The following is a 57465-nucleotide window of genomic DNA, read 5'->3' as shown; positions in this document are numbered from 1 at the left end:
CCAATAGCCGACCGCGATTCCGGCTAAGTATGCCGCACCCAGCGCCGTCGTCTCATTTATTTCAGGACGTTCGACGGGAACATTCAGCAGGTCGCTTTGGAACTGCATAAGAAAATTATTTTTTACCGCTCCGCCGTCCACGCGCAATGTTTTTAAAGAGATGCCGGAATCAGCCTCCATTGCGTCAAGAACGTCTTTTGCCTGATAAGCAAGAGATTCCAGCGTAGCGCGGATGAAGTGTTCCTTCGTCGTTCCGCGTGTCAGGCCGAATACAGAGCCGCGCACGTCACTGTCCCAATATGGTGTGCCTAAGCCGACAAAAGCAGGGACGACATAGACGCCGTCAGTTGAATCCACACGCTCTGCATATGACTCGCTTTGCGCCGAATCCTGAAACAGCCGCATTCCGTCTCTGAGCCATTGGATGGCAGATCCTGCGACAAAAATGCTTCCTTCAAGCGCATATTCCACTTTGCCGTCAATTCCCCAGGCAATCGTCGTCAGCAGGCCGTGCTTTGATGTAATCGCTTTTTCTCCGGTATTCATGAGCATAAAGCATCCTGTGCCATATGTGTTCTTCCCCATGCCTTCTTCAAAGCACGCCTGGCCGAACAGCGCTGATTGCTGGTCTCCGGCAGCTCCCGCTATCGGGATATTTTTCCCGAAGAAGTGGTAATCAACCGTTTTCGCGTACACATGGGAAGACGGCTTCACTTCCGGCAGCATTGATTTCGGCACGCCTAAAATATCAAGCAGCTCATCATCCCATTTTAAATCATGAATGTTAAACATCAGCGTTCTGGACGCATTGGAATAATCCGTTACGTGCGCCGCGCCGCCTGACATTTTCCAAATAAGCCACGAGTCAATCGTTCCGAACAGAAGGTTTCCGTTTTCCGCTTTTTCCCGCGCACCTTCAACGTTGTCAAGAATCCATTTCACTTTCGTTCCTGAGAAATACGGATCGATCAGAAGCCCCGTTTTTTCTCTGAATGTGTCATTATAGCCTTTTTCACGAAGCTCTTCACAGATGCCGGCAGTTTGTCTTGATTGCCACACGATGGCATTGTACACCGGTTTTCCGGTATCTTTATCCCATACGACCGTTGTTTCCCTTTGGTTCGTGATGCCGATTCCTGCAATTTGATCAGCACTGATTCCTGATTCAGAAATGACTGTAGCGATAACAGCCAGCACTGAGCCCCAGATTTCATTCGCACTGTGCTCCACCCAGCCGGGCTGCGGGAAGAACTGCGTGAATTCCTTTTGAGCGGAATGCACGATCTTGCCTTCTTTATTAAAAAGAATCGCTCTTGAACTTGTTGTGCCTTGGTCTAATGATAAAATATAGGTTTCCATGATGCCGCTCTCCTTTTTAAATATATTTAGAATTTGATAAGGTTTTCGGTGATTGAGATCTCTTCGTGTATACATAGAGTATTAACAGTACCACAACCAATATAACGCTTACAAACCAGAAGCTAGGTGTCACATTTCCTTTAAACGCAGCATTGTAAAATACACCGCCGAATGCTCCGCCCAATATCGGACCGATAACAGGAATCCATGCGTATTTCCAATTAGACGGCCCTTTTTTCGGAATCGGCAAAAATGCGTGGGCGATTCTCGGCCCTAAATCCCGTGCAGGATTGATCGCATATCCTGTCGTTCCTCCAAGAGAAATTCCGATGGCAACGATGAGGAAGCCGACAATAAGCGGGTTCAGCCCTTTTGTAAATTCATTCGCCCCGATTGCCAAAATGCCGAGCACAAGCACAAACGTACCAATGATTTCACTTATCATATTCCCAAATGTATGCGGAATACTCGGCCCGGTTGAGAAAACGCCGAGTTTAGCGGCAGGATCGTCGGTTGCCTTCCAATGCGGCAGATAGTGAAGATACACAAGAACAGCACCGATGATTGCTCCGATCATTTGTCCCGCAATATAAACAGGAACCTCTTTCCAAGGAAAACTGCCTTCAAGCGCAAGGCCTATCGTTAAAGCCGGATTAAGATGAGCGCCGCTGATTCCGCCGACAGCATACGCCGCCATGGCAACACCCAATCCCCATCCAAATACAATAACAATCCATCCGGATTGGTATGAAAGCGATTTCTTTAAATTGACTCCCGCACAAACACCGCCGCCAAAAATAATAAGCAGCATTGTACCGATTACTTCTCCCCAAAATGCTGTCATCATAATTCCTCCTAAAATGACATAATAGCAGGTTTGACAGAGTTATAGAGAATAAAAAACCCACAACAAACTGCTTTACGCTTGATTGCTTTCGTAAAGTGCTGTTGTGGGTCTCCGGGTCTCCATCACAATAGTATTAACCTAGGTCTATTGTAACAACGGGTGTAAGCGGTGTCAATCTTTTTTTGTCATAGAATGTTCATATTTAGCCCACAGCTCGGTATCTGACGTAGTCACTGCCGTTGCTCCGGCCTTCAGGGCATTGTCAACATCCTGCTCAGTACGGATAAAGCCGCCGGCGAAAATCGGAATCCCCGTCATTTCTTTGATTTCCCGGATCAAGGTAGGAACGATACCCGGGAGGACCTCAATGAAATCCGGCTTATGTTTTCCGACAAACTCCATGCTTTTTTCCATCGCGCTCGTATCAAGTAAAAACAGCCGCTGGATCGCGTATATTTTCTTTTGTTTCGCTTTGGCGATGACGGTGGATCTCGTTGAAATAATACCGGCAGGCTTGATGTCCTGGCAGATAAATTCCGCCCCGTATTCATCATGTTTAATGCCGTGAATCAAATCAACGTGAACCATCAGATGCTTTCCGTGCTTTTTCGCTTCGTTTACGACACCTTTCAATTGACCCAGGTGAATATCTAAAATAACGCCGTATAAAAACGAACTTTCTAAAAACGCATCAAACTGCTTCATATTCCGGATAGCCGGTAAAATTTTCTGGTTGTGAAAACTCATGTTTTACTCCTTTAATATTAAAAAATCAGATGCTCAGCACACTTTCCTTGACCGTCTCAATGATAAATGAAAGCTCCTCTTCCGACAGGCAGAAAGGCGGTGAAAGCTGGATTACATTATTATATCCCGCTACGGTATCACCATTCTTCCCGACGATCAGCCCTTTTTCCTTACAAGCGGCAACGACGTGCTGAACAGTTGCGGCATCAGCCGGCACTTTCGTGATTTTATCCTTTACGAGTTCGATTCCGACGAGCAGGCCTTTCCCCCGTACATCCCCGACCGCAGGGTGTTCTCTGAGTGACTGAAGCTCCTGCAGAAGCTTTTCGCCAAGCTCTCGTGAACGGCCGATCAGATTTTCGTCCTCCATTATTTGCAGGTTTTTCAATGCAAGGGCGCAGGCAGCCGGATTTCCTCCGAATGTATTCACGTGGCGGAAACGGTCATACGGCTCTCCGCCGCTGTATGCCTCAAAAATTTCCCGTTTCACAGCCGTTGCCGAAAGCGGAAGATAAGCACTCGTGATGCCTTTTGCCATAGTGACGATATCAGGCTTAACGCCATAATGCTGGAATCCGAATGGTTCTCCCGTGCGGCCGAATCCGCAAATTACCTCATCACAAATCAAAAGCGCGCCGTGGCGCCTGCAAATGTCCTCCACCTTAGCCATATACCCTTCCGGCGGCATTAAAATGCCGCCGCCTGTAATAATCGGCTCCATAATTACGCCTGCAATCGTTTCACTTAACTCCCACGTCATGATCCGGTCGATTTCCTGTGCGCTTTCTAATGTATCAGCATCCGCGGGATTCCGATAGAGGTCAGGCGGCGCCGCATGCAAAAACCCTTGGCTTAACGGCTCATATTTGTACTTTCTTTGCGCCTGGCCGGTAGCGGCGAGCGCCCCCATCGAATTGCCGTGATAGGCTCTGTATCTGGAAATAAATTTGTAGCGGCCGTGATCCCCGTTTTCAATATGGTATTGGCGGGCAATTTTGAATGCGGTCTCATTCGCTTCTGAACCGCTGTTGGAAAAGAAGATAACATAATCGCCGCCAAGCCATTCATTCAGCTTTTCCGCAAGCTTGATAGCCGGCGTATGGCTTTGTGTCAGCGGGTAATAAGGCAGTTCCTTCAATTGTTCGTAAGCCGCGTCAGCAAGTTCCTTTCTGCCGTAACCGATATTCACGCACCAGAGCCCTGACATAGCATCCAAATACCGCCTTCCGTCAATATCAGTGACCCAAGCCCCTTCCCCCTTCTGGGCGATAATACTGTCGTCCGGCTTCGCCCCTTTCATGGCGTGCCAAACGAAGTCTTTATCCTTTTGCTTGAGTGATTGATTTTGCTGTACATGTTCCACACCGATCATCTCCCTTTCAATATCGTTACGCTGTATCGAAAGCTGGCCGGCCCGCAAGCCGATTATCTTGGTGAAGTTTTCCTCTTATTAAGAATATAAAGGCGGATCAGGAGCGAGTCAATAAACCGATGAGAAATAAAAAAAACGCTTTCGCCGCGAATGAATTCAAGCATTCCGGAACATATCCGTGCGGCAGTCATAAAAAAGCCGCAAACAAGCAAAAAAAGCCCGCCCCCTCAGCCGGGGCGGGCGGTTTATTTGAGATACGTAATTCGGTAAATGTCTTTGCGTCTGTCTTTCAGCTGGCGCACGGTTCCGTTTTCCCGCTGCCTTCTTAAAATTTCCAAGTCTACGTCGCCGATCACGACCATTTCAATATTCGGATTCGTCTCACCGACGATTCCGTCTCTGGCAAATTCAAAATCAGACGGAGCAAAAATGGCGGATTGTGCGTATTGAATATCCATGTTTTCCGTTTGCGGCAGGTTTCCGACCGTACCGGAAATGACGGTGTAAATTTGGTTTTCCACCGCTCTCGCCTGAGAGCAATATCTCACGCGCAAGTAGCCTTGGCGGTCTTCTGTGCAAAATGGCGTAAAAATAATTTTCGCCCCTTGTTCCGCTGCGATCCTCGCAAGCTCTGGAAATTCGATATCATAGCAAACTTGGATGGCGATTTTGCCGCAGTCCGTGTCAAACACGCGGACTTGATCACCGGCGCTGATGCCCCACCATTTCCGCTCGTTCGGCGTAATATGGAGCTTGTATTGTTTTTCAATTGTGCCGTCCCGTCTGAATAAATACGCGATGTTATAAATTTTTCCCTCTTCTTCGACAAAGTGAGATCCGCCGATGATGTTGACGTTATATTTCACCGCAAGGTCAGTAAATAGACTGATATAGTCCTCCGTGTATTCAGTAATTCTCTGGATTGCCAGGCTCGGGGAGCGCTCCTCAAGAAAGGACATCAGCTGGGTCGTGAAGATCTCAGGGAAAACCGCGAAATCGGATCTCGCGTCAGAGGCCACATCGACGTAATATTCAACTTGATTGGCAAATTCCTCAAAGGAATATATCTTTTTCATTTCATATTGAATGGCGCAAATACGCACCGGAAATGCCGATTTATAATAACGTTTCGACTGCGGCAGATAATCGACATTATTCCATTCCATTAATGTCGCATATTTAATAGAGGCCGTATCATCCGGCAGATAATTCGGGTTAATCCGCATTAATGTAAATCCGTTCATCAGCTGGAAGGAGAGAACCGGATCATAAATCTGGTGGCGTGTCACCTGTTCGACATAGGCTCTCGCCGTCATCTCTTCAGCGTACATGTGGTAATTCGGAATCCGACCGCCGATGATGATGCTTTTTAAATTCAGCCGTCTGGCCAAGTCTTTTCTCGCTTCATACAGACGGTGGCCGATCTTCATTCTTCTGTACGCCGGGTGGACCATCACTTCAATGCCGTACAGATTTAGTCCGTCCGAATTATGATTTGTGATATATCCGTCATCTGTAATGTCCTGCCATGTATGACGGTCATCATATTCATCGAAATTGATGATCAGGCTTGAACAGGATCCGATAATCTCGCCTTCATACTCCGCGCAAAACTGCCCTTCCGGAAAATGCGCCAGATGGCTGATTAAATGCTCAGGCTCCCAAGGCTCCATTCCCGGGAAACAATCCTTTTGCAGATCAATAATTTTATTGATATCTTTCTCTTCCATATTCCGTATGACCATTTTCTTTTCGAAACGGGTCAGATCAAGTTTTTCAGACAACGCTGCTTCCCCCTGCCGGTTAGTTTTGTTGATTCAATCGCTGTAATAATAGTTCAAGTTCCAATTCCGCCATAGATTCGAGTCTGTGGTCGTAGTCTTCAAACAAAAGAGCGCCCGTCACTTTATTCGGAACGATGACGCACTTCATGCCGGCGCGCTTGGCGGCGATCGATCCATTGACAGAATCCTCAAAAGCAAGACACTCAGCCGGTTCGACACCTAAATGTTCCGCTGCTTTCAAATAAAGTTCCGGATTTGGCTTCACCTCTTCCACGTCATCAGCTGTTTGAATCACTTCAAATTCATCAAACAGACCTAATTCTTTCAGGTGTCCCGATACCCATTTAAAGTCTGAGCTTGAAGCCAGGCCAACCTTCAGCCCTAACTCTTTTGCCGCGGCTAAATAAGCCTCCACACCGGGGCGCGCCTTTTCCGTTTTCATCCGCTGTGCAAAGCGCTGGCGCCTGATCGCCGTCAGTTCATCGCGGTCAAGTTCTCTCCCGAGCTGTTCCTCTAAATAGGCAAACGGCTTAAATCCGGCGGCCGTTCCGATGACCTTTCCCCAGACGGACAGTGGCAATGTCGATCCGTGCTCTTCAAACATTTCTTGCAGCACTTCATATTCATGGGTCTCTGTGTCTAAAATTAACCCGTCAAAATCAAAAATTAGCGCTTTTATCACTGCTTACAGCTCCTTTAGCATACGTACTGGACTATGTATACACTATACCGTGAATTGCTTTTGCGTTCAAAATGTAACATGCGGACGGAAAAAAGAGCCTGCATCAATGCAAGCTCCCTTTATCCGTTACTGATTGTCCTGGCTTGAAATATTAGAGAGCGCTGCTCCCGCAGACTCGTTTGAACGCTGATCGACCGCTAAGTCTCCAAGCGCAACGATCCCGACTAGATGATTTTGATCTACAATAGGAAGGCGGCGGATTTGGTGTTGGGCCATCAGCTGTGACGCCTCTTCAAGACTCATGTCCGGGTTTCCGGATACCACTTTAGTAGACATCACATGTGAAACAGGTGTTTGGCCGTCGCGGCCTTGAGCCGTTGTTCTCAATGCGATATCACGGTCTGTCAGCATTCCTTTTAATTCTCCTCCGTCAACGACAGGAATCGCTCCGACATTATGCTGATGCATCAGTGCAGCTGCTTCCTGAATCGTTTGGTTTGGAGAAACGGTCGCTACGTGCGTAGTCATTGATTGTTTGATTGAACTCATTGTAAAGCACCCCTTTCGCACATTAGTATGCTCGGGGGTTTGCCTGAATATAAAGGGAGTTAGAGGAAAGAAATTGTGGTATCATGTCAAGGAAGCAAAAAAGAGCCCTATTAAAAGGCTCTTCCACCGTCAGATCAGCTTTCTGTGACCGTAAGCCGCTGATCTTCCGCCTGTCTGAAAATCATCATAGGTAAATGGAAATAACATTCCGCATTCATTCAGCAAAGCACAGTTTTTATTAAACAGCGCCTGTACATCGTACGCTGCACCTTGCTTTGACAAAATGATATGTACCGTTTGCAGACAAGCCATAATTTGAAACGCTTCTTTTAATGTTCCTTGGTAAAGTTGGTTTTGTAAGGACAATACGCCCCTTTTTTTAAAACGCTCAATTTCCAGTTCGGAGAAATAAAGAGGAAAGACATTTTCAAACAGTTCGGAGGAAAGCTCTTTTATCGCGCTTTCTTGTCCATCAGTCGCTGCGTTCACAATTCTCACATCAATCACCTTTCTTGCCATGCGAATATCCTTCAATCTTTATCAAGAATAGCATAGAAAAAATCGCGAAAGCTAAGGTAAGTGTTTCCTGTTGAAACAGCCGCTTTCCGCATGAAAAGGAGCTTCACAAAATGAAACAAAAAGGCCGCGGACTGGAATTACAGGTGACGGAAAAGTACAGCGGACATTGGCTGTTTTCCGTCCTCAAATCAGAATTCCAGGCGTCAAAACCCGTGATAGCAGAATGGATGAAACAAAAAAGCATTCAAGTCAACCGCGAAACACCAAAAAACAATATCATCCTCAAAACCGGCGACCGCTTGTTCATTGATCTTCAGGAAAAAGCAGAATCCTCCATTATTCCGGAGTACGGTGAAGCGGATATTTTATATGAGGACAGCCATTTATTAATCGCAAATAAGCCGGCGGGAATGCCGACTCATCCTAATGAAGAAGGACAGACCGGAACTCTTGCCAATCTCATCGCTTATCATTTCCAAATCAACGGCGAACAGGCGAAGGTCCGCCACGTTCACCGTCTGGATCAGGACACTTCGGGTGCAGTCGTGTTCGCCAAGCACCGCCTTGCTCACGCCATCCTTGACCGCCAGCTGGAAACCAAAACATTAAAACGCACGTATACAGCTGTTGCGGAAGGAAAATTGAAGCCGAAAAAAGGTAAGGTTGATACCCCGATCGGCCGCGACAGATCACATCCGGTCAGACGGCGCGTTTCACCTGGCGGACAAGCGGCCCTGACGCATTATGAAGTGAAGGGCTATCATCCCGGCGCGCGGCTTTCTCTTGCGGAGCTGGAGCTGGAAACAGGAAGAACGCATCAAATCCGCGTCCATATGGCGAGCATCGGCCATCCTTTAGCCGGGGATGAACTGTATGGCGGCAGCCGGACGCTTTTTCACAGGCAGGCGCTGCACGCCAAAAAGGTAAAAGTCGTTCATCCGCTGACCGGAGAAGAAATCATCGCCGAAGCACCGATGCCCGATGATTTGCTGCGCTTTGTCGAGGCTTATTTTTCCTAAGCCGGTTCAGCATAAATAATATATCGCTTCGGCGCATTTCCGATATATGAAAACGGATAGCATGTCGTCAGAATCAGTTCCTCCCGCTCATGCTGAAGGGTTATGACCGACGTATCGCTTTGGCTGACGATTTTTGTATGGCTGATTTTATAAGGAAAGGTCCCGTAAGACAGGATGATAATGAGCTGATCACCTTTTTTCAGCTCCCCCGTCCGGCGGAATACGGTATCCCTGTGGCCTGATAAAACGATTTGCCCGTGTTCGCCCGGGTAATAGCTGTCCTTGTAATGCCCGACACCTTTTGCTAAATCATCTGCGTCAGTCCCTTCCACGATCGGAAGCTCAGCGTTTATTTTAGGAATTTCTAAAATGCCGCTCGCTTTTCCGGTCTCGGGCTGAAACGCTGCTTTGCGCTGTTTTTGGACGGCGCTTTTTTTTGTTTTCCCCTCTGTTCCGCCTGGCGCCGCCGCTTTTTTCGCTTCCTCAAGCGATTGGTTTGTTTTCATATGTGTGTCAATGATTTTCCAGCTTCCGTAACAAGTGATGATGACACCGATGATGATGACCAGAAGAGGAATGTGCTTCATTTTGTTCATTGCATCCGGGTTCTCCTTTTCTTTCTGGAATACCAATACACGCCGGAGCCTGTGATTGCGATACCGATCAGTATGATTTGATAGTGGCCCGCCGAGGTATCAGGGAGCGAATGTCCATCTGGTGTGCCGCTTTCTGTCTGTTCCGCTCCGTTTTCCCTATAGCTGACAGGAGCCGGGCCGGTTTTATTGCCTGAGTGAACTGTATCCCCGGGCTGTTCTTCTGAATTTGGCTGTTCAGGGCTGTCCGGCTTTTCTTCTTGATTCGGCCGCTCTGGCTGGTCGGGTTTCTCTCCGTTATCAGGCTGGCTGCCGCCGTCCGGTTCTTCTCCTTTTCCGGGCGGATTGCTGCCGTCATCAGGTGTTTCAGCGCCTTTCGCTGTCTGAATCCGACCTTCCGCTTGATAAGAAATCGGCGTTTTAAAGCTTTTCACAAAAGCCAGTGTTGCTTCTAAATCCTCCGGCCCAGTTGCCGGATTTTTCCCCAATTTTCCGATGGGGCCGTATTTTGCGCCCGCTGCGGTCGCCATAAAGTTGTTGACGGTTAATGTATAAACGGCTTCAGGCTGTATGTCTGTGCCGTCTGCCATTTTCATATCAACTGCTTTGGCCGTTTTCGGGTCCCACGTATAGGAGAATCCGCTGATGCTGTAATCCGGCCCGAGGGTCGGCGAAATCTGCGCGTTGATAATCTCCCGCAGATCCTTCCCTTTGATTTCAAGCTTCGTTAACACATTTCCGAACGGCTGTATATTGTAAAGGTCTCCCCATGTGATCGGGCCTTTTTTTATGCTGTCCCGGATGCCGCCCCCATTCATAAGCGCAAAATCGGAATTCATCTTTGCCTTCATGCCATCGGCAATAAGGTTGCCAAGCGCCGTGTCTCCGTCATTTGAATAGCCGCCTGTTATATCATGAGCCGCTTCTCCGGCCACTTCGCTGATAATGGGTTTTACTTTCTCTTCATACTTGCTTAAAATGCCCGCCGCGTTCGGATCGGGTTTGATTTTGCTTTGATCGATGTATTCGATTTCAGCTGATTTTTTCACTATGTCCTTTGAATCTTTATTAAGTTCGAGGTCGGCAATCCCGATTGCCTTTCCGTATTCAAACGCCTGCACAATCAGCTTGCCGTTCACTTCCCCATTTACGACTTTGTGATTATGCGCGGCGAAGATAACGTCAATTTCTGAGTCTGTCTCATTGGCGAGCTTTGCTGATTCTCCGGTAATCTTGTCTCCATTTTGTTCAGCAGACATATGGGCGAGCACCGCGATTGCTTTAATTCCTTTTTTCTTCAGCTCGGCCGCCGCTTCATTGACAGCTTTTACTTCGTCTGTAAACGTAATATCTTTAATTCCTTCCGGCATGACCATGCCCGCTGCCGATTTGGTCACTACCCCGATAAAAGCGACCGGAATTCCTGAGACATTTTTGATTTCATAGGAAGGCAGAAATGGCGCTCCTGTTGATTTCAGCTTACAGTTGGCGCAGACGAGGGGGAAATTTTGTCCGTCATAACCGCTTGTCCCCTTTCCGCCGGGATGTTCGCCTCCATTTATGATCCGCAAAAGCTCATCCGTTCCTTCGTCAAATTCGTGGTTGCCGACAGTCCCGACGTCAAAGCCGATGTCTTCCATCATTTCAATTGTCGGTTCATCCTGGAAAAGGGCTGATACGGGAGAGCTCCCGCCGATCATATCGCCGGCATGCACCACAAGTGTATGGTCTTTCTCCGCTTTTGCCTTTTTTATATATGCGGCGGCGTAATCCATCCGGCCGAATGTGCCATCCGGTTTGCCGTCACCGTTAAGGTCATGCCCGTATTGCTGATCGATTTTGCCGTGTAAATCATTCATGCTGATAATCCTTAGCGGAACATTGCCTTCATCGGCTTTCTGGCGCTTTTTGTATCCCGCGTTTTCTGCTTCCTTTTCTGAAGAAAAGAAAATTCTGTGTTCGGCGGTGACTTTTTTCCATTCTTCAGGTGAAACATAAGTGCGGTCGGAAGAATCTCCGACATATCTGGTAAGACCTTTTCCGGTTTCTCTTGCCCGAAATTCAAACGGCATTTCCTTCAGCGGATTTTCTTCGTTCCAAATGCCTTTTTTCTCTTGTATTGCTTTGGCTGCTGCCTGCTGGAATGTCTCATACTCTGTATTGTCTTGAACCGGCCATATAAAATAGGTTGCCGCGTACCCGTTTTTGACCAGCTCCAGATTCACGTTCATCCCTTTTTCCGTTATGATCTGCCCCAGCATCCTTCCGTACGTATCTTTTGCTTCTTGTCCGACTTTGACGGTGATCTGATCACCCGGCGCGAGAATCGTTTTTACATAATCAGACGCTTTTTTTCCGAAATACAGCTGGTTTTCATCAAGCTCATTTTTTGGCGTATGATAGGTTTCCGGTGTGTCCGTGTTGACGAGGCGGATTTTTGAAGTGCCGAGGATCGGTGTCCGGACATTTATCGTGTCGCCGTCAACAATACGATCCACAACCGCTTGATATTCCCCTTCTGCTGATGGCGGCTTTGGCTGTTCATCTAATAAACTGACGTCTTCCGGCTTTCGCGGAAGAAGCTGAAGAGATTGATATTTGCCTAATACACCCGTTATGTTATACCATCTGCCTGTTTGCAGATGCTGTGTGACGTTTGTTTCTTCCATGATTCGGAGGGTTAATGAACGATTGTCCTCATCTGTGATCACGGAATTATAACCGCCTCCGGCCGGAGAACCCGGGAGTGAAGAAAGATATGCTTTTACAGTGACAAGCTGTCCCTCATATATACTGTCTTTGTCTTGTAAGTCTTTTAATATCAGCCGCCTCGGCTCAGGCAGGGGTTTATGTTCGCCGGTGATTTGAATCGAGTCGGGAATGATTTCGGTAAGGCCTTGGTAGACGGCTGTCTTTCCGGACACCACTGCCTCCATGCCTTCTTTTAATTCAGGAAAATTGTTTGCCGATGCGGAGTATATATTGACGCCGCCCGAATCATCCTGTATGAATGTTGACAGCTTTCCTCCGCCGATCGCGGCTTGGTCCGCCGTCACGATCCCTTTGACAGTTACACGCTTATTCCGTTCGGCTCGGGCTTCTTTTATAGGTATCGATGTTTGGGAGGACGGGCTGACTGACAAGGTCTTTATGTCTTTTGCCTCTATTGTTTGAGAAACGTTTGTAAGATTTTCTTGAACGGATATTTTTTTACCGCGCACATTCGGATTGAATTTGTCTTTGTATACGGAAGGGATATGGACGGGGAGTGCTTTTTCAGGTGATATCTCGGTTTTGCCGCCGTCCAGCAGCAGTTTTCCGTCACCAGAGCCGGCTTGTCCGGCATTGCCTTCAGCATTCCCCTCCTTTTTTTGAAGGGCTTCTTCAGCCGTTATCGCTCGTGCAGCCCCAGCATAGAGCAGAACATTCGGTATCACTAAACAGACCGTTAACAGTAAGCAAAACAGACGAATACTGCTTTTTCTTCTCATTCATTTCCCCCCTTGTCTTCTAAAGAATACGTTAGCTTATTTTTTTGAAAATCACATCACTTTATTGTAAAGATTGTTTCTAGTTTCCACAAAATAGTAAAATATCCCTACTCTGCAATTCTTGATGTATAACGAATCGGCTTTCTTCACATCTTAAGTATGATTTGACATGAAGGAGGAAAACGACCAGTGGAACAGCAAAATCAGCAGCAGCCCCCAGTAAATCAAGGAATGCCCGGTTCACCGCAAGTCAATCACGGGGGACATGAGCTATTTGACATGCATGAAGTGCTTGCCGGAACAGTCGGCGTATTGGACCAATTTATGATCCTCAGACAATTTATACAAGACCAAGAGCTTGCCGATATACTTGATCGCCAGTATCAATTTATCCTGACTCAATACAACCTCACGGCAGAATGCTTTAAAACAGGGCAAAAGCCTTCTCAGGAAACCGCGACGTACATGATGAAGGAAAATAACCAAGCGGTCTACGGGATTAAACCGACACAGCCTAAAAAACCGAATCAGTCACTTTCTGATGTAAAGGATCTTGGTATATCCGGCCATATGCTCGGTTTGATCAAATCTCAGGCTTCTTTGTTAACAATGAGTTCGCTTGAAATGACAAACCCGGTAACAAGAAGAGTGCTATCTGCACAAATTCAGCAATATGTTGAAATGGCGTATGAAATTTTCTTATATCAAAATAAACACGGCTATTATCAGGTCCCTCAGCTGAATGCGCAGGATATGCAGACGATGCTCAATTCTTTTGCGCCGGCTCAAGGGCAGCCGCAAATGCCCCCGATCAAAGGAAACACGGGACAGCAGGGCCTTCACTAAAAAGAAAACGGCAGCGGGTAATGACGTATCCAATGCCGTTTTCTTTTTTCCGTATGCTTTTGTGAAATCATGTTCAAACTGTGTCAGGCTTTCTTTCGCCGCTTCCCGGAACCCTTTTTCAAAATTTTGTTCCTCGGCGGTCTTCTTCATAATTTTTAAAACAATTCCTTCTCCGAACGTATCGGTCAAGTCCTTTATCATATAGAAGCTCTGCAAATACACATCTGTTTCATAAGCGGAGCGCGACTTCTGCCAATCCCGGTCTGTCGTTAATTCATCAAACGGCACGACAGAAAATGTAATCGGGTCAATGATTAAATCATAATGCGCGACCCATTCACTCAATCCCTCGTGAAACCAAAGCGGAAACTCGGCCGTATCTGTTCCCATCTGGCGCGTTTTCTGATGAAATGCAAAGTGGGTGTATTCATGGATGATCAATTGCTTATATATAAAAACGGCCATTTCATCCTTTTTTAGAAGCTGGTTTTTTTCTTCAGGCAAAAGCCCGATCATCTGCTCCTGTTCCGAGTAAAACCCGACTACGTTTTTCAGCCCCGAATATTGTTCGATTTTGGATTCATTCGGAAAAAAAACAAGATCAAGCGGTGCTGCGCCCTTATAACCCACTATGATTTGATTGATACGTTTTGCATAGTCCAAGGTGTTTTCGGTCAGCGGCAATAAAGGCTTTTCCTCAGCCGTATAGTAAATGGCTGTATGCCCGAAAGCCTCTTTTTTCATATGTTTTGTCACTTGTTCCTTCGTCGGAACAGAGTGGCTGTCTTGTACTGACAGGATATACATCATGCTTAGTGAAACGGCTGAGCTTACAGCCAGTATGACAAGAACCCCGCACAGGACCAGAGTAAATGCCGCCCGTTTCGCCATGCCGTCACGCAAACAAGCTCCCTCCCCGATCCGGTCAATTTTCAGTCTCATTCTTTACTTTATGCGCGCAAAATGGCAGTCGTGACGGCAGAGCAAATAAAAAAGCCGCATGTGGATGCGGCTTTTCATTCATTATTTATTGGGATTCGGGAATACACGCTGGACCATTTGGCCGAACTCATCAAACAAACCGGAAATCGGATGACCGTTTCTGATTCGTTTTCCGTAACCTTGCATACGTTCCACGAAGTCAGGGTTCGCTGAGACATAAACAGTGCTGACATGCTTATCAGCAGATTTCACTTTATTTGTGATCTTTTGTTTTAAATGGTTGGCGATTGCGCCTTTTTGGCCGTTTGTCAGCACAACAGCGACATAAGCGCTTTTGCCTGAAATGATCACAGTAGCATTTTTAACTTCTTTTAAATCCGTGACCTTATCAGCTGCTTTATCCGCAACTCTCAGGTTACGGTTATCATTGCGGTTGACATTGTGATCGACGTTATTGTTGTTGCGGTTCGTCGTATTCATATTAGTCGCACCGTCATTAGGCGTGTTGCGGTAATTTACATTCTCAGTACGGTTGTGGCGTTTGCCTTCTCCCTGATTCCCCATGCTGCACCCTGCAGTGATAAGCATCGGCAAGAGAAGAGCTGATATGACTGCTTGTTTTTTTATCATGTGAATTCCTCCTTTCTCACTTTACGTATAGGTTTTTCTATTCAGCTCAATTTATGCATGCCGTTTCCCCAAGCCTTTTGGATAAATGCCGGATAGAAGGGAAAGATAACCTTATCAATCGAGTGTAAGGAGGGATTATCATGTTCAGACAAAAAAGAGGAATCAGCCCGACAGCGCTGGTGATCGGATCATCATTGCTTATCGCCGCCTTATCTCCGGAAATCCGCCGTAAAATCAGCGGAATGATGTCAGGCCAAATGCATCGGGAAAATAAAACGGGGATGCAGCCTGCTGAATTCATTAAACAGGCATTCGGCGGTGATACAAGTGAACAGCAGCGCCCGCAGCACCGACAGCACACAGACCGCTCACAGCACAAGCAGGAGGGCTCAATGCAGCCTGCCGAATTCATCAAACAGGCATTCGGCGGTGATTCAGGCGGACAGCAGCATCAGCAGGCTTCTCAAGCCCAGCACAAAACCGCTGATACGTCTCACACGGCTGACAGGACTAAGCAGTCATACAGCGGAAGGAATTCTCACGAACACACGGACCGCAGAAAAGAATCGTCAGTAAAGCCTCATTATACTAAGCCGATTCACTTTGAAGAAAGCGCAGTAAATGTTTTAAATGACAGCACGGTAATGAATATGCTGGAAGATTTAGAACCCGGAACCCATTAAAAAGCGAGTAATCCGTTTGGATTACTCGCTTTTTTAAGCTTCTTCCGCTTCAATAACAATTGACGAATCATTATATACCGCAGTATCAGCCTCTTTAGTCAATTTACTCGTTAACAGCCCCGCGGTCATACTGCCGCTGACATTTAAAGCCGTGCGCCCCATATCAATTAACGGCTCGATTGAAATTAACAAGCCCGCAAGCGCGACCGGCATATTTAATGCGGATAAAACGAGAAGCGCCGCGAATGTTGCTCCGCCGCCTACGCCCGCCACACCGAATGAACTGATCGCCACAATCGCGATGACCGAAACAATAAACGCGGGATCAAACGGATTTTGACCGACTGTCGGCGCAATCATCATCGCCAGCATCGCCGGATAAATTCCGGCACAGCCGTTTTGACCGATCGATAAACCGAATGAACCCGCAAAGTTTGCGATTCCTTCCGGTACGCCCATGCTTTTTTGTGTTTTGATATTAAGCGGCAATGCACCCGCGCTTGAACGGGACGTAAACGCAAATACCATCACCGGGAACGCTTTTTTGACATATGTGAACGGATTTAATCCGCTGAAGGTAATCAACAGCAAATGAATGATAAACATTACAATTAATGCGGCATAGGAAGCGAGGACAAACATCCCCAGTTTCACGATGCTGTCAATGTCGCTTGTCGCAATCGTTTTCGTCATAATCGCCAATACCCCGTAAGGCGTGAGTCTTAAAATCAAAGTGACAACCCGCATAATAATGGCGTAAACCGCATCAACAAGCCCGCTGAATGTTTGAGCATGCTCCGGCTGCTTCCGCTTTACGCCGAGAAAGGCAATTCCGAGAAAGGCGGCAAAAATGACGACTCCGATCGTGGAAGTCGGTCTTGCCCCCGTGAAATCAAGAAACGGATTTCCCGGCAAAAGCTCAACGATTTGCTGAGGAAGCGATTTCGCTGTCATATCCTCAGATTTTTGCTGAAGCTCCTGGCCTCTTGATAATTCAGTGCTCCCCTGGTCGATATGAACGGCCTGAAGATCAAAGGAAAGGGCGGAAATGATCCCTACCGCCGCGGCAACAGCAGTAGTGGCAATTAAAATACCTATAATCAATCCGCTGATCTTTCCGATATTATGAGTGAGCTTCAGCTTCGTAAACGCGCCCAGAATAGAAATAAAGACTAGAGGCATAACGATCATCTGAAGCAATTTGACATAACCGCCGCCGGCAATATTAAACCAATCAGCCGTTTGTGTGACAATATGTGAAGCCGGCCCGTAGATCAATTGAAGCGCAAATCCGAATACAATGCCTAATCCGAGCGCCGTAAACACACGCTTAGAAAAGGAAACATGCTTTTTTTGCATCACATACAGACCCGCTATAAGCAAAAGCATAATGATAACATGTAAAACAACAAATAAATTCTCCAAAACAGGTAAACACTCCCTTGCTCATTATCCTTTAACACTATATTACACGAATTCCGATAGGTCAAGTAAGAATTAACAATATATGTATTCTTTTGATTTTTCTCTTTTCTTTCCACTCTTTCTTTAGTAACTTATATAAGGGTGATTGTTATGCTAAAGGAACTTTTTCTCAATTTGACCATCTTAATCACATTCAACTATCTCTTCACCCTCCTTTTTAAAGAAACGCTTTCGCATAAAGAAGACCGTCCGGTATTTCAATTATTCAAAGGGGCGGCCTGCGGACTTTTAGGGGTCTTTCTGATTGTTTTCGGCTTTTCTTACTCTCATTCGATTATCGATCTGAGAAATATCCCCATTATTATCGCCGCTCTTTACGGAGGCTGGGTGTCTACGGCAGCCGCCTTTGCGATTATCGTCGCAGGCCGTATGCTGATCAGTTTTAACATAAGCGCGATTTATTCCACCGCCGCAGTCGGCGTTATCGCGCTCATCTCGGTGCTTGTTCTCCGAGGAAAAAAACCGGATCGCAAGAAGGCGTTCGTTATGCTGCTTCTATCAAACGTTATTTTTACCATTACTATGCTATTTCTGCCTAAACAGCCTGTCCAGCTCCTCGTTTGTTATTGGCTGATTTCCACTTTGGGCGGGGGGGCTGTGTCTCTACTTAATTAAACACGAGGCGGATGCCCATCTTTTGTTTAAACAATATAAGTTTCAAGCGAATTATGATTTTCTGACGGGAATTTTCAATAAGAGAAAATTCGAGGAGGTATCTCGTCTCCTTTACGATCAAGCAGCCCATTCGGCCTCTTCTCAGCTCGCGCTTTTTTATTTAGATATCGATCATTTTAAACAGATTAATGACCAATACGGCCATTATGAAGGTGATCAGGTGCTGAAAGAACTTGGAGCCCGCCTCAGGCTGGTGATCCGCAGATCTGATCCGTCAGCCCGAATCGGCGGTGAGGAATTTGCCGTGCTTATGCCGAATTGCACACATTCTAAAGGACTGCACTTGGCAGAAGAAATCAGGCAGACGATTGATGAAGAGCCGATCCTGTTAACGAGCGGAGATACGATCCCCGTGACCGTCTCCCTTGGCTTTGCACATTATCCGACAAATACGGAAAATCCGGAAGCCCTGCCTCTGATCGCAGACCGCCTGCTGTACGAAGCCAAAACATCAGGCCGCAACAAAGTGTGCAGCACTAAAAAAAAAAAGAATGAATTCCGAAGGGGATTCATTCTTTCTTTTCGGTGAGGGCGCTGCCCGTCAGAAAAACGGGAATCAGGCTCCCTTGATATTTTTTTTCAATAAACGCGGCGGTATCGTCTGATTGATACAGCGCCAGAATTTTTCTTAACTGCTCGTTATCCCTGTCTTCGCATCTTACGGCGATCAAATGGATATACGCTTCTTTCGTTTGCCCCGATTGGATCAGCGCATCCTTTTCAGCATTGAATCCCGCTTTTTCGGCGTCATGTTTACTCAGAACGGCAGCATCAGCATGTGATACTTCTTTATACGCGTTCGTTTCCATTTCCGTTTTTAACGTTACATGCTTCAGGTTGTCCTTGATCATATCGGCAGAACCCGTCCCGGTAAATCCCTTTTTCAATGTAATAAATTCAGCCTCCTGCATCAGAACGAGCGCCCTGCCGAAGGCCGCCGCTTCATCAGGGACCGCAATGACCGCCCCGTCCGGTATATCCTTCAGTCGCTTATGCTGTTTTGAATAAATTCCAAGCGACGCCGCATATGTCGTTCCTAAAGGGGCCAGCTCCTTTTTTACATTCGGGGACAGGGTCTGAAAATAAGAAAGCGTTTGAAACGCGTTCGCATCAAGCTCTCCGTTGGCAAGAGCCAAATCGGCCTCAGCATAATCTGAAAACGGTATGAAAGAAAGCTTCAGCCCTTCCTTTTCGGCTTTTTTTGCGACAAAATCCCAGATAGATTGATCAGACTCATTAATTCCGATGTTTATCGTGCGATTCTCGGCGGGATAATGGCATGAAGTAAGTAAAATGATCAGAATGAAGAAGAACAGACTGTATAAAAGCCGCTGTTTCAAGATGACCATACTCCCTATCTATTTTTATATAAAGAAGTTGTACCATAATTCGGAATCATTGTAATTTTAACCTTACCCGATTTAAAACAGGGTTGTCAATTTTATTTAGGGGGTTCCGTATCGGCTTTTCCTGTATATAATAGTACGTTTCTTTCATTAAAATCGTTATTTCAAAAAAAAGTTACATTTAGCAGTTGTTTTTTCTCAAGATTACTGGTAGAGTAAAGGTAATTATTTTTGTTCGAACTATCTTTAAGAAGAAAGTTTTGTAAGAGTTTTCGTCTTGGAAGTTTGTTTTAGAGCAAGAATAGTGAATTTAAGCGTAATGTCGCTTTAGGAGGAAATTTCATGTTAGAAGGTAAAGTAAAATGGTTCAACTCTGAAAAAGGATTCGGATTCATCGAAGTAGAAGGTCAAGACGATGTATTCGTTCACTTCTCTGCTATTCAAGGCGAAGGCTTCAAAACTTTAGAAGAAGGCCAATCTGTTTCTTTCGAAATCGTTGAAGGAAACCGCGGACCACAAGCTGCTAACGTAACAAAAGCATAAATTGTTTTAAAACCTGCCGGCGTAAGCCGACAGGTTTTTTTTTCAATTTAAAAAGCTGTTTTGCAAATGCAAAACAGCTTTTTTTATATCAGGTAGCGATATCACGTTTTAAGAACACGCCAAATGCAAGGAGCTGAAAAATAACAAAATAGATGATAAGCATGACGACAGAAAAGGTCATCGTCATCCCCTCAACAGCAGGTGTGCCATTCATATACTGTGATAAATCTGTGTTGGCAACAATTTTCAGCCTGCCCCGGCTGCCTTTTGACAGCTCTTTTATTTTCTGCTCTGTTGAAAGGTTCATTTCCGTTAATAATTCACACGCTTTTTCCAGCTGAAAATCCGGAAATTGAGAATGATAAAATAAGAGCATATCGCCGACGGTAACGCGGCCGGTAAACATGTCATGTTCCGTTAAATAGGCTGTTTGCAAAAGCATGTTCCGGCTTACGGTGCGGTCACCGATTTTTACGGAGCCGGATGTCGGAAACGCAAGACCGGCAAGCATCTTCAGCGTTGTTGATTTGCCGCTTCCGTTCGGCCCTAAAAGGCCGTAGATTTTCCCCGGAGACAATGAGAATGATACGTTTTTGACCGCAAGCTTGCGGCCGTATTTTTTTGTTACATGTTGAAAAGCGAGATTCATCGTTTGTCTTCCTCCGCATATTGTTTGATCCCGTCCAGCATTTCTTCTTTAGATAAACCAAGTTCCGCCATCTCTTGGACAAAACGTTTTAACACGTCTTTTGTAAGCCTGTCTTTCAGCTCCGCCGTCAAATCAGGCCTTTCTTATAAAGGTTCCCTGCCCTCTTCTTGTTTCCACGATCCCCAGCCTTTCCATCTCACTATACGTTCTTTGTATGGTATTTGGATTTACTTTCATCTGCACAGCCATCTCTCTGACTGATGGGAGTTTGTCACCCGGTGAAAGCTCGCTTCGAATCAGCCGATAATACACACGGTCGGCAATTTGTAAATAAATCGGCTTCGATGATTGGAAGTCATGTTCCATCATTACACCTCAACCTTGCGATTAAGCAGGACGGAAGCGAGAATAAGAAACAGCGCGGTCAGCACAATCACCACAAGAATTTCAAGCAGCGATAAATGAACGGCCTTCATCTCTACGGTCCAGCCTATCGGCTTTACGTAATGAAACTCAAAGTCGCTATACACTTTTACCGGCCAGAGCTGACTTCCCATTTCTGTAAAAGGCGTAATGATTTTATTATCTACAAAGGACCATGCTGCTGCGATAACGACGCAAATCACCCAGCGGAGGACGGGGAAATGTTTTAAAGAGTGAAAAACGGTCCAAAATACGGCTACAATCACACACAAATACGCTGAACTGATCAGCATGTAAACATTCAGCAAGCTGATCGTGCCGGCCAATGGAATTTGTTGTTCAAACAGTCCTTTTACAGAAAGCATACGGTACATCCAGATTCCATACCCGGTCAAAGCCAGCTGCGCTATCACCTGATACAGCAAAGAAACTGTCAGTTTGGAAGCCAGTAAATAAAACCCGCCATTCGGATTGTAAAGCCAAAGCTGGTTTTTCCCTTCTTTACGAAGGTGGTAGTACATAAGAAGCGGCGACAGCAGAAATTGAAAAAATCCCATCATCGCGAAGAAACCGAATATGACCAGCGGTGCTTTTTCACGGGCAGCGATGGCGTGTGCTATCAGGGCACAGCAAATCATGCCGCACAGCCATACGGCCAGCCCTATCCATGAAAGCTTCGCATCTTTTTTCAGCAAACCTAAAAACGAATTCATTTTCTTTCTCTCTCCATTCCAGCTCCAGTGTATGAGTACCATAGTACACTAGTTCATCCTCAGAAAAGAATGCAAAAAAAGGCAAATCCGCTTTCACGCAGATTTGCCTTTTTCCGTTATTTCTTTTTGTTTTTTAAGGAGAGCAGCGCATCACGATAGCTGCTATCCTGCATTTTGTCGCTTGTTGGATCGTTTTTCGGCTGCTCCCCGTCAGAAGTTTTAAACTTCTGAAGCGCCTGACGGTAAACATCGTCGGCCATTGTATTCTTTTTCTCTTTAGGAGAATCAGACTTTACAACAACGGGAACATGTTCAGCCGAGCGTTCCACGGCCGGATCATGCTTTTCCGGCTGTTCGGCTGAAGTGCCGATCGCTTCTCTTGTTTCATTTTTTACATTTTGTCCAGCAGAAGTGTTACGGACGTTGAATGTGATAAGAAGTGCAATCACAATGACAGCAGCAATAACCGCTATAATAATGGCCATATAACCCTCTCCTTACTGTCCGGCTGTTAAATTACCTGTGACTTGGCTGACACGTCTGCCAAGCGCGCGGCCTAACTGAAGGCCTTCTTCCGTTATCAGCACATCACTGTCAACCGGGCATGTGACACCTGCGCCGTAGTAAGAGCCGTACAGCGCGTTTTCAGGAACATTGCCCGGCAGACCGACAACAATCATGCCTTGGTGAAACATCGGAGTGATCAGATTGTGCATAGTCATTTCTAATCCGCCGTGCGTTGTCGCCGTCGTACAGAAAACAGCGCCGACTTTATCGATCAGTTCGCCCTCAGCCCACAGATAGCCGAGCTTGTCGATCCACGCTTTTAAGCCTGAACTGATTGTGCCGAAATGTCCAGGGCAGCCCCAGATAATGGCGTCCATCTCTTTCAGCTTGCGGATGTCGGCATGATCGACATGGTCGATCAGAACTTCAGCCGCATCATTTTCTCTTGCACCTTCTGCAATGGCTTCGGCAAGATGTTTTGTGTGTTCGCCTTCACTATCGTACACTACGTAAATTTTCATTCAGGAAACCTCCCAATCACAAGTTTAAGATTCCTTCACTTCTTTAGGGGCCGGAAGCAATGACAGCTCCTCTTTTTTCTTCGCTCTTTGTTTGTCTTTTCTTACGTCACGCAAGAAAAGGCTTAAGACAACGCCGATAACCGCAAAGATCGTCGCCCACATAAACGCATCATTAATTCCCATTACGTTGGAATTAAGTGTAGCCGTTTTGTAGAGATATGAATACACGGTTGTTTTGGCTGCATCAAGGGACATGTTCATGTTAACCATTAAATTCGAAACCGCGCTTTGGAATGACTGCATAAAGCTCGGATCAGCCGTACTTGTTTTATCGGCAATTTGCGCATAATGGAATGTCGTGCGATTCGTGTAAATCGTTGTGATTAAACTTGTTCCGATTGAACCGCTGATTTGGCGGAGCGTGTTGCTCATCGCCGTACCGTGGCTGTTCAAGCGGGCCGGAAGCTGGTTCATCCCGGCTGTCATCACTGGCATCATTAACAATGACATACCGAACGCGCGGATCGCGTAGACAAGCATAATGTGCGTGTAAGGCGTATCAATTGTCAATTTTGTATATTGGAATGTCGTCGCAACCGTAATGACCAGCCCGATAATCGCAAGCGGTCTCGGACCGATTTTGTCAAACAGAATTCCAGAAATCGGCGACATGATCAGCATGACAATCGCGCCCGGCAAGAGCAATAGACCGGATTGAAGCGCCGTAAAGCCGACCAGGTTCTGTAAGTAAATCGGAAGCAGGAACATCCCTGTGTAAAGCGCAACGGTAATAATGACATTTATGACACTGGACAGTGAGAAAATGTCGTATTTAAATACTCTGAAGTCAAGCATCGGTTTGTCTGAGCGCAGCTGCTGAATGACAAATGCCGCAATCGCAATGATACCGACAATAACGGTAGACAGAACGATCGGATCTCCCCAGCCGTCGCTTCCCGCTTCACTGACTCCGTAAAGCAATGAGGCAAATCCGATAATTGAAAGGATCGCACCCAAGCTGTCGAGTTTGATTTTTTGCGGTTCAACCAAGTTCTTAAAGAGGAAAAACGCTACGATAATAACGATTGCCCCGATCGGAACCAGGCCGTAGAACATGATCCGCCATGTGTAATGCTCAATAATCCAGCCGGAAAGAGTCGGTCCGACCGCAGGAGCAAACATCATCGCAAGACCGAAAATCCCCATTCCTTTCCCCCTGCTTTCAGGCGGGAAGATAAGCAGAATGGTTGTCATAACAAGCGGCTGAAGTATACCGCCGCCGACCGCCTGAATTAACCGGCCGATCAGCATGGTTGAGAAGTTAGGCGCGATTCCGCAGACTAACGTTCCCGCTGTAAAACAGAACATGGCGACGAGAAAGAGGCTTCTCTGTCCGAATCGGGTAATTAAGAAGGCCGATAACGGAATCAACACGCCGTTGACCAGCATATACCCGGTCGTCAGCCACTGAATCGTCGATGCACTCACACCGAACTCGGTCATTAAGTGCGGCATCGCCACGTTTAGAAGCGTTTGGTTCAAGATCGCCAGGAATAACCCGGCCATAAGCACAATAAGCAATGTTTTAGGACTTTTTACTTGATTATCTGATTTAGCCACCTAAGACAACCTCCCTTCATGGTTTGATGACTGATCTGTATTATTCAGAGATTTTTACAGATGCGTTCATACCAGGAAGCACCTTGTCAGATGGGTTGCTGAGTGAAATTTTAACAGGAACTTTTTGCGTTACTTTTGTGTAGTTGCCGCTTGAGTTTGAAGACGGCAGCATATCAAATGTAGAGTTTGTCGCATAGCCGATTTCTTCTACTGTTCCGTCAAATGTTGTATTTGGATCGCCGTCAACGACAACGTCTACTTTGTTTCCTACTTCAATGTCTTTAATGTCTGTTTCTTTAATGTTAGCTGTGATGTAAAGGTGTTTCATGTCAATTTCTTGGGCAATTGTTGTACCCGCTTGCACCATTTGGCCGTTTTTCACTTCGTTTTTCACGATTGTTCCGTCCATGATGGCTTTAACGTCAGCTGATTGCTGGCCTTTGATTTTCGCAACAACGTCGTTTTTGCTTACTTCTTTCCCCTCATCAAGGTTCCAGTCTGTTACTTTACCAGCTACTGGAGCTGTGATTGCAGCCATGTCGCCGGCTACTTTTGCTTCATCGGTTTTTACATAGTGCGTGCTTTGATAATAGTAGTAAGCACCTCCGCCTATAATTGCAAGAACAACAATCAAACCGATAATGTTGGTCAGAATTAAACGTCCTCTGTTCATTTTGTTTTCTCCTTTCGTTTCTTCCTCTATCATTTTGTGGAATGATGATAAAAATATGTGGGAATTTTTTTATTTTCCGTTTTTCACTGCACAGCCGTTCGCAAGCTTCGTTAAACTTTCTGCAAGCTTACGCAAGTACTGCAGTTCTGCGGGATTAAGCTGCCTGTAAAGGCCTGCCGCTTTTTCAGCGTACTGAACAGCAGCTTTCTGTAGAAGTTCTTCCCCCTCTTCGGTTAACTGAATCATAACAACACGCCGGTCATCGTGATAGTCGCTCCGAACCATTAAGCGGCGCTTATACAGAATGTCCGTCATTCTGGTTACAGACGCCGGTTTCAGATCCAGCGACAAAGCCAGCCTTGAAAGCGCCGTGCTTCCGCTCTTGTGTATTTTGTACATCAGCAGATATTGAAGGACTGTAATATCAAAAGGCTCAAGAACAGTCTCCAGAATCATCTTTTGCTTTTTATAAATTGATCTGGATGTATCAAACAGCTGTTCAAAACTGAGCAAAGCACGCTCTGATTCAATCACCGTATTTTCACCTCATTCCCTTAATAATAGTTCACAAGATAAAATATTAATAAATGAAATAAGATTTGTAAAGAGAAAAGTTTCATTTTTTACGATCTTTTTTTATGCCTTATTTTTAATAAAAAAAAGCCGTGCAGAGAACCGTTGCTGTACGATTTCTACATGGCTTTCCGGGAAGGGCTGTTAACCGCTTACTCCTATTTCCTCTTTCTTGAAAAAGTTTTTCAGCGCCTGAAAAACGTCTGATTTCTGTTTTAAAATGTAATATTTGAATTTATCGTCCTTGACATTTTTATACGCGGACATAAGCGTGGAATGCCTGTTATATTGGTTGACCTCGCCGTAGCAGAATAAATTCGACTTTTTCATAATGTCGTTGACAAGTTTCACGCACCGCGCGTTGTCTGACGTTAAATTATCACCGTCCGAGAAATGAAACGGATAGATGTTATAGCGGGACGGGTCGTATTTTTCATCAATTAATTCAAGAGACTTTCGGTAAACGGATGAGCAGATGGTTCCGCCGCTTTCCCCTTTGGAGAAGAAATCTTCCTCCGACACGACTTTCGCTTCCGTATGATGGGCGATAAATTCGATATCAACCGTCTCATACTTTGTCCGTAAAAATCGTGTCATCCAAAAAAAGAAGCTTCTCGCCATATATTTTTCCCAGACGCCCATCGAACCGCTTGTATCCATCATTGCTAAAACGACGGCTTTCGACTCCGGCTTAGTTACATCATTCCATGTTTTATATTTCAAATCCTCCGGATAAATCGGATAAAACGACGGTTTTCCGGACATGGCGTTTCGTTTATATGCGGACATCATCGTTCTTTTCTTATCAATATTCCCTGTTAACCCGGTTTTCCGGATGTCATTAAACTCGATATCGGTATTGACGATATTGTCCCTTTCCTTTTGCTGCAGATTCGGCAGTTCTAATTCCTTAAACAGCGCTTCCTCTAAGTCCATTAATGAAATTTCCGCTTCATAATAATCCTCGCCCGCCTGGTCGCCGGCTCCCTGGCCTTTTCCGGCCCCTTGCTTTTTATCCGCGCCGTCCCTGGCGACGACATCGCCGACCTGGCTGTCACCTTCACCTTGGCCCACATGTTTGTTTTTATCATAGTTATAGCGGATCTTATATTCATCAAGCGAACGGATCGGAATCTTCACGACATCTTTTCCGTTGGACATAATAATGCTTTCTTCGGTCACAAGATCTGGCAGATTATTTTTGATGGCTTCCTGCACTTTCTTTTGGTGGCGCTGCTGGTCGTCAAAGCCTTTGCGATGGAGGGACCAGTCTTCCTCTGAAATCAAAAAATTGCCGCTGTCATTGTGGGACATGAATTCCCCTCCTTAACCGTTATGTTCGTTTTACATGTGTATTCCGGCTTGGGCTGGTTTATGAAACAAGTCCGCCGAAAAGATTTATTTTTATCTTATGCCGATCCGCTCCGTCAATTGACAAACAATTGCGAAAAAAAGACAAAGAACCCGTCCGTAAAAGGACGGGTTCTGATGAAACTTAAGCATCAGCGGTTCAGCAGGCTTCCGACATACTTCAGCAATTCATTTGCGCTTGTCGAATTATAGCCGTGTTCATCTATTAAACGGGCCACAACTTCATTGACCTTTTTGAGCTGCTGCTCATCCGGCGTCTTGGTTGAGGTCGTAATTTTCACTACATCCTTTAAATCGGCGAACAGCTTTTTCTGAATCGCTTCACGCAGTCTTTCGTGGGAATTATAGTCGAAGCGTTTTCCTTTTCTCGCATAAGCGGAAATACGGATTAAAATTTCTTCGCGGAACGCTTTTTTCGCGTTTTCTGAAATGCCGATCTGCTCTTCGATCGATCTCATCAGCTTTTCATCAGGATTCATTTCTTCCCCCGTCAGCGGATCACGAAGCTTATTTTTGTTGCAGTAAGCTTCGACATTGTCTAAATAATTGTCCATCAGCGTTTTTGCAGATTCTTCATATGAGTAGACGAACGCCTTTTGCACTTCTTTTTTGGCGATATCATCGTACTCTTTACGGGCCGCAGAAATAAAATTCAAATAACGCTCTTTGTCCTCGCTTGAGATGGACGGATGCTGTTCAAGCCCTTCTTTCAAAGAACGGAGCACGTCGAGCGAATTGATGGACTCCATATTTTTTCTGATAATCGTTGAAGAAATCCGGTTAATGACGTAACGCGGGTCAATTCCGCTCATTCCTTCATCATGATATTCCTTCTTCATATCTTCAAGGTCGACGGAGTTGTATCCTTCAACGCTTTCTCCGTCATACAGCCTCATTTTTTTGACCAAATCGATATCAGACCGCTTCGGCTCCTTCAGACGGCTTAAAATCGAAAACATCGCAGCCACTTTTAATGTATGAGGGGCGATGTGAACGTCAGACACATCACTTTCAGAAATCATTTTTTCATAAATCCGCTCTTCCTCGGACACCTTTAAGTTATACGGGACAGGCATAACGATGATTCTGGAGTGGAGTGCTTCGTTTTTCTTATTTGCAATAAAAGACCGGTACTCCGTTTCGTTTGTATGGGCGATAATCAGTTCGTCGGCTGAGATCAGAGCGAAACGCCCGGCTTTAAAATTTCCTTCCTGCGTGAGCGACAGCAGGTGCCACAGGAATTTTTCATCACATTTCAGCATCTCCTGAAACTCCATCATCCCGCGGTTCGCTTTATTTAATTCGCCGTCAAACCGATAGGCGCGCGGGTCTGATTCTGACCCGTATTCAGCAATTGTTGAGAAATCAATGCTTCCCGTTAAATCGGCGATATCTTGAGATTTCGGATCGGATGGACTGAAGGTTCCGATCCCGGTCCGCTTATCCTCAGAGAAGAAAATACGCTCAACCTTTACTTCCTCAATTCTGCCGCCGTATTCTTCTTCAAGCCGCATGACATTGAGGGGAGAAAGGCTGCCCTCGATTCTGATCCCGTATTCTCTATAGAAGTCGTCGCGCAGATGATGGGGGATGAGATGGAGAGGGTCTTCGTGCATCGGGCAGCCTTTAATGGCATAAACAGCGCCGTTGTCAGTCAGGGAATAGGCTTCAAGTCCTTTTTTCAGCATGGTGACAAGTGTTGATTTCCCGCCGCTGACAGGCCCCATTAACAGCAATATCCGCTTTCTTACGTCAAGCCGCTTGGCAGCCGGGTGAAAATATTCTTCTACGAGCCGTTCCAGCGATTCCTCGAGCCCGAACAGCTCCCGTGAGAAAAAGCTGTATGTTTTTTTATCGTCAGCCTCCTCAATTCCGCTGTCTTTTATCATATTAAATACGCGAGAATGAGCAGACTGCGCGACCAATGGATTTTCTTTTATGATCTCCAAATAATCAGCGAACGTCCCTTCCCATTTGAGACGCTGCTCTTCCTCTCTGTACTTTTCAATTTTCTTTAATATATCCATAAGAACCTCCTCTATCATGGTTAATGCGCTATAAATAAGGTACTTTGATACAATCTATGCGGTGATGTGATGACACATGCTTTTCGTTTCTTAAAAATAAAGAGGTTTCAGCGGTCATTGACAAGGGTCCTACGCACCGTTCATAATAAAGGAAATACAGTTTCATCCAGACTCGGACATCAAATGGAAAAACAAAGAGGAGGAGAAATGATGAAAACGATCATCATGCTGGGGGTCATTCTCACTTTTTTAGTATCCATTTTTACGGCGGGCTATGATAGCAAACCTGAGAAAGAATAACGGCTGAAAAAAGGGTGCTCCGACAGAGAGCACCCTTTTTCATGCAACATAACAATGTTTTATATTTGAATGTGTTCATGAACGCTTGATTGCGGATGGCGTTTGCAGCTCGTTTGATACTCGATTTTACCGATTTTGCAGCCTGGGCCGATTTCCACATGCTTTCCTCTGACGATGTCGGCATTTGTGTTTTCAAGATAAATCGTGTCACCTTCAATCAGTTCCGCTGAAAGTGTGCCTTCTTTTCGTTTGAAAAAACCCGTTTTCTGTTTGACGGCAATAGATGTGCCGCCGATTTCTTTCACCCGGCTTGCGTCATAACGCAAATTGATTTTAACCTCTCCGGCATTTAACAGCCCCGCTACGTCTATGCAGCCGGCGGCAATAAACCGCTCTGTCTCACAATCACCTTTGACCGTAAGACTGCCCTTTACCTCACAATGATCACCTGCTGCATGGCCGGAAATCTCAGCAAGCCCTTTCAGCTTCATCTCCCTGAATTGCAGAGACCCGCCGATTTTCATCGAACCGAACACGGTGATTGCGCCGGCAGACAGATTTCCTTCAACTTCACTTTCTCCGACTATACGAAACCGATTGACGGCAGCATCTCCGAGGAAACGGCCCGTGCCGAAAATCCGGCAGCGTTCACTCTGAAGCCCTTCGCCGACAATACCTTCGCCTTTAATATTTACATAATGATAGGAGCCGCCGGCGGCATGCCCGGCTCCGTACAATTTTAAATTGCTCAGTTTTTTTGTCGTCTCCACCGTAATCCTCCTATATCTTCACGCTTTTCTTTACTGAAGCGGACGGGTCACACGTAAATTCGCCGCTGTATTCCACCGTCTCAATTTGACAACCGGAACCGATTCGCACTGTATTTCCGCGAACTGTTTTTGCTTTCGTATCCGTCAGTTCAATGATGTCTCCCTCAATCAAATCAGCAGTCAATACCGGGGCAGGCATCAGTTTCATCCGCGTGAGCACTCCTTTTCGGCTTGTCACCTGCAAATGGCGGCAGCCGATTTCTCTCACATGGCTCTCTCCGGCTGTCAGTTTGATCTTGACCTGATCAGCATTCAGCAGGCCGCCGATTTTGCATTTTCCTTCAGACCGGAATATCTCCGTCTCACAATCGCCTTCAATAGCCGCTTTGCCGGATATGAAAATATCATCGGCTTTAACAATGCCGCCGAAGGTCGAAAAACCCGCAATATTCAGCCGGTCCGTGCTGACATCCCCTTGAATGGCGCCCGTTCCGTTTATACGGATGGATTCGGCTTCTGCGCCGCCGTGAATTTTCCCTGATCCGCTGATGGTAATGGTTTTAGCCCTTACACTGCCGTCTGCTTTTCCGCTGCCGTTAAACGAAAGTGTCTCACACTCCAAATCGCCGGACACCGTGCCGCTTCCGTTTATTTCAACTGTTTGAAAGGAGCCTCCTTTTGAGCTTCCTGAACCGTTAATGACTAATTTATCCGTTACTTTCATTGATGGTCCTCCTGCATAAACTTCGTTTTTAATTCTTCAGATGCCGCCCTAAGCGCCACCCGTTCGACCACTTTGACAGACTGTTCAAAAAGAATGTGTTCTGCATCTGCGATAAAACAGGTGGTGACGCCGAGCTTTCGCAAAATGACCAGCTCCGTATGAGCCTTCATTTCCGAAGCATCGTATCTTTTCAGCACATCCGCCGCCATTTTTCCTTCATCAAGGCTGATACTGCCTGACTGCAAAAGCCCTTCAATCACATATAAAGACAGCAGGTCACGGGACGTAAATTCCGCGCAGGCTTCACTTTCCCCAGATGCATAGACATGAAGCGCAGCCTTTGAAATCAGTCCTTTTTGAAGCAGCTCTTCCTCCGTCATGCTGACATCCGTCATTTTAGGAGACAGCATATCCCTCATTTCATCAAGAGACAGATTTTCCTTCATCTTTTGTATTTTGGAGATTCGCTTTAAAATATCGTCTCTCGGAAAAAACGTTTCTTGCCCGGTAAATGTTGATTTTCGGATAAACCATTCCTCAGGAATTAAATTTTTCCGTTTCCAGCGATACAACTGTCCGTACGAGATTGACGTTTCTTCAAGCAGTTCTTTTTTAGAAATTAATTGTTCTTCCATAAATCCAGCTCCTTCGATGAAAACATTGTAACATAACACTGTTACGTTGTTAAGCGGAAATTTATAATAACATCTTTTATTGCCTGTTTGATTTCCATCATTTACAATACAGACGTAATGAAGCTTCAGATCATAAGGAGGCGTATCCGCATGACGGTTTTTGCTCTTTGTACGCTGCTGCTTTCTGCTTTCATTCACGCTTCATGGAACTTTTTATCGAAAAAGGCTAACGGCGGTGTGCCGTTCATATGGCTGTTTACGGCAATTGCAGCTGTTGTTTATCTGCCTTTGGCCGTCTGGATCGTGCTCGCGGAAAAGCCGTATATCGGGTTATGGCAAATTGTCTTGATGATCGGAAGCACCCTCGCCCATTTATCCTTTTTTATTGTTTTGCAAAAGGGTTACAAAAAGGGTGATTTGTCCCTCGTATACCCCGTCGCAAGAGGCACGGGTCCATTCCTCACCTGTATTCTTGCGATTGTTTTTTTTCATGAGAAACCGTCTGTCTGGACGATTGCAGGCACTTGTTTCATCGTACTCAGTGTGCTGTTTTTTACCGGCGGATGAAAGAAATTGACAACATCTGAATCTCTCATTCCCATCCTTTACGGTTTAGCAACCGGCGTCATCATTTCAGGCTATACGCTGTTAGATAAGGGCGCCGTCAGCACATGGCTCGTGCCTCCGCTGCTGCTGGATTTCTGCAATACAGTCGGACGGCTCGTCATCTTGACCCCTTTTGCGATAAAAAATTGGAGCGAAGTGCGGTACGAGTGGAAAACACATAAAAAAGAGGCGGCGGGTGTGGGTATATGTAATTCATTGGCTTACATTCTGGCGCTGTCCGTTATGGCTTCCGCCCCTGTCAGCAGCGTCGCGCCGATTAGAGAAATCAGCATTCTCATCGGCACGATCATGGGCACGGTATTCCTGTCTGAGGGATTCGGCAAACAGCGGATCGCCGCGGCGGCAGTGATGGTGATAGGCGTAGTGTCCGTCGCACTTGGATAAAAAAATCCGCCCATCTTTTATGAGCGGATTTTTCTTATATCAAATCTCTGTAATTTTGCTGGCGCAGCGCCTCATATACGAGAATCGCAGCAGTATTGGACAGGTTTAATGATCTCACATGCTCCGTCATCGGAAGACGCAGGCAGCGGTCCATATTGTTTTCAATCAATTCCTTCGGCAATCCGCTTGTTTCTTTTCCGAATACGAAGAAAAAGTCCTCCTCCGTATTTGTGTAATCAAACGACGTGTGCGGTTTTTGACCGAATTTCGTGATGAAGAAAAACTGTCCTTTTTTGTAAGCCTCAAATAATTCCTCCAATGAATCATGATAAACGACGTTGACGAACTCCCAATAATCGAGTCCGGCGCGCTTCAGCATTTTATCATCGGTTGAAAATCCGAGCGGGCGGATCAAATGAAGCGTTGTATCTGTTGCCGCACAAGTCCGTGCGATATTTCCCGTATTGGCCGGGATTTCGGGTTGATATAAAACGACATGTAATGCCACGATGTTCACCTCTGTTTTTTATTCCGCCCACCATTATATCATTAATTACTCTTTTGTCGTATCATCCGTAATATGAAAAAATGCATATCTGATGGATGGGGTATAAGCCGTCGAATCCTCATATGACCAATATCTCATCCTGCTGTCATATGACTGGGCGTTGACAAGCGGCATGTTGCTTTTATCTTTCGCGACGACAATCGTCGTGTGATTAAAGCGGCCGTCCCCTTCAAAATCATAACAAATGACATCTCCCGGCATGAGCTCCTCCGCGCTTGATACCTGCACCGCACGGAGTCCGGCTTTAGATTGAGCCAAATACCGCTTCATGGAATGCGCGACCGTCCAGCTGTAGCTCCATGAGCTTTCCTTCATCCACCAGCCCGAGCCTCGGTTCGGATGGCCCCGCATCGGCGATTTTCCCGCATGAAGGCATTGTGAAATAAAATTCGTGCAGTTGTCGCTGAAATTTTTATAGCTTGGATTTCTTTTGTTCCAGAATTTCTCAGCATATTGCACAGCGGCTAAACGGTCGTATTGAAATGCTCTGCCGAAATCCTCACGTTCATTCCTCTCATACTCTATCACACTGTTCCCATCAGAAAATCCGGCCGGTTTTTTCTTTACCTCCTGATCCTTTATCAGCATTTGATCATAGAGAAAAGCTGTTCGTTCCTCAATCTGTTCTTCTAAATAAAGGCCTCCGTCCAGCTCCTTGCACAGATATTCAAAGTGAATCGTATACATTACGCATAACGTTCCGTCATCTTCCAGCCTGCTGTTTACAATCACCGCTCTCGCCTTTGCTTTGACGATTTCAACCTTCCGTTTTTCAAACAGCTCTTTTTTCCGAATCATGACATTAAGATCGCCGGCCTGCCCTTCCTGCCTCATGTCGGTTCCGTTTACCAAATAATGAAGCCGGGCCTCCGCCAATTCTTCTATAATGTGCTTCAAGCGCTCCACCCACCATACTTTTTTATAGAGAAAAAAACACTTGAAATCCGGCCAAGTGCTTTTTCTCTATACATATGTCAGGACAGGGTGGTTTTAGTCTTATCAGAAACGGATAACAGCTCTAATCCCTTTTCGATTTCCTGTTTCGCTTCTTCGTCCTGTTCCTTGTGAAGCGCTTTTTGTAACTCCTCCGCATATGCCTGGTCACCGATCTTTCCGACAGCCCAGGCGGCCGTTCCCCTGATGACGGGACGGGGGTCCTGATGCATCAGCGCCGTTAACTCCGGCAGAGCCGAGGTATCTTTGAAATGAGCCAAGGCTAAAATCGCATTGCGCTGAATCGGTTTTTTGCCGCGCCACGAGCCGGACACATGTCCGAATTTTTCTTTAAACTCGCGATTGCTGATCGTCAGAAGCGGCTTTAACAGCGGTTTTGCGATTTCCGGGTCAGGCTCCATTTGCGGATGAAGATGAAAGTCTTTTCCCTTATTGATCGGGCATACCGTCTGGCACGTATCGCAGCCGTACAGGCGGTTGCCGATTTTCGTGCGGAATTCGTCCGGCAAAAACCCTTTTGTCTGAGTGAGAAACGAAATACAGCGCTGGGCGTTAAGCTGGCCGGGATTGACAAGGGCGCCGGTCGGGCAAGCGTCCAAACACTTTGTGCATGAACCGCACATATCTTCAATCGGCACATCCGGCTCAAATGGCAGGTTTGTAATCATTTCCGCCAAATAGACATACGAACCGTATTCAGGTGTGGTAATCATGCAGTTTTTGGCGCTGAAGCCGATTCCCGCCCGCTCCGCGACGGCTCTGTCAGATAATTCACCTGTATCAACCATTGACTTCGTGCGGATATCCTTGTGTTTGCTTTGGAGAAATTTCTCCAGCAAATCAAGCTTTTCCCGCAGCACATCATGATAATCCTTTCCCCAGGAAGCTCTGCAAAAAATGCCGCGCCGGCCGTCCCTTGTGCTCCTCGGTGCATCTTTCATCTTAGAAGGATACGCAAGGGCGATGGCGACGATGGATTTCGCTTTCGGCAAAAGCAAGGTCGGCGTGACCCGTTTTTCAATATCGGGTTCTTCAAAACCGGACAAATAGCCGAGAGATTCCTGGAGAATCAGCCGATCCCTCAGACTGTCGAACGTATCGGCGGTCGTAAAACCGATTTTGTCGACTCCGATGCTTTTGGCGTATTCGATTAATTCCTCTTTCAGTTTATGAATATTCATGTTTTGCACAGCCTCCTTTCTTTGTGATCACGCTCCGAGCCGGGTATAATAGACTTTTATCATCCCGAAATGGAGTGAACACAGTTGAACATCAGTTTAGATCCGCTTATTGCTGAACGGGTGCCGGGGATCAAAGCGGCAGCCGTAATATATGACCAGATTGAAGTCGGGCCTTCTCCGCAAATGCTGAAAGGCAGGCTCCGTTTATTTCAGGAATCTCTTTATTTTGATTATGCTGATGGCGGCATTAAAGAACAGCCCTTCGTGAAGGAATGGGCGCATATATTTAAAAAGCTTAACCCCGCCTTTGAAGGACAAAAAACGCCGATGGAGCATATGCTTAACGGCATCTCCCGCGAGCAATTCATCGAAAGCGTGAATTCAGCCCATGATACCATACTTTTTTTCTCGCTGAAATATTCTCTGCCTATGATGGCGTATGATGCGTCCGAGCTTGATGAGCAAGTCTCCGTGACACTCGGCGAAAAAGAAAGCGTGCTGACCTTCTCCGGGCCAAACGGCGTCTTCGGCGACTTTACCGGACATACCAATGCCTGTCCCGTTACTCCCGGCACAAAAACAATGATGCAGCTGATCTTTTTTCCGCCTTCCTTTCAAGAAGACGCTTCCGTTGAACTGTTATCATCCTTAACCAAAATGTTTGAACAAATTCACGGGGGCACGCACACCGTTCATTGGCTTCTATAAAGAGACACGGCTTACGTGTCTTTTTTACATAAAAAAACGCAATACTTCGTTTATCTGAGAAACGAAACACTGCGTTAATAACGTATGTATGGAGCGGGTGATGAGAATCGAACTCACGACATCAGCTTGGAAGGCTGAGGTTTTACCACTAAACTACACCCGCGTCAAGTATTAATGCGGCAGCACCGCTTTGACTTTTCTAATATTACATGTTTATTTATTTTTCGTCAAGGGAATGTTAAGAAATTTGTCGAAAAAAATTCTTTTTTTGTCCACATGTTAAATTGAGTTTACATTTTGTTAATAAAACCATATAATTTATGGAAATTATAAAACCTGAGGTGCCGTATCATGTTGAAAAATAAAGTAAAAGAGCTGAGAGCCAGATTCGGCTATTCTCAGGAAACGCTCGGAAAAAAAGCCGGAGCCGCAAGACAAACCATCGCAGCGATTGAAAAAGGAAATGATGTACCGTCATTGTTATTGGCGCTTCATATTTGCCGGGCTTTCTCACTGCCGATGGAGGAAGTGTTTTGGCTGGAGGAGGAGATAAAAAAATGAGTTTAAAAAGCAAAGCATGTTTTCACCTTGTTCTCTACGGACTTGCCTGCTGGACGCTTATTTCATTGATGGAAGCGGCGCCGCAGATAGCGGATTACTTTCAAACCGGAGGCAGTGCGTCATTTGAGCTGAATGCCACACCGTTTCTGCTGTTTGCTGCTTGCGCCGCACTGTACATGTATGCCGAGAAGAAAAAACGGGCCGTGAAAAAACACAGCCTTGTGCCGGATGAATTTGAGGAGCAGGATGAAAGAGAGCGGATGATGACGGCAAAAGCGTGCCGATCCTCATATATCGCCGTTTACTTTTCATTGCCGGCTGCCGCCGTTTTGCTTTTGTTTTACCCGCTCATTCAGCCGCATCTTCCCTTCTTTCCTATCCTTCTGATTTTCATATTGATGATGATTCAGCAGTTGTCTTATGTTCTCACATTTCATAAACACGGCAAAAACTCCGGTTCTTGATAGACTTTTTTAGCGCTACCAGCTTGCTTTTTTCACGCCGGGAATCTGGCCTTTATGGGCCAGCTCCCTGAATGCGATTCTGGACAGCTTGAATTTTCTCATATAGCCTCTCGGGCGGCCCGTCACCATACAGCGATTATGAAGCCGGCCCGGAGCTGAATCTCTTGGCAGCTTGCTCAGCGCTTCCCAGTCGCCTTTTTCCTTCAATTCTCTTCTGATGTCCGCATATTGTTCAACAAGCTGCTGCCGCTTGAGCTCCTTCACCACTTTTGATTTTTTGGCCAATATCAGCACTCCTTTCAAATCGAAATTATTACGATTTAATGTTATCATCCGTATGTTTATAAAGCAAGCTTCCAGCATAAAAAAGACGGGCGGCAAAGGCCCGCCTGCTAGTGCAGCTTCACATAATACAGCAATGCGTCAGAATGGCTGATCAGCGTCTCTTTATCTCGTGACATATTGACAGCCTCCCCTGAATCCTTAACACTGGCGCCGATCAATACAGGTTTCCCATACGTGACGGGCTCGGCGGAGGAGATAAACACGGATGCTCTGTCATCACCCTGATCGCGGGTAAAAACGGCGTCTGCCGAGACTTTCCCGCTGTCATTGGCGATACCGAAACGAACCTTGTCTTTTTCCTTTTTCCCTTTGTTCTCTCGGTCTGTGTAAAGGACGAATTGCAATGCGCTTGGTTTATTTGGATCGCCGCCGTAATCTGCTACAAGCGGCCCTGCCTTATCCGTCAGTTTTCTATTGCTCGATATACATCTATGCAGACGCCAAGTCTTTTGTAACTCCGGTGACCTCTGCTGCTCCGCTTTCTGAAGAGGCGATTTCCATTCTGTATTTTTCTTTCTTTGATAACTCAGCTTCTTTTATCTGCATGCCGTTTGAATGTCCGCATGCCGTTAATCCTGCCAGCAGACAGCAAGCTGCCGTCCAATTGAATATCTTCAGAAAAAACAGCCCCTTTTTGATGATTGTATCACAAGAGAAAAAAGGGGCGTTTGTTTATTTACACTGTCGCTTTATTTCCTTTAGCGAAATGGTCATTGCCTACCGCTTCACCAAGTCTGCGCTCAAGCTTCCGGGTGCGTTCGTTATCAAACGGGAGAAGCGGAAAAACAAGCTCCGCGAGATAATAGGCTTCTTCCAAATGCGGATAGCCGGAGAAAATAAACGAGTCTATCCCAAGCTTCTGATACTCTAATATACGATCGGCGACGGTTTGCGGATCGCCGACAAGAGCCGTGCCAGCTCCGCCTCTGACAAGCCCGATGCCGGCCCAAAGATATGGTTACAGTCACCTGTATTCCCCTCTCTTTCTGCCGCGCCGGCCGAAACAGCTTTCAGAAAACAAAAAGGCTCCCATCTCTGATTCTTGTAGAGATGGGAGCCTTCGGCTGTCCGATCGGCTGCCCGATTTTCAATAATGTTCTCGCATTGTTCCCGAAAATATTTTCTATGGCTTCTTCCCGCATATTGATTTCCCGGCACGTTTTGACTTGCTCCTGAAGATATCTGTAAACATATCCTCTCGGAAAACCGCTTGAATCCGTCCCGAAAATGATTCGTTCAGCTCCGATTAATTCAGATGTTTTTCGAAACAGAATTTCCAGATCGAGCGGGTACGGCATCCATCTCATCTACTGGTTGGAACCCGAAGTGTCAATATACACATTTGGGCAGCTCCAGCAAAGCTGAAGCAGCTCCTGATAATATCCTGCGCCGAAATGCGGAATAATGATCGGAATATCAGCGTATTCCCTAGCGACTCGGTAGATGGACAGCGGATTGATGTTGCGATGGCTGACAATGCCGCCCGCTCTCCCAAGAAGCCCGAAATGGATCAATACAGGCAGCTTGCGGTCGGCAAGATACGTCCACAGCGGCCTGAGCGACGGATCATGAAACTCAATATCAGTCAGCGGCCCAAACAGTTTATACCCCTTCAGCCCCAGCTCTTCAACCGCTCTTTTCAGCTCTTCATACGCATCTTCCCGCTCTAAAGGGTGATAAGCAAACCCGGTAAATTTAGCAGGATTGGCTTTTATGAGAGCCGCCATTTGATCATTGCTTTCCGCAGTTAAAAAATTCAGCACATCAATGCCGTATGTGTCTAGTTCCTTTTCCCACCTTGTCATCAAAGGAAGATCCCCGTCCTCATCGACTGTGTCATTCTGATCAGGAAAATCCCATGTAAGATTCATTCTTTCAGACCGTTCTTGATTGTAATCAGAGAATTTCTTATGGCTTTTTCCAAAATAGAGGGAGTACGGCAAATGGCCGTGAATATCCACAGGTTTAAAGTGATGCCGAAAAAGCATTTGAACGCCGCCTTTCTTACCGGCCGCCGATGAAAAAAGAGGCCCTTATTCCGTAAGAATAAGAGCCTCTTGTGTCCAAGTCAGCGGTCAATATGTTTTTTTCATCTTAACCCTCATTATTCCTATCAGTCAAGTACACTTTAAAACTCAATATAATAATTATGCGATAAAAATAATTATTTTATAATCATTATAAAATAATATTGACTTTTTACTGATAGATGATATTATATTTTTATAAATTCAAAGAGGTGATCACATGAGTTCAAATAAATTGACAACAAGCTGGGGCGCTCCGGTCGGAGATAACCAAAACTCAATGACAGCAGGCGATCGCGGCCCTACTTTAATTCAAGATGTACATCTGCTTGAGAAATTGGCACACTTTAACAGAGAACGCGTGCCGGAACGTGTCGTTCACGCGAAAGGCGCCGGCGCACACGGTTATTTCGAAGTGACAAATGACGTTTCAAAATATACGAAAGCTGATTTTCTGTCTGAAGTCGGAAAACGCACACCGCTGTTTATCCGTTTCTCAACAGTTGCAGGTGAACTCGGCTCTAGTGACACAGTGCGTGATCCGCGCGGTTTTGCCGTTAAGTTTTATACAGAAGAAGGAAACTATGACATCGTCGGAAACAATACGCCCGTGTTCTTCATCCGCGATGCCATCAAGTTCCCTGACTTTATCCATACACAAAAAAGAGATCCGAAAACACATTTGAAAAATCCGACGGCTGTTTGGGATTTCTGGTCGCTGTCTCCAGAATCATTGCATCAGGTAACGATTCTGATGTCAGACCGGGGTATTCCGGCAACCCTTCGCCACATGCACGGTTTCGGAAGCCATACCTTTAAATGGACAAACGCTGAAGGCGAAGGCGTCTGGATCAAATATCACTTCAAAACAGAACAAGGCGTGAAAAACCTTGATGTCAATACAGCTGCAAAGCTTGCAGGCGAAAACCCTGATTACCATACTGAAGACTTGTTCAATGCTATTGAAAACGGCGATTTCCCTGCATGGAAATTATATGTGCAAATTATGCCTTTAGAAGATGCAAACACATACCGCTTCGATCCGTTTGATGTTACAAAAGTATGGTCTCAAAAAGACTATCCGCTAATCGAAGTCGGCCGCATGGTCCTTGACCGCAACCCGGAAAACTACTTTGCAGAAGTGGAACAGGCGACATTCTCTCCGGGAACTTTGGTGCCCGGCATCGACGTTTCACCTGACAAAATGCTTCAAGGCCGTTTATTTGCTTATCATGACGCACATCGCTACCGTGTGGGCGCAAACCATCAGGCACTGCCGATTAACCGCTCCCGCAACGAAGTGAAAAACTATCAGCGCGACGGTCAAATGCGTTTTGACAATAACGGCGGCGGTTCCGTTTATTACGAGCCCAACAGCTTCGGCGGTCCGAAAGAGTCTCCAGAAGATAAGCAGGCGGCATATCCTGTATCAGGCATCGCAGACAGCGTAAGCTACGATCATAATGATCATTACACACAAGCCGGCGACCTGTACCGCCTCCTGAGCGAGGAAGAACGTGCGCGCCTTGTCGCCAATATCGTCGGGGCGATGAAACCTGTAGAAAAAGAAGAAATCAAACTGCGCCAAATCGGCCATTTCTATAAAGCCGATCCAGAATACGGCAGACGTGTTGCCGAAGGTCTCGGCCTGCCATTACAAGAAGAAAATAAATAAAAAAGAAAACCTGCCGATCCCTTAGGCAGGTTTCTTTTGATCTATTATCAATAAAAACGGACGTTTCTCAATTACACAAAGTGGCATGCGGCATAATGCTGATGCCCCTTATCGGATAATACCGGACTCTTTTCTGCGCAAATCTTCTTGGCTGCCGGGCATCTCGTACGAAACTTGCAGCCTGAGGGCGGATCGGAAGGGCTTGGAATATCGCCCTTTAACATCACCCTTTCCCTTTTCGCTCCGGGATCAGGAATAGGTACAGCGGATAACAGCGCTTGTGTATAGGGATGAAGCGGACGGGAAAACAACTGCTCCTTTGAAGCGTATTCCACGATCGTCCCTAAATACATAATGGCGATTTTTGTGCATAAATGCTCGATGACACTTAAATCATGAGAAATAAACAAATAGGACAGCCGGTGCTTTTTTTGAAGACTGCTGAACAAATTAATCATTTGGGCTTGGATTGAGACATCCAGCGCCGCGACAGGTTCATCCATAATGATAAATTGCGGCTGAAGCGCCATGGCCCTCGCAATGACGATCCGCTGCCGCTGTCCGCCGGAAAATTCGTGCGGATATCGGTCGATATAATGAGAAGAAAGACCGCAAGCCTCAAGAACCTCCGCTGCTTTGTCACGCGCGTCTCGCCTTGACGCCAATTGGTGTTCAATCATCGCTTCGCCAATCGCTTCACCGATGCGGCGCCGGGGGTTTAAAGAACTAAACGGATCTTGAAAAATCAGCTGCGCTTCCGATCTGAATTTCTTCAGCTCTCTCCGATTCATTCGGAAAACGTCGCGTCCTTGAAAATACACGTCTCCTTCGGTCTTTTCCTGAAGCCTTAAAATCGTTTTCCCGATTGAGGATTTGCCGCTTCCCGATTCTCCCGCCAAGCCGAAGACTTCCCCCCTCCCTATCGTAAAACTGACCCCGTCCACCGCTTTCACAGGCTTTGTGTGTGTCTTTCTTATCCCTGTCTGCTCTTCATAATATTTTTTCAGCCCGTTGACTTCCAATAATGCATCACCCATCTGCTTTCTCCTCTCTGTACAGCCAGCACGCCGCCTTATGTTTTTTCTCAAATTCGATAAAATGGGGGCTTTTCCTCCGGCAAATGTCTGTACTGAATTCGCAGCGATCAGCGAAATAACAAGACGATACAGGCAGATCTGCCAATTCCGGAACTTGCCCGGGAATGGTATACAAAGTGTCCTTTCTCTGGCCGATGACCGGCTTTGCTGCGAGCAGCCCTTTCGTATACGGATGCTTCGGGTCGGAGAACAGCTCCGCAACCGGGCCTTCTTCTACAATCTTTCCCGCATACATGACGATCACATAATCAGCCATTTCAGCGACAACGCCAAGATCATGGGTAATTAATAGAATGGACGTTTGAAATTGCTTTTTCACATCCCGCAATAAGTCCAGTATCTGCGCTTGAATGGTTACATCAAGAGCTGTTGTCGGCTCATCGGCAATAATCAGTTTTGGATGGCAGCTGAGGGCAATGGCCGTCATTATGCGCTGCAGCATGCCTCCGCTCAGCTCATGAGGATACCGGCGCATCACCTGCTCTGCATGAGGGATTTCCACTAACGAAATGAGTTCAACTGCCTTCTGCCAAGCCTCTTTCTTACTCAGCAGTAAATGTTCGCGAAGAGGCTCTGTCAGCTGTTCACCGATTGTAAATACCGGATTTAATGATGACATCGGTTCCTGAAAGATCATGCCGATTTCACAGCCGCGCACTTTTTGCATTTCCTTTTGTTTTAATTCCAACAGATTCCGCCCGGAAAAATGCACGGCCCCGCGCTCGATTTTCCCTGTCTCAGGAACCAATTGCATGATGGACAATGATGCCATGCTTTTTCCGCAGCCGGATTCACCCACAATACAGACCGTTTCTTCCTCGTAAACAGTGAAACTGACATCATCCACAGCCTTTACCGCCCCTTCACCTGTATAAAAAGCCGTCTCCAGATGCTTCACTTCTAAAAGCGGTTTCTTCATTTTATTTTCACCTGCCGTTTCACTTTAGGATCAAACGCATCCCTCAAACCGTCTCCGAGCATATGGATCGCCACGACGGTCAGAAAAATCGCCGTTCCCGGCGGTATCCATAACCAAGGCCGCAATGTAAAGTCCATAAAATTATTCGCAGCCTCCATCATATTCCCCCAAGAAGGAGTCGGGGGAGCAACGCCGAGCCCGAGAAAACTAAGCGCTGATTCACTCAGCATCGCCCCGGCGACATGCAATGTCGCCGCCACCATCAATAACGGGAGCGTATTGGGAAGCAAATGATACAGAATCTTCCGTTTATCACTAAGTCCAAGAACCTCCGCCGCCATCATAAACGGCTGCTCTTTCAACGATAAAATCTATCCGCGCACAAGCCGCGCCAAACTGGGCCAGCCGATCAAACTTAACATCATCATAATCAGATAAAGCCTGTATTCAGAGGGCACTTTCCACTCCGACAATACCGCGGCTAAAATTAAAAGCAGGGGCAGGCCGGGAATGGACATCAGCATATCAGCGAGACGCATAATGACGATATCAGCGGCACCGCGATAAAAACCGGCAAGCGCTCCAAGCAAAGAACCAATGACAAGCGACATCACCATGGAAGCAAGGCCGACGGTCAGAGAAATCTGCCCCGCCAGCATCAGCCTCGTCAGCACATCCCTCCCGTATTGGTCGGTGCCCAGCCAATGATGAAACCCGGGATGCTGATTGGCGTTTGAAATATCCGTCCGATCTGTTATGTATGGAGAAAAGGATGGACCAATAAAACACAGTAAAAACATAAAACATAAAAAAAGAAGGCTGACAACGGTTAATTTATTATGCAGCAAACGGCGGTACGCCTGCCTCCAAAGGGACGGCGCCATGTCTTTCTGTTTTCTCATTTTCAACGTCCCCCCCCTATTTCAGCCTGACCCGCGGATCAACCGCGGCATAAGCGATATCGGCCAAAAAGTTACCTATGATCGTCAAACAAGACAAAAACAGGGTGAACGCCATCAATACGGGATAATCCCGATAATGCACCGACTCCAGCTGAATACGCCCGACACCGGGCCAGCTGAAAATCTGTTCTATAATAATTGCCCCTGAAAACAGGCCCGGAAGCTCAAAAGCAAGAAGGGTGATGGCTGGAATGAGCGCATTTTTTAACGCATGTTTCCATATAACGGTGCGCTCTTTCAAGCCCTTTGCTCTCGCCGTCCTGATATAGTCCTGCCTGATGACATCGAGCATGCCCGAGCGAAAATATCTTGTCAGCGAGCCGATTCCGAGCATGGATAAAATCACAACGGGCAAAATCATATGCTTAACAGCTTCAAGCACATACGAAAAGCCCGAACTCGTGCTTCCGGTATCAATCATTCCCCCGACAGGCAGTATCTTCAAATCAACGCCGAACCATTTGATAAACAGCAGGCTGATAAAAAAAGACGGAAATGCCATCGAAGCAAAAACAAAAAACGTAACGAGCCCGTCGAACCAAGAATATTTTCTGACAGCAGATACGACACCCGTTACCATCGCCACAGACCAAGTCAGCAGCAAAGAAAAAAACGCCACAAAAAACGAATTCCATACATATTTCTGAAGCAACGAAAGAACGTTCTCCTGGTATTTCAAAGAGAATCCCAAATCTCCGGTGAGAACATTGCCGAGCCACGTCACATAACGCTGCCATATAGGCTGATCCAGCCCGTAAAGCGCTTTTAATTCCTTGGCTCTTTCCGGAGTCAGATTTACATTCGAATCAATATAATCGCCCGGCAGCATGGCAAATAAGAAAAAAATGATAAAAGACGTACCGAATAATATCACAAGCATTTGAATGAACCTTTGGAAGGCATACCGTTTCATAAAAGCCTTTCCCTCCCCCAGAAGGCAAAATACCCAGCCTGCACCGGGTATTTCGCACATGTAATCTATTTAATTGAAACGTTTGGCAGACTCGAACTGATTCCCGAATAATTATCCGGCTCAAGCCCTTGTATTTTCCCGCTGACCGCCCTTGCGCTTTGGCGGTAATGAACCAAAATGTAAGGCGGGTTTTTTCCAAGCTCCTGATAAAGCTGGCGGTAAATCTCTTTTCTTTTGTTTATATCGAGCGTCCCGGCTCCTTTCTCTATTAATCGATCCGCTTTCGGATTAGAATAACCGGTCACATTGTTGGGATGGCCAGATGCCAGCTTTTCCACCGTGTCGTTCGGATCAAGAATTTGCGAGGTGGACACAGCGGCGAGATCATAATGTTTGTCATTGATTTTGGCTACCTCTGTATTAAAATCCATGACTTCCGGCTTTAATGAAATTCCGATGTCCGCATAATTTTCTTTCGCAATCGGGATAAAATCGTCATCGGCTTTTGAAGTGTAATAGCTGATTTCGAGCTTTTTGCCGTTTTTTTCACGCACGCCGTCTTTTCCCGTTTTCCAACCGGCTTGATCGAGAAGCTCCTTCGCTTTTTCCGGGTTAAATGTGTACGGGTTCACGCCTTTGTCATTATATGCCCATGAAACCGGTGACACCGGCACATTAGCGACCTCTCCGTACCGTTTAAAGCGGACATCGACGATTTTTTGGCGGTCCAGCCCGTAAATGAGCGCTTGGCGCACTTCTTTGTCCTGAAACGGCGGGCGCTTATGATTGACATAAACAAGCCCGTAATCATTTACGACAGAGACACTTATATTCGCAAAACCAAGACTCTTTAAATGCTCGACCGTATCGTTATCAGGTGAGAAAGAGGCATAATCAAGTTCACCCGTTTCAAAAAGCTGAAGAGAGGTTGACGGGTCGATAATTTTATAAATCAGCTTTTCTGTTTTCGGTTTCCCGGAATAATAGTGTTCATTCGCTTTATAACGTATTTCCTGTCCCGGAATGTATTCTGTGAATTGATACGGGCCTGCACCGAGGGGCTTTGAATAAAGCTCTTTTAAATAGTCCAGTTTACCGAACTGATAATCCTTTCCGTAATAAGCTTTAGACAGCACCTGTCCCCCTAACAAAAGCAGCGATTTCGAACTGACTTTTTCAGTAGTGATTTTGATGGTTCTGTCATTTATGATATGAATGCCCTCTATTGACTTTACTTTTCCTTCTTTGTAAGTCTTGCCGCCTTTAATATATGCTGTTGTGATATCTTCATAGCCCGCATACGCCGGATCATGCAGCAGCGTTAATGTAAACGCGACATCCTTTGCAGTCAGAGGCGAGCCATCGCTGAAAACAAGCCCCTTTCTCAAATGAAACGTATAGGTAAGCTGATCTTTTGAAATATCCCAGCTTTCAGCCAGCGCCGGAGCGGGTTTCCCCGTTTTATCCAATTTGACTAATGACTCAAAAATAGGATCAGTTGCATTTCCGTCCCATCCGTTTTCATAAAAATATGGTAAAAAAACGCCGCCGGGTGCGGATATGCCTGCAACAAATGTATCTTTCCTGGCTTTAGATTTAGCGGGAAGCTCCGCTAAATCAGCCGCTTTAAATTCCTTCTTCTGTGTGCGGGCGATACTTGTTTCTTCCTTTTTATCCGCCGCTGGCTGCCGTTCTTCTTCCCCTGAGCTTCCTAATGCGTATCCCGAAATGAATAAGGAAACCGAGAGCGCGAATATGATGCCTGCTGTTTTTTTCTTCAATGCCTTCCCCTCCATCCTTATCGAACCCCCGTATGCTTTTCATCAATTTTGATATAAAATTCCTCCATTTGGTCCGCATTTCTCATAATCTCCCGTTTGTTTTTCTCCACAAGCACCTCAAAATTCAATGTGTGTTTTCTGTACTTTTTTCGTTTTTTGCTCTTTTTACGCCCATTTGACGCCTTTTTCAAAGCCAATTTTCATCCCCTCCGCTTTTCATTCAAGGGCTTTCACGCAAAAAAGGCCCTTATCTGTTTAAAAGATAAGAGCCTTCGGTGATCCGATCAGCCACAGTTTGGAAATATGTACTGACCATGTTAATTCATACAATACCTACATGTCAACTACATTTTAAAAATATTGCCACGGCTTCTGAGTTTCCGAGGCCTTTTCCTTATACACTCGCTTATCTCTCGCATAAGCTGAGAACATTAAAGATAATGATGGAAAGAGATGTGAGAGTATGGAAAAGACAAAACTGACCGGACGAATCGTGACCCGGGATGATCCGGGCTATAACGATGCAAGAACAAATATCAACCTAAGCCTGCAAAGATATCCACGTCTCATCGTGTTTTGCCAAAACAAACACGATGCCGTCAATGCGCTGAAGTGGGCCCGTGAAAACAATGTGCCTTTCCGCATCAGGGGCGACAGACACAGCTATGAGAACTTTTCCCTTTTAAATAACGGACTTGTCATTGATTTGAGTGAAATGAACAGAATAAAGGTCGATCATAACAAGCAGCTGGCCACAATAGAGGCCGGCGCGGAATTGGGGGAAGTATACCGGACACTTTGGCGGTACGGCTTGACGCTTCCTGCGGGAAACATTGCAAATGTAGGGCTTACGGGTTTAACACTTGGAGGAGGAATTGGGTATTTAACAAGATCTGCCGGGCTGACTTGCGACCATTTGGTAAAGCTCGAAATGATCACGGCCGAAGGAAAAGAGGAGGCGGAACTGATATCGGTCAGCCGCTCGGAGCACCCTGACTTATTTTGGGCGTCCCAAGGCGGCGGAGGCGGCAATTTCGGTATCGTCACGTCCATGACGTTTAAAGCAGTGCCTATTTCCCGAGTATCTATTTTTTCTATCACTTGGGGCTGGAAAGATTTTGAGGAGGTTTTTAACACATGGCAGCGCTGGGCTCCTTTCACTGATGAACGGCTTACCTCTTCCATTGAGTTTTGGTCCGAGGAAGTAAACCAGATAAAGGCTCTCGGCCAATTTGTCGGGACAAAAACAGAGTTAAAAGAACTGTTAAAACCTTTGCTAAAAGCAGGAAAACCGACAAGCGGCATGGTAAAAACAGTGCCGTTCATCGAAGCAGCGGCCTTTTTTAACAGCCCGGGAGGCAATCGGCCGCAAAACTTGAAACGATCGGGCTCTTTCATCGAAAAGCCATTATCAAGCCATGCGATCTCAACCATTAAACACTTTTTGCAGCAAGCACCGAATCAAAATGCAAGCGTCTGGCAGCAATCGCTCGGCGGAGCAGCCGGACACATCGCCCCGGACGAGACGGCATTTTTTTATCGTGACGCAATCATTGCACAGGAATATTTAACGAACTGGACATCTCCCGAAGAAAAAAGCCAAAATGTCCGCTGGATTGAGGGGCTGAGAACGGCCCTCTCCAAGGAAACGATGGGAGATTACGTGAATTGGCCCGATTTAGCTATCAGAAACTGGCAAAAAACATATTACGGCGAAAATTTTGAGCGCCTCCGTGAAGTGAAAACGAAATATGATCCAGATAACGTATTCCGCTTTGAGCAAAGCATTCCGCCGCTTCGCCGGTCGATATTTTTCTAAAAGAAAGATGAAGATGGAATACCCTCCATCTTCATCCGCTCTTTTATTGATATAAATGGCTTCCCGTTTCCACGAATTCTTTTGCTTTTTCTTTTAACCCTTCGTTTATGGCTTCCGCTTCACTGAGATCTTTTTCCTTCGCGTAATCCCGTATATCCTGTGAAATTCTCATACTGCAAAATTTCGGCCCGCACATCGAACAGAAGTGAGCCGTTTTTGCGCCTTCAGCCGGCAAGGTTTCATCATGGTATTCAATCGCTCTTTCGGGATCAAGAGACAAATTGAATTGGTCGCGCCAGCGGAATTCAAACCGCGCTTTAGAAAGAGCGTCATCACGTATCTGCGCGCCCGGATGCCCTTTGGCAAGGTCTGCCGCATGAGCGGCGATTTTGTACGTAATCACGCCTTCTCTTACATCATCACGGTTCGGCAGCCCTAAATGCTCCTTGGGCGTAACGTAACAAAGCATCGCCGTTCCGTACCAGCCGATCATTGCCGCGCCGATGGCTGACGTAATATGGTCATAGCCGGGAGCGATATCTGTCGTCAGAGGACCGAGCGTGTAAAAAGGCGCTTCCTTGCAGATCTCCAGCTGCTTGTCCATGTTTTCTTTAATTTTATGCATCGGCACGTGCCCCGGTCCTTCAATCATCACTTGAACGTCATGCTTCCACGCAATCTGCGTCAATTCGCCAAGTGTCTCTAATTCGGCAAACTGAGCCTCATCATTTGCATCGGCAATTGAACCCGGACGCAGACCGTCACCGAGAGAAAACGCGATATCATACGCCTTCATGATGTCACAGATTTCTTCAAAATGAGTATACAAAAAGCTTTCTCGATGATGAGCCAGACACCATTGCGCCATAATCGCCCCGCCGCGGGACACGATTCCCGTCGTGCGTTTCGCCGTTAACGGCACATAACGAAGCAAAACGCCGGCATGGATCGTAAAGTAATCTACTCCCTGCTCCGCCTGCTCAATCAATGTGTCACGGTAAATCTCCCACGTTAAATCCTCCGCAACACCATTTACTTTTTCAAGCGCCTGATAAATCGGCACCGTTCCCACAGGCACAGGGCAGTTGCGGATAATCCATTCCCGAGTCGTATGAATGTCTTTCCCCGTGGACAAGTCCATCATCGTATCGGCTCCCCAGCGAATCGCCCACGTCATTTTTTCCACTTCTTCCTCAATCGAGGATGTGACAGCTGAGTTTCCGATATTCGCATTGATTTTCACGTGAAAGTTCCGCCCGATAATCATCGGCTCGCTTTCAGGGTGGTTTACGTTAGAAGGAATGATCGCCCGGCCGCTCGCCACCTCATCTCTGACAAATTCGGGCGAGACATGCTCACGAATCGCGATAAACTCCATTTCCGGCGTAATGATCCCTTTTCTCGCGTAATGCATTTGCGTCACATTTTTTCCCAGTTTAGCCCGCAGCGGTTTCCGTTTTAAACCGGGGTATGTAACAGCCTGGTTTTCTTTCTTATAACCATTGTCCTCAGGTTTAACGGCCCGCCCTTCATACTCCTCCACATCGCCGCGCCCGGTAACCCATTTGGTGCGGAGCGGTTTCAGGCCGTCATGTATATGAATCTCCGCATTCGGATCGGTGTACGGCCCGCTCGTATCATAAACACGGACAGGCGCATTCTCCTCTTCGCCGAATGATCCCGCTGTGGGACTCAGGCTGATTTCCCTCATAGGCACTTGAATATCAGGTGTAGAACCTTCCGCATACACCTTTTTGCTTCCAGAAAAACTCGACATAATAGAAATATTCGCTTGCTGTACTGACTGATTTTGCATACAAATCTCTCCTTTATCAATTCGAATAACAGAATCAAGCTCAGCACCAGCACAAAAAAACCGGGCTCCATTGAGAACCCGGTTTTGCAGTCAGAAAAGAAACTATTATTGTCTTTCATCAACAATAATAAAACCTCTACTTCCCCACGCTGGTACGAACCAGATCAGGTCCAAAGGGTTAAGAAGCATCCGCTTCTCTCTCAGCCCGCCAACGGGCACCCCCAGTAACTATTCATTTCGCTTTCATCGTAACATAATGTTCTTGCAAAAAAAAGCATATTATTAACATTCTGATAATTTAAGTATGTTCAGCTCTGTTTCTTCAGCGCTCACTCCTGTTCCATACACGTGATAAACTCCGGCATTCGCTCTGGAAGAAACAGTCCGAAACAGCTGATCACCTCTATAGTGAAGCGCAGCGCCGTCATCAGCCGCATAGCCGTCCTGAAGCTTTTTTTCAGAAATGAGCCGATGATATGCCGGCCTGCGGTCCTTTTCCCCGTCGTAATGCGGACAAAAGCTGCCCGGTAAAAACCCTAAAGCTTTAAGCTCTGTCAGCTCTCCCATTGAATCGGTCACCCCTTCTTCAAACCAGCAGATCGCCCCGGCGCTCAGGCCCGCTAAGATAATACCGTTTTCCCATGCCTCACGGAGAATGCGGTCAAGCCCCCACTCCTTCCAAAGCACAAGCATGTTTCGCGTATTGCCGCCGCCAACATAAATAATATCTTTATCCATCACAAGGACCTGATATGTGAAGAAGGCGGTTTAAACAAGGACAAATGGGACGGCTTGCACTGAAGCGTCTGAAATGCCTGATAAAATCGTCCGATATAGTTTTCCGAGTCGCCGCTTGCCGTCGGCAAAAAACAAATTTTCGGCTCTGATCGCACCGACTGCTCTAAAAGATATTGATCAAGCAAAAGGTTATCGGGTTCCATCGAAAAACCTCCGCCCCCCATTGCGATAATCTGTTTCAACGTGATCACCTCTTTATTTCTCAAGTATAACAGCCCATTTCTCATAAAAGCTTCGCGCAAAGCAAAAAATACAGAAAATTAGGAGGTAAACCATGTGAAACATGACCGCTTAGCTTATCATGAAACTGCCGATACAATCATGAATATAAAAACCGTCTCTTTACTGAAATCAAAAATGATGCAGGGTTTAGTCTTTGATCAAGAACTGAGAGCGCTTATGGAAAAAAACGTACAGCAGTCCGTAAAAGATATCAAAGAATTGCAGGCCTTTTACAAGAAGACGCCGACAATAACCGGAGGTGAATTGCATTGAACGATTTTTTAGACCCGAAGAACTCAATAGGCATGCCTGATCTTGCTGACTCAGCTCTCGCTCTTGAATGTTTGCTTTCTGTAAAAAGCGGAATTAAAGATTACGCCATTGCAATTACTGAAACAGCAACCCCTGAACTCAGGCAAGCCTTACGCACTCAATTAGATTCGGCTATCCAATTGCATGGCGAGCTCTCACAGCTCATGATAAAAAAAGGCTGGCTTTTTCCAACTGATACGAAAAAACAATTTGAACTGGATTTAAAATCCGCCCAAACGGCGGTTGATATCGCAGGCCTCAAACTGTTCCCGGACAATACGAATCGGCTCGGCACATTCGCAACACCATATAACTAACAGAGGAGCATGAAGAATGAAAGCTGTCACATATCAAGGCATTAAAGATGTCAGAGTGAAAGAAGTCAAAGCGCCGGAAATCAAAAAGCCTGATGATATCATTGTAAAACTGACAACCACCGCCATTTGCGGATCAGATTTACACTTAATTCACGGCATGATTCCAAACTTTCCGGAAGACTACATTATCGGCCACGAACCGATGGGCATCGTCGAAGAAACGGGTCCTGAGGTGCACAAAGTAAAAAAAGGCGATCGGGTCATTATTCCTTTTAACGTCAGCTGCGGAGAATGTTTCTTTTGTAAAAACCAGCTCGAAAGCCAATGTGACAACTCCAACGCCAATGGGGAGATGGGTGCATATTTCGGCTACTCAGACACGACAGGGGGCTATCCCGGCGGTCAGGCTGAATACATGCGCGTGCCCTATGCCAACTTTACACCTTTCAAAATTCCTGAAGACTGCGAAACAGAAGACGAAAAATCAGTTTTGCTTGCAGACGCCATGTCTACCGCCTACTGGAGCGTAGACAACGCGGGAGTCAAAGAAGGAGATACAGTCATTATTCTCGGCTGCGGTCCTGTCGGGCTGCTCGCACAAAAATTTGCATGGCTCAAAGGCGCGAAACGAGTTATAGCTGTCGATTATATCGACTACCGCCTCCAGCATGCCAAAAAAACAAACAATGTGGAAATCATTAATTTTGAGCAGAAAGAAAACACAGGCTCATATTTAAAAGAAATCACACAAGGCGGCGCAGATGTTGTCATTGACTGTGTCAGGATGGACGGTAAAATGTCTCCGCTCGAATTTCTGGCGACAGGCGTTAAAATGCACGGCGGAGCGATGGGTGCGCTCGTTATGGCATCCCAAGCCGTTCGAAAATGCGGTACCATCCAAGTAACAGGTGTATACGGGATGAGATATAACGCCTTCCCATTTGGAGACATCTTTCAGCGAAACGTAAACATTAAAACGGGACAAGCGCCTGTCATTCATTATATGCCGTATCTATATGATCTGATTGCCAAAGGAAAAGTTGACCCCGGCGATGTCATTACTCATGTTTTGCCGTTAGATCAGGCAAAACATGGATACGAAGTCTTTGACACCAAAACTGACGGAGCCATTAAGGTTCTCCTGAAACCATAAGAAAAGACGGTATCCCATTTCTGGGACGCTGCCTTTTTATCTCTCCTGCTCCACTCTTCTCAAAGCCCTATTCAGCGTTTCTTGAATAAATATATCTTCCTCATGTAAGTTCTCTAATTTCAATTCTCCATTTCTCAATCTTTCAGATATATCATTAATATCTTCATCTACAGTAATTTGCAGCTCACCCGCTAAAAACATTTTATGCAGCTCATCAGCTACCTTGCTTTCCATATTCAATTCTGTCCCACTCCTTTATGTAAGCTTGATCCTTAGTTATCCTTGAAGACGGCAATGAATGTAAACCAGGTGAATAATTCTTTGTAAATCCAAAAAGGGGAAGATAAAACATGTCATTTTTCAAAAAACTTGCAGCGAACGCCAGCCTTGGAGCCGACAAAGCTTGAAACACCAATATCGGCAGGAAAAACAGAAGTGCCTGGATTCTAAGGCGGAATTGATAAATCAATGGATAAGATCAATAAAAAAAACCGTTTCCTGTACATGTAAGAAACGATTTTTTTCTCTGTTATCTAAAGAATGAAAAGGCACCGTATAAAACAACGGAGATTCCCGCCGCTATAAGGGCCGGAACAAGTTTCGAACGGGCATATTTCACAACATCGATCCCAAGTACCGTACAAGTTGTCACGGTATTATCACTGAGAGGAGAAGCGAACGCTCCAAATGTTCCGCTGGCAAACACGGCTCCAATCACTAATAATAAGCTGGTATGCGATTGAACAGCCAGCGTTACGCCGAGCGGCATTAAAAGCCCCCAAGTTCCCCAAGATGAACCGATAAAATAGGAGATAACAGCCCCAAGTATAAAAAGAGACGGCGCAATAAACATATGGGGAATCCACGACGTTAAATGAGAAGTAATGTATGTAGAAAACCCCAGATCCTCTGATACTGCTGTTACGGCCCATATCAGCGATAACATGATAATAACGTTTACCAATTCATTTCCGCCCTTGATAAAATGGGTAACAAGCTCGCCTGCTGAAAAACGCTGAAACATAAAAAGAGCAAATGCTGCAATTACCGCTGCCAATAATGCAGTTAACATGACGCCAAGCATATCACTTTTAATAAAAGCATTAAAAAACCCTTTTGCTTTTGAATGGCCGTCCCACCAGCTGAGAAACAAGGTTAATAGTAAAAATAACGCGATAGGAATCATTAAATTCCATGGCCGAATCGGCGTTTCCTTAATATAAGCACGGTGCGCCGCGTCTAACTCCTCCTGCTGGTCAGCCTGCTCATCGGCACCTCTTTCATGCATCCCCGTGTGTTCTCCGTGAATATCTGAGATCGTCCCTGTTTCCATGTTGAATGAGCTGGGGCCTGATGAAAGCAAAACACCGCTGTGCTGCGGACTCGTCTCCACATTTTTATGATGTTTTAAAGAAGGGGGGTGTCCGTTCTTTTCTGTTTTTTCTAAGCTTACATCTTCTTTTTGTTTTTTAAAGAAGCTGTAATAAATGCCGACCAAAATAATCACAATGGAGAAAAAATTAAAAGGAATGCTTTTCACATACACCGTATAAGCTGGTTGATCTATTCCTGACGTTTTAAGGGCTTGCCCGATAATGGAAACCATGTAGCCGACAAAAGCTGTTGCTATCGGGATCAAGGCGATGACAGGGTTTGCTGTAAACTCAATAGCATAAGCAATTTTCTGTTTTGACAGGTCCAGACGCTTGCTTAAAGCTTTCATGATCGGTGCAATTGTGACGATGCGAAAGTCTGGTTCGCTGAATGTGCCGAATGTCGACAGCCACGCAAGCAGCATTGCGCCTTTTTTGGTTTTAACCTTTTTACTGATCAAATGGACAAATCCTTTTATCCCGCCGGTTAACTTTATAATCCCCACAAGGCCTGCAAATGAATATAGGAAAACAATGATTCGAATATTATTGATTACGACAATATTGCTAATCAAATAATTAACCATGTGCTCAATCCCGCCAAGCCAGCTGGGATGCAAAAGATAACTCCCGACTAACAAACCAACAAACAGGCCGGACTGTACTTGCTTCGTAATGATTGAAATGGGAATGACAAGAATAAATGGTATAAGACAAGCCCAAGTACCTGCCATAAAAACACCTCTTTCAAAGAACTTTTTGTTAGTATCTTTGAAAAGAGCGGAATTATACAATCAGAAGTAAGTCTGTAACTGGTTCGGGCTGATCCTGGCTTTTTATACAACAAAAAAAGCTTCTACATAATGTAGAAGCCTTCGTATACCGGTGGCCGGGGTCGAACCGGCACTCCAGAAGGAACACGATTTTGAGTCGTGCGCGTCTGCCAATTCCGCCACACCGGCAAGCAATGTGTCGTGTACAACCGATGTATATAAATATATCATGGGTTTCCTATACTGTCAACGGTTTTAGAAAAGTTTTTTGTTAAACATATATGTTTTTTGACAGCCTTCAGCGTGTCTCCAGGAAGCTGAAATGTTCTTGCTTTATGGGCCACTTCCGTATGCCGACTGCACTTCTGCAGCTTATAGCGTGAATTATGATAATGTTTTAATAAGACAAAAAAAGTGATCTGCGCTATGCAAATCACTCTCATATATGTGTTATATACTATTAAAAACAGTGACCAATTTAACATTATCCGTTCAAAGTTAAATTGGTGCCGAGGGCCGGACTTGAACCGGCACGGTAGTCACCTACCGCAGGATTTTAAGTCCTGTGTGTCTGCCAATTCCACCACCCCGGCAAAAAAAAAAGAAAGGCGACACCCGGATTCGAACCGGGGATAAAGGTTTTGCAGACCTCTGCCTTACCACTTGGCTATGCCGCCATCATTTGGAGCGGAAGACGGGATTCGAACCCGCGACCCCCACCTTGGCAAGGTGGTGTTCTACCACTGAACTACTTCCGCATGTAAAAGGACCTTTTACAACTTATGCAGTTTGTTTTGAAAAAATGCAACTGGGCTAGCTGGATTCGAACCAACGCATGACGGAGTCAAAGTCCGTTGCCTTACCGCTTGGCTATAGCCCAATAATAATATGGGGCGATTGATGGGAATCGAACCCACGAGTGCCAGAGCCACAATCTGGTGCGTTAACCACTTCGCCACAACCGCCATAGTCTTAAGATGAATTGATATTATAGTGGCAGGGGCAGTAGGAATCGAACCCACACCGGAGGTTTTGGAGACCTCTGTTCTACCGTTAAACTATGCCCCTATGATAATAAAATGGTGGAGGGGGGCAGATTCGAACTGCCGAACCCTGAGGGAGCGGATTTACAGTCCGCCGCGTTTAGCCACTTCGCTACCCCTCCATCATATTGAGAAAAAGTGCCGGCCAGAGGACTTGAACCCCCAACCTACTGATTACAAGTCAGTTGCTCTACCAATTGAGCTAGGCCGGCAAAATGGTGGCTCGGGACGGAATCGAACCGCCGACACACGGATTTTCAGTCCGTTGCTCTACCAACTGAGCTACCGAGCCTTGAATATAAATGGCGGTCCGGACGGGACTCGAACCCGCGACCTCCTGCGTGACAGGCAGGCATTCTAACCAACTGAACTACCGGACCATTTTTAAAATTTGGTTGCGGGGGCAGGATTTGAACCTGCGACCTTCGGGTTATGAGCCCGACGAGCTACCGAACTGCTCCACCCCGCGATGATAATGGTGGAGGATGACGGGCTCGAACCGCCGACCCTCTGCTTGTAAGGCAGATGCTCTCCCAGCTGAGCTAATCCTCCATCATATATATAAGTGACCCGTACGGGATTCGAACCCGTGTTACCGCCGTGAAAGGGCGGTGTCTTAACCGCTTGACCAACGGGCCCTGGTGATTATTTTCGTTTTTATTATGTATAAATCATTAGTGGCGGAGAGCAAGGGATTCGAACCCTTGAGACGGGGTTACCGCCTACACGATTTCCAATCGTGCTCCTTCGGCCACTCGGACAGCTCTCCATTAATGGCTCCGCAGGTAGGATTCGAACCTACGACCGATCGGTTAACAGCCGATAGCTCTACCACTGAGCTACTGCGGAATGAAGTCTGCTTGGCGGCGTCCTACTCTCACAGGGGGAAACCCCCGACTACCATCGGCGCTGAAGAGCTTAACTTCCGTGTTCGGCATGGGAACGGGTGTGACCTCTTCGCTATCGCCACCAAACATTTCAGTGACATGTATTATTATACTATGTATTTCAGAAAAAGCAAGAGTTTTTTTAATTATTCTCTCAAAACTAGATAA

Annotated in this window: 51 protein-coding genes, 17 tRNA genes, 1 rRNA gene, 8 pseudogenes and 1 riboswitch (1 of these 78 only partly in view); of the genes and pseudogenes, 15 read left to right on the top strand and 62 right to left on the bottom strand. The window is 46.1% G+C overall.

Going from position 1 to position 57465, the window contains the following annotated elements; all coding sequences use genetic code 11:
* From glpK to AXI59_RS00850, 8 genes are all read right to left on the bottom strand, one after another.
* A protein-coding gene (glpK, locus tag AXI59_RS00885; protein WP_061527118.1) for a glycerol kinase GlpK crosses the window boundary here: on the bottom strand, window positions 1-1359 show its 5' portion. The gene continues 132 nt to the left of window position 1, outside the view; only the first 1359 of its 1491 coding nucleotides appear in the window; its start codon is at window positions 1357-1359; its stop codon lies beyond the left edge, outside the window.
* A 16-nt stretch (window positions 1360-1375) separates the two neighbouring features.
* A complete protein-coding gene (locus AXI59_RS00880) occupies window positions 1376-2203 on the bottom strand; it encodes an MIP/aquaporin family protein (RefSeq protein ID WP_061521383.1) in 828 nt (275 codons plus the stop codon).
* A 174-nt stretch (window positions 2204-2377) separates the two neighbouring features.
* Window positions 2378-2953, bottom strand: coding sequence for a glycerol-3-phosphate responsive antiterminator (locus tag AXI59_RS00875; RefSeq protein ID WP_061521382.1), 576 nt, complete (start codon window positions 2951-2953; stop codon window positions 2378-2380).
* A gap of 25 nt (window positions 2954-2978) precedes the next feature.
* Window positions 2979-4325 carry an aspartate aminotransferase family protein gene (locus tag AXI59_RS00870; protein WP_156476202.1) on the bottom strand — a complete coding sequence of 449 codons (1347 nt, stop codon included), beginning with the start codon at window positions 4323-4325 and terminating at the stop codon, window positions 2979-2981.
* A 245-nt stretch (window positions 4326-4570) separates the two neighbouring features.
* A complete protein-coding gene (locus AXI59_RS00865) occupies window positions 4571-6109 on the bottom strand; it encodes a bifunctional GNAT family N-acetyltransferase/carbon-nitrogen hydrolase family protein (protein ID WP_061527117.1) in 1539 nt (512 codons plus the stop codon).
* 19 nt (window positions 6110-6128) lie between these two features.
* A complete protein-coding gene (locus tag AXI59_RS00860; protein WP_061527116.1) occupies window positions 6129-6791 on the bottom strand; it encodes an HAD family hydrolase in 663 nt (220 codons plus the stop codon).
* Window positions 6792-6917: 126 nt separating this feature from the next.
* Window positions 6918-7340 (bottom strand): CBS domain-containing protein, encoded by a 423-nt coding sequence (locus AXI59_RS00855; RefSeq protein ID WP_061521379.1) that lies wholly within the window; start codon window positions 7338-7340, stop codon window positions 6918-6920.
* A gap of 129 nt (window positions 7341-7469) precedes the next feature.
* Window positions 7470-7859 carry a DUF5365 family protein gene (locus AXI59_RS00850; RefSeq protein WP_061521378.1) on the bottom strand — a complete coding sequence of 130 codons (390 nt, stop codon included), beginning with the start codon at window positions 7857-7859 and terminating at the stop codon, window positions 7470-7472.
* A gap of 110 nt (window positions 7860-7969) precedes the next feature.
* On the opposite strand from AXI59_RS00850, the gene AXI59_RS00845 reads away from it, so the two are divergent.
* The gene (locus AXI59_RS00845) at window positions 7970-8878 is read left to right on the top strand and encodes an RluA family pseudouridine synthase (RefSeq protein WP_061521377.1); all 909 of its coding nucleotides are present in this window, start codon (window positions 7970-7972) and stop codon (window positions 8876-8878) included.
* Here the strand turns inward: AXI59_RS00845 and AXI59_RS00840 are convergent.
* A complete protein-coding gene (locus AXI59_RS00840) occupies window positions 8875-9474 on the bottom strand; it encodes a class D sortase (RefSeq protein ID WP_061527115.1) in 600 nt (199 codons plus the stop codon). The two genes, AXI59_RS00845 and AXI59_RS00840, sit on opposite strands and share 4 nt — an antisense overlap.
* Window positions 9471-12962, bottom strand: a complete 3492-nt coding sequence (locus tag AXI59_RS00835; RefSeq protein ID WP_061527114.1) for a 5'-nucleotidase C-terminal domain-containing protein — start codon at window positions 12960-12962, stop codon at window positions 9471-9473. Before AXI59_RS00835 ends, AXI59_RS00840 begins: the two co-directional genes overlap by 4 nt.
* 231 nt (window positions 12963-13193) lie before the next feature.
* Between AXI59_RS00835 and AXI59_RS18955 the strand changes: the two genes are divergently transcribed.
* Entirely contained in the window at window positions 13194-13808 is a 615-nt protein-coding gene (locus AXI59_RS18955) for a spore coat protein (protein WP_082791694.1), read from the top strand.
* Window positions 13809-13811: 3 nt separating this feature from the next.
* Here the strand turns inward: AXI59_RS18955 and AXI59_RS00830 are convergent.
* Both AXI59_RS00830 and AXI59_RS00825 read right to left on the bottom strand, forming a co-directional pair.
* A pseudogene (locus AXI59_RS00830) lies at window positions 13812-14711 on the bottom strand (hypothetical protein); the annotation flags it as partial.
* A 120-nt stretch (window positions 14712-14831) separates the two neighbouring features.
* Window positions 14832-15380, bottom strand: coding sequence for a YhcN/YlaJ family sporulation lipoprotein (locus AXI59_RS00825; RefSeq protein ID WP_061521738.1), 549 nt, complete (start codon window positions 15378-15380; stop codon window positions 14832-14834).
* A gap of 140 nt (window positions 15381-15520) precedes the next feature.
* Here AXI59_RS00825 and AXI59_RS00820 point away from each other — a divergent pair, with 140 nt between their 5' ends.
* A complete protein-coding gene (locus tag AXI59_RS00820) occupies window positions 15521-16063 on the top strand; it encodes a hypothetical protein (RefSeq protein ID WP_061527113.1) in 543 nt (180 codons plus the stop codon).
* 33 nt (window positions 16064-16096) lie between these two features.
* Here AXI59_RS00820 and AXI59_RS00815 read toward each other — a convergent pair whose 3' ends face one another.
* Entirely contained in the window at window positions 16097-17488 is a 1392-nt protein-coding gene (locus AXI59_RS00815) for an L-cystine transporter (protein WP_082791690.1), read from the bottom strand.
* Window positions 17489-17638: 150 nt separating this feature from the next.
* On the opposite strand from AXI59_RS00815, the pseudogene AXI59_RS00810 reads away from it, so the two are divergent.
* Window positions 17639-18752: pseudogene (locus tag AXI59_RS00810) on the top strand (diguanylate cyclase).
* Here AXI59_RS00810 and AXI59_RS00805 read toward each other — a convergent pair.
* Window positions 18733-19572, bottom strand: coding sequence for a MetQ/NlpA family ABC transporter substrate-binding protein (locus tag AXI59_RS00805; RefSeq protein ID WP_061527112.1), 840 nt, complete (start codon window positions 19570-19572; stop codon window positions 18733-18735). The pseudogene AXI59_RS00810 and the gene AXI59_RS00805 overlap by 20 nt on opposite strands.
* A 339-nt stretch (window positions 19573-19911) precedes the next feature.
* Between AXI59_RS00805 and cspB the strand changes: the two genes are divergently transcribed.
* The gene (gene cspB / locus AXI59_RS00800; RefSeq protein WP_003155376.1) at window positions 19912-20112 is read left to right on the top strand and encodes a cold shock-like protein CspB; all 201 of its coding nucleotides are present in this window, start codon (window positions 19912-19914) and stop codon (window positions 20110-20112) included.
* 238 nt (window positions 20113-20350) lie between these two features.
* On the opposite strand, the pseudogene AXI59_RS00795 reads toward cspB, so the two are convergent.
* The 13 genes and pseudogenes from AXI59_RS00795 to AXI59_RS00735 form a co-directional block, all read right to left on the bottom strand.
* Window positions 20351-20761, bottom strand: a pseudogene (locus AXI59_RS00795) (ATP-binding cassette domain-containing protein); the annotation flags it as partial.
* Between the two features lie 11 nt (window positions 20762-20772).
* Window positions 20773-21127 (bottom strand): annotated as a pseudogene (locus AXI59_RS00790) (GntR family transcriptional regulator); the annotation flags it as partial.
* Between the two features lie 2 nt (window positions 21128-21129).
* Window positions 21130-21897 carry a hypothetical protein gene (locus AXI59_RS00785; RefSeq protein ID WP_061521731.1) on the bottom strand — a complete coding sequence of 256 codons (768 nt, stop codon included), beginning with the start codon at window positions 21895-21897 and terminating at the stop codon, window positions 21130-21132.
* Window positions 21898-22013: 116 nt separating this feature from the next.
* Complete coding sequence (locus AXI59_RS00780; protein WP_061521730.1) at window positions 22014-22382, bottom strand: hypothetical protein; 369 nt, start codon at window positions 22380-22382, stop codon at window positions 22014-22016.
* Between the two features lie 12 nt (window positions 22383-22394).
* Complete coding sequence (locus AXI59_RS00775) at window positions 22395-22925, bottom strand: NAD(P)H-dependent oxidoreductase (protein WP_061527111.1); 531 nt, start codon at window positions 22923-22925, stop codon at window positions 22395-22397.
* Between the two features lie 24 nt (window positions 22926-22949).
* Complete coding sequence (locus AXI59_RS00770; RefSeq protein WP_156476201.1) at window positions 22950-24491, bottom strand: DHA2 family efflux MFS transporter permease subunit; 1542 nt, start codon at window positions 24489-24491, stop codon at window positions 22950-22952.
* 94 nt (window positions 24492-24585) lie between these two features.
* Complete coding sequence (locus tag AXI59_RS00765) at window positions 24586-25251, bottom strand: HlyD family secretion protein (protein ID WP_156476194.1); 666 nt, start codon at window positions 25249-25251, stop codon at window positions 24586-24588.
* A 36-nt stretch (window positions 25252-25287) separates the two neighbouring features.
* On the bottom strand, window positions 25288-25752 hold the full coding sequence (locus AXI59_RS00760) for a MarR family transcriptional regulator (RefSeq protein ID WP_061521726.1): 465 nt from the start codon (window positions 25750-25752) through the stop codon (window positions 25288-25290).
* Between the two features lie 183 nt (window positions 25753-25935).
* Window positions 25936-27105: a sporulation protein YhbH gene (gene yhbH, locus AXI59_RS00755; RefSeq protein WP_061521725.1), complete on the bottom strand. Its 1170-nt coding sequence runs from the start codon at window positions 27103-27105 to the stop codon at window positions 25936-25938.
* 188 nt (window positions 27106-27293) lie between these two features.
* Entirely contained in the window at window positions 27294-29189 is a 1896-nt protein-coding gene (gene prkA / locus AXI59_RS00750) for a serine/threonine protein kinase PrkA (RefSeq protein ID WP_061527109.1), read from the bottom strand.
* 359 nt (window positions 29190-29548) lie between these two features.
* Entirely contained in the window at window positions 29549-30259 is a 711-nt protein-coding gene (locus tag AXI59_RS00745) for a hypothetical protein (RefSeq protein ID WP_061527108.1), read from the bottom strand.
* A 10-nt stretch (window positions 30260-30269) separates the two neighbouring features.
* Entirely contained in the window at window positions 30270-30983 is a 714-nt protein-coding gene (locus AXI59_RS00740; RefSeq protein ID WP_061521721.1) for a polymer-forming cytoskeletal protein, read from the bottom strand.
* A complete protein-coding gene (locus tag AXI59_RS00735) occupies window positions 30980-31618 on the bottom strand; it encodes a YhbD family protein (RefSeq protein ID WP_061521720.1) in 639 nt (212 codons plus the stop codon). The genes AXI59_RS00740 and AXI59_RS00735 overlap by 4 nt, the downstream gene beginning before the upstream one ends.
* A gap of 150 nt (window positions 31619-31768) precedes the next feature.
* Between AXI59_RS00735 and AXI59_RS20210 the strand changes: the two genes are divergently transcribed.
* Both AXI59_RS20210 and AXI59_RS20205 read left to right on the top strand, forming a co-directional pair.
* Window positions 31769-32185, top strand: coding sequence for an SMR family transporter (locus AXI59_RS20210; protein WP_240491470.1), 417 nt, complete (start codon window positions 31769-31771; stop codon window positions 32183-32185).
* A gap of 6 nt (window positions 32186-32191) precedes the next feature.
* Complete coding sequence (locus AXI59_RS20205; RefSeq protein ID WP_240491469.1) at window positions 32192-32629, top strand: EamA family transporter; 438 nt, start codon at window positions 32192-32194, stop codon at window positions 32627-32629.
* Window positions 32630-32663: 34 nt separating this feature from the next.
* Here AXI59_RS20205 and trmL read toward each other — a convergent pair whose 3' ends face one another.
* From trmL to queG, 3 genes are all read right to left on the bottom strand, one after another.
* Window positions 32664-33146: a tRNA (uridine(34)/cytosine(34)/5-carboxymethylaminomethyluridine(34)-2'-O)-methyltransferase TrmL gene (trmL, locus tag AXI59_RS00725; RefSeq protein WP_156476193.1), complete on the bottom strand. Its 483-nt coding sequence runs from the start codon at window positions 33144-33146 to the stop codon at window positions 32664-32666.
* Between the two features lie 36 nt (window positions 33147-33182).
* Window positions 33183-34094, bottom strand: coding sequence for an amidase domain-containing protein (locus AXI59_RS00720; protein WP_061527107.1), 912 nt, complete (start codon window positions 34092-34094; stop codon window positions 33183-33185).
* A gap of 77 nt (window positions 34095-34171) precedes the next feature.
* Window positions 34172-35332, bottom strand: coding sequence for a tRNA epoxyqueuosine(34) reductase QueG (gene queG / locus AXI59_RS00715; protein WP_061521716.1), 1161 nt, complete (start codon window positions 35330-35332; stop codon window positions 34172-34174).
* Window positions 35333-35416: 84 nt separating this feature from the next.
* Between queG and AXI59_RS00710 the strand changes: the two genes are divergently transcribed.
* Window positions 35417-36040 (top strand): hypothetical protein, encoded by a 624-nt coding sequence (locus tag AXI59_RS00710; protein ID WP_061527106.1) that lies wholly within the window; start codon window positions 35417-35419, stop codon window positions 36038-36040.
* An 89-nt stretch (window positions 36041-36129) separates the two neighbouring features.
* Here AXI59_RS00710 and AXI59_RS00705 read toward each other — a convergent pair.
* Window positions 36130-36203, bottom strand: a tRNA-Gly gene (locus tag AXI59_RS00705).
* Window positions 36204-36394: 191 nt separating this feature from the next.
* Here AXI59_RS00705 and AXI59_RS00700 point away from each other — a divergent pair.
* Both AXI59_RS00700 and AXI59_RS00695 read left to right on the top strand, forming a co-directional pair.
* Complete coding sequence (locus tag AXI59_RS00700) at window positions 36395-36601, top strand: helix-turn-helix transcriptional regulator (protein WP_156476200.1); 207 nt, start codon at window positions 36395-36397, stop codon at window positions 36599-36601.
* Entirely contained in the window at window positions 36598-37065 is a 468-nt protein-coding gene (locus tag AXI59_RS00695) for a hypothetical protein (RefSeq protein ID WP_061527105.1), read from the top strand. The genes AXI59_RS00700 and AXI59_RS00695 overlap by 4 nt, the downstream gene beginning before the upstream one ends.
* A 15-nt stretch (window positions 37066-37080) precedes the next feature.
* Here AXI59_RS00695 and rpsN read toward each other — a convergent pair whose 3' ends face one another.
* The 4 genes and pseudogenes from rpsN to AXI59_RS00675 all read right to left on the bottom strand — a co-directional run bounded on the left by rpsN (window position 37081) and on the right by AXI59_RS00675 (window position 39398).
* Entirely contained in the window at window positions 37081-37350 is a 270-nt protein-coding gene (rpsN, locus tag AXI59_RS00690; protein WP_061527206.1) for a 30S ribosomal protein S14, read from the bottom strand.
* 107 nt (window positions 37351-37457) lie between these two features.
* Window positions 37458-37754 (bottom strand): hypothetical protein, encoded by a 297-nt coding sequence (locus AXI59_RS00685; protein WP_061527104.1) that lies wholly within the window; start codon window positions 37752-37754, stop codon window positions 37458-37460.
* A gap of 332 nt (window positions 37755-38086) precedes the next feature.
* Window positions 38087-38368: pseudogene (locus AXI59_RS18935) on the bottom strand (alkanesulfonate monooxygenase); the annotation flags it as partial.
* A 52-nt stretch (window positions 38369-38420) separates the two neighbouring features.
* A pseudogene (locus AXI59_RS00675) lies at window positions 38421-39398 on the bottom strand (amidohydrolase family protein).
* A 259-nt stretch (window positions 39399-39657) separates the two neighbouring features.
* On the opposite strand from AXI59_RS00675, the gene katA reads away from it, so the two are divergent.
* Window positions 39658-41112, top strand: a complete 1455-nt coding sequence (gene katA, locus AXI59_RS00670; protein WP_061521709.1) for a catalase KatA — start codon at window positions 39658-39660, stop codon at window positions 41110-41112.
* A 71-nt stretch (window positions 41113-41183) separates the two neighbouring features.
* On the opposite strand, the gene AXI59_RS00665 is transcribed toward katA, so the two are convergent.
* From AXI59_RS00665 to AXI59_RS00640, 6 genes and pseudogenes are all read right to left on the bottom strand, one after another.
* On the bottom strand, window positions 41184-42149 hold the full coding sequence (locus AXI59_RS00665) for an ABC transporter ATP-binding protein (protein ID WP_061527102.1): 966 nt from the start codon (window positions 42147-42149) through the stop codon (window positions 41184-41186).
* Window positions 42142-43128 (bottom strand): ABC transporter ATP-binding protein, encoded by a 987-nt coding sequence (locus tag AXI59_RS00660; RefSeq protein WP_061527101.1) that lies wholly within the window; start codon window positions 43126-43128, stop codon window positions 42142-42144. Before AXI59_RS00660 ends, AXI59_RS00665 begins: the two co-directional genes overlap by 8 nt.
* A pseudogene (opp4C, locus tag AXI59_RS00655) lies at window positions 43125-44030 on the bottom strand (oligopeptide ABC transporter permease). Before opp4C ends, AXI59_RS00660 begins: the two are co-directional and overlap by 4 nt.
* A gap of 16 nt (window positions 44031-44046) precedes the next feature.
* Window positions 44047-45003, bottom strand: a complete 957-nt coding sequence (locus AXI59_RS00650) for an ABC transporter permease (RefSeq protein WP_061527100.1) — start codon at window positions 45001-45003, stop codon at window positions 44047-44049.
* A 65-nt stretch (window positions 45004-45068) separates the two neighbouring features.
* Window positions 45069-46799, bottom strand: coding sequence for an ABC transporter substrate-binding protein (locus tag AXI59_RS00645; protein WP_061527099.1), 1731 nt, complete (start codon window positions 46797-46799; stop codon window positions 45069-45071).
* 2 nt (window positions 46800-46801) lie between these two features.
* Window positions 46802-46981: an FbpB family small basic protein gene (locus AXI59_RS00640; protein ID WP_061527098.1), complete on the bottom strand. Its 180-nt coding sequence runs from the start codon at window positions 46979-46981 to the stop codon at window positions 46802-46804.
* A 266-nt stretch (window positions 46982-47247) separates the two neighbouring features.
* Here AXI59_RS00640 and AXI59_RS00635 point away from each other — a divergent pair, with 266 nt between their 5' ends.
* Entirely contained in the window at window positions 47248-48603 is a 1356-nt protein-coding gene (locus tag AXI59_RS00635; protein WP_061527097.1) for an FAD-binding oxidoreductase, read from the top strand.
* A gap of 43 nt (window positions 48604-48646) precedes the next feature.
* Here AXI59_RS00635 and thiC read toward each other — a convergent pair whose 3' ends face one another.
* Window positions 48647-50419 (bottom strand): phosphomethylpyrimidine synthase ThiC, encoded by a 1773-nt coding sequence (gene thiC, locus AXI59_RS00630; protein ID WP_061527096.1) that lies wholly within the window; start codon window positions 50417-50419, stop codon window positions 48647-48649.
* A 124-nt stretch (window positions 50420-50543) separates the two neighbouring features.
* Window positions 50544-50652, bottom strand: a riboswitch (TPP riboswitch).
* A 49-nt stretch (window positions 50653-50701) separates the two neighbouring features.
* Window positions 50702-51399, bottom strand: a pseudogene (locus tag AXI59_RS00625) (Type 1 glutamine amidotransferase-like domain-containing protein).
* Between the two features lie 94 nt (window positions 51400-51493).
* On the opposite strand from AXI59_RS00625, the gene AXI59_RS00620 reads away from it, so the two are divergent.
* From AXI59_RS00620 to AXI59_RS00610, 3 genes are read left to right on the top strand one after another with little or no spacing between them, the layout of a single operon-like run.
* Window positions 51494-51712 (top strand): hypothetical protein, encoded by a 219-nt coding sequence (locus tag AXI59_RS00620; protein WP_061521700.1) that lies wholly within the window; start codon window positions 51494-51496, stop codon window positions 51710-51712.
* Window positions 51709-52068 carry a spore coat protein gene (locus tag AXI59_RS00615; protein ID WP_205632579.1) on the top strand — a complete coding sequence of 120 codons (360 nt, stop codon included), beginning with the start codon at window positions 51709-51711 and terminating at the stop codon, window positions 52066-52068. Before AXI59_RS00620 ends, AXI59_RS00615 begins: the two co-directional genes overlap by 4 nt.
* 16 nt (window positions 52069-52084) lie before the next feature.
* Window positions 52085-53221 carry a zinc-dependent alcohol dehydrogenase gene (locus AXI59_RS00610; RefSeq protein ID WP_061527095.1) on the top strand — a complete coding sequence of 379 codons (1137 nt, stop codon included), beginning with the start codon at window positions 52085-52087 and terminating at the stop codon, window positions 53219-53221.
* A gap of 36 nt (window positions 53222-53257) precedes the next feature.
* Here the strand turns inward: AXI59_RS00610 and AXI59_RS00605 are convergent, their stop codons facing one another.
* From AXI59_RS00605 to rrf, 19 genes are all read right to left on the bottom strand, one after another.
* Window positions 53258-53455, bottom strand: a complete 198-nt coding sequence (locus tag AXI59_RS00605) for a hypothetical protein (protein WP_061527204.1) — start codon at window positions 53453-53455, stop codon at window positions 53258-53260.
* Window positions 53456-53750: 295 nt separating this feature from the next.
* Window positions 53751-55328 (bottom strand): Na+/H+ antiporter NhaC family protein, encoded by a 1578-nt coding sequence (locus AXI59_RS00600; RefSeq protein ID WP_061527094.1) that lies wholly within the window; start codon window positions 55326-55328, stop codon window positions 53751-53753.
* 146 nt (window positions 55329-55474) lie between these two features.
* A tRNA-Leu gene (locus tag AXI59_RS00595) sits at window positions 55475-55556 on the bottom strand.
* Between the two features lie 315 nt (window positions 55557-55871).
* Window positions 55872-55960: transfer RNA gene (locus tag AXI59_RS00590), tRNA-Leu, on the bottom strand.
* A 13-nt stretch (window positions 55961-55973) separates the two neighbouring features.
* Window positions 55974-56044: transfer RNA gene (locus AXI59_RS00585), tRNA-Cys, on the bottom strand.
* A gap of 6 nt (window positions 56045-56050) precedes the next feature.
* A tRNA-Gly gene (locus AXI59_RS00580) sits at window positions 56051-56125 on the bottom strand.
* A gap of 50 nt (window positions 56126-56175) precedes the next feature.
* Window positions 56176-56247, bottom strand: a tRNA-Gln gene (locus AXI59_RS00575).
* Window positions 56248-56256: 9 nt separating this feature from the next.
* Window positions 56257-56332 (bottom strand) — tRNA-His (locus AXI59_RS00570).
* Between the two features lie 29 nt (window positions 56333-56361).
* Window positions 56362-56435, bottom strand: a tRNA-Trp gene (locus tag AXI59_RS00565).
* A 12-nt stretch (window positions 56436-56447) separates the two neighbouring features.
* Window positions 56448-56532: transfer RNA gene (locus AXI59_RS00560), tRNA-Tyr, on the bottom strand.
* A gap of 17 nt (window positions 56533-56549) precedes the next feature.
* Window positions 56550-56622 (bottom strand) — tRNA-Thr (locus AXI59_RS00555).
* A 4-nt stretch (window positions 56623-56626) separates the two neighbouring features.
* Window positions 56627-56702: transfer RNA gene (locus AXI59_RS00550), tRNA-Phe, on the bottom strand.
* An 11-nt stretch (window positions 56703-56713) separates the two neighbouring features.
* A tRNA-Asp gene (locus AXI59_RS00545) sits at window positions 56714-56790 on the bottom strand.
* A gap of 12 nt (window positions 56791-56802) precedes the next feature.
* A tRNA-Met gene (locus tag AXI59_RS00540) sits at window positions 56803-56879 on the bottom strand.
* Between the two features lie 7 nt (window positions 56880-56886).
* Window positions 56887-56962, bottom strand: a tRNA-Val gene (locus tag AXI59_RS00535).
* A 14-nt stretch (window positions 56963-56976) separates the two neighbouring features.
* Window positions 56977-57048, bottom strand: a tRNA-Glu gene (locus AXI59_RS00530).
* Window positions 57049-57088: 40 nt separating this feature from the next.
* A tRNA-Ser gene (locus AXI59_RS00525) sits at window positions 57089-57179 on the bottom strand.
* Between the two features lie 5 nt (window positions 57180-57184).
* A tRNA-Asn gene (locus tag AXI59_RS00520) sits at window positions 57185-57259 on the bottom strand.
* A gap of 9 nt (window positions 57260-57268) precedes the next feature.
* Window positions 57269-57384, bottom strand: a 5S ribosomal RNA gene (gene rrf / locus AXI59_RS00515).
* Window positions 57385-57465 lie beyond the last annotated feature (81 nt).

This window comes from Bacillus nakamurai (assembly GCF_001584325.1).
Taxonomy (GTDB): domain Bacteria; phylum Bacillota; class Bacilli; order Bacillales; family Bacillaceae; genus Bacillus; species Bacillus nakamurai.
The sequence above is the reverse complement of the archived record's forward strand: the minus strand, read 5'-3'. Positions and strand labels throughout refer to the sequence as shown.

Coding starts and splice junctions, on each gene's coding strand:
- AXI59_RS00880 (WP_061521383.1), bottom strand. CDS start 2,203: ATGACAGCATTTTGGGGAGAAGTAATCGGTACAATGCTGCTTATTATT.
- AXI59_RS00875 (WP_061521382.1), bottom strand. CDS start 2,953: ATGAGTTTTCACAACCAGAAAATTTTACCGGCTATCCGGAATATGAAG.
- AXI59_RS00870 (WP_156476202.1), bottom strand. CDS start 4,325: ATGATCGGTGTGGAACATGTACAGCAAAATCAATCACTCAAGCAAAAG.
- AXI59_RS00855 (WP_061521379.1), bottom strand. CDS start 7,340: ATGAGTTCAATCAAACAATCAATGACTACGCACGTAGCGACCGTTTCT.
- AXI59_RS00850 (WP_061521378.1), bottom strand. CDS start 7,859: ATGGCAAGAAAGGTGATTGATGTGAGAATTGTGAACGCAGCGACTGAT.
- AXI59_RS00845 (WP_061521377.1), top strand. CDS start 7,970: ATGAAACAAAAAGGCCGCGGACTGGAATTACAGGTGACGGAAAAGTAC.
- AXI59_RS00840 (WP_061527115.1), bottom strand. CDS start 9,474: ATGAACAAAATGAAGCACATTCCTCTTCTGGTCATCATCATCGGTGTC.
- AXI59_RS00835 (WP_061527114.1), bottom strand. CDS start 12,962: ATGAGAAGAAAAAGCAGTATTCGTCTGTTTTGCTTACTGTTAACGGTC.
- AXI59_RS18955 (WP_082791694.1), top strand. CDS start 13,194: ATGCCCGGTTCACCGCAAGTCAATCACGGGGGACATGAGCTATTTGAC.
- AXI59_RS00825 (WP_061521738.1), bottom strand. CDS start 15,380: ATGATAAAAAAACAAGCAGTCATATCAGCTCTTCTCTTGCCGATGCTT.
- AXI59_RS00820 (WP_061527113.1), top strand. CDS start 15,521: ATGTTCAGACAAAAAAGAGGAATCAGCCCGACAGCGCTGGTGATCGGA.
- AXI59_RS00805 (WP_061527112.1), bottom strand. CDS start 19,572: ATGGTCATCTTGAAACAGCGGCTTTTATACAGTCTGTTCTTCTTCATT.
- cspB (WP_003155376.1), top strand. CDS start 19,912: ATGTTAGAAGGTAAAGTAAAATGGTTCAACTCTGAAAAAGGATTCGGA.
- AXI59_RS00785 (WP_061521731.1), bottom strand. CDS start 21,897: ATGAATTCGTTTTTAGGTTTGCTGAAAAAAGATGCGAAGCTTTCATGG.
- AXI59_RS00780 (WP_061521730.1), bottom strand. CDS start 22,382: ATGGCCATTATTATAGCGGTTATTGCTGCTGTCATTGTGATTGCACTT.
- AXI59_RS00775 (WP_061527111.1), bottom strand. CDS start 22,925: ATGAAAATTTACGTAGTGTACGATAGTGAAGGCGAACACACAAAACAT.
- AXI59_RS00770 (WP_156476201.1), bottom strand. CDS start 24,491: ATGGCCGGGTTATTCCTGGCGATCTTGAACCAAACGCTTCTAAACGTG.
- AXI59_RS00765 (WP_156476194.1), bottom strand. CDS start 25,251: ATGATAGAGGAAGAAACGAAAGGAGAAAACAAAATGAACAGAGGACGT.
- yhbH (WP_061521725.1), bottom strand. CDS start 27,105: ATGTCCCACAATGACAGCGGCAATTTTTTGATTTCAGAGGAAGACTGG.
- prkA (WP_061527109.1), bottom strand. CDS start 29,189: ATGGATATATTAAAGAAAATTGAAAAGTACAGAGAGGAAGAGCAGCGT.
- AXI59_RS00740 (WP_061521721.1), bottom strand. CDS start 30,983: ATGAAAGTAACGGATAAATTAGTCATTAACGGTTCAGGAAGCTCAAAA.
- AXI59_RS00735 (WP_061521720.1), bottom strand. CDS start 31,618: ATGGAAGAACAATTAATTTCTAAAAAAGAACTGCTTGAAGAAACGTCA.
- AXI59_RS20210 (WP_240491470.1), top strand. CDS start 31,769: ATGACGGTTTTTGCTCTTTGTACGCTGCTGCTTTCTGCTTTCATTCAC.
- queG (WP_061521716.1), bottom strand. CDS start 35,332: ATGAATATTCATAAACTGAAAGAGGAATTAATCGAATACGCCAAAAGC.
- AXI59_RS00695 (WP_061527105.1), top strand. CDS start 36,598: ATGAGTTTAAAAAGCAAAGCATGTTTTCACCTTGTTCTCTACGGACTT.
- katA (WP_061521709.1), top strand. CDS start 39,658: ATGAGTTCAAATAAATTGACAACAAGCTGGGGCGCTCCGGTCGGAGAT.
- AXI59_RS00665 (WP_061527102.1), bottom strand. CDS start 42,149: ATGGGTGATGCATTATTGGAAGTCAACGGGCTGAAAAAATATTATGAA.
- AXI59_RS00660 (WP_061527101.1), bottom strand. CDS start 43,128: ATGAAGAAACCGCTTTTAGAAGTGAAGCATCTGGAGACGGCTTTTTAT.
- AXI59_RS00650 (WP_061527100.1), bottom strand. CDS start 45,003: ATGAAACGGTATGCCTTCCAAAGGTTCATTCAAATGCTTGTGATATTA.
- AXI59_RS00645 (WP_061527099.1), bottom strand. CDS start 46,799: ATGGAGGGGAAGGCATTGAAGAAAAAAACAGCAGGCATCATATTCGCG.
- AXI59_RS00635 (WP_061527097.1), top strand. CDS start 47,248: ATGGAAAAGACAAAACTGACCGGACGAATCGTGACCCGGGATGATCCG.
- thiC (WP_061527096.1), bottom strand. CDS start 50,419: ATGCAAAATCAGTCAGTACAGCAAGCGAATATTTCTATTATGTCGAGT.
- AXI59_RS00610 (WP_061527095.1), top strand. CDS start 52,085: ATGAAAGCTGTCACATATCAAGGCATTAAAGATGTCAGAGTGAAAGAA.
- AXI59_RS00605 (WP_061527204.1), bottom strand. CDS start 53,455: ATGGAAAGCAAGGTAGCTGATGAGCTGCATAAAATGTTTTTAGCGGGT.
- AXI59_RS00600 (WP_061527094.1), bottom strand. CDS start 55,328: ATGGCAGGTACTTGGGCTTGTCTTATACCATTTATTCTTGTCATTCCC.